This is a genomic window from Streptomyces sp. NPDC051315 (genome assembly GCF_044455165.1).
Taxonomy (GTDB): Bacteria; Actinomycetota; Actinomycetes; order Streptomycetales; family Streptomycetaceae; genus Streptomyces.
This window is the reverse complement of record NZ_JBITEN010000006.1, coordinates 111489-168827: the sequence shown is the minus strand read 5'-3', so window position 1 is coordinate 168827 and position 57339 is coordinate 111489. Positions and strand designations below refer to the sequence as shown.

The 57339-nt window shown below is 70.5% G+C and carries 52 protein-coding genes (1 of these 52 cut by a window edge); 28 read left to right on the top strand and 24 right to left on the bottom strand.

All coding sequences use genetic code 11. The features are described 5' to 3' along the window. Positions 1-627 precede the first annotated feature (627 nt). Positions 628-1917, bottom strand: coding sequence for a citrate synthase (locus ACIBBD_RS14210; protein WP_399419648.1), 1290 nt, complete (start codon positions 1915-1917; stop codon positions 628-630). A 241-nt stretch (positions 1918-2158) separates the two neighbouring features. Next, positions 2159-4414 (bottom strand): ATP-dependent RecD-like DNA helicase, encoded by a 2256-nt coding sequence (locus ACIBBD_RS14205; protein ID WP_399419647.1) that lies wholly within the window; start codon positions 4412-4414, stop codon positions 2159-2161. A gap of 360 nt (positions 4415-4774) precedes the next feature. Here ACIBBD_RS14205 and ACIBBD_RS14200 point away from each other — a divergent pair, with 360 nt between their 5' ends. The 8 genes from ACIBBD_RS14200 to ACIBBD_RS14165 all read left to right on the top strand — a co-directional run bounded on the left by ACIBBD_RS14200 (position 4775) and on the right by ACIBBD_RS14165 (position 14667). Further along, positions 4775-5821, top strand: coding sequence for a LacI family DNA-binding transcriptional regulator (locus tag ACIBBD_RS14200; protein ID WP_399419646.1), 1047 nt, complete (start codon positions 4775-4777; stop codon positions 5819-5821). Continuing rightward, positions 5818-7350 carry a sugar ABC transporter ATP-binding protein gene (locus tag ACIBBD_RS14195; protein WP_399419645.1) on the top strand — a complete coding sequence of 511 codons (1533 nt, stop codon included), beginning with the start codon at positions 5818-5820 and terminating at the stop codon, positions 7348-7350. Before ACIBBD_RS14200 ends, ACIBBD_RS14195 begins: the two co-directional genes overlap by 4 nt. Next, entirely contained in the window at positions 7340-9286 is a 1947-nt protein-coding gene (locus tag ACIBBD_RS14190; RefSeq protein ID WP_399419644.1) for a substrate-binding domain-containing protein, read from the top strand. The genes ACIBBD_RS14195 and ACIBBD_RS14190 overlap by 11 nt, the downstream gene beginning before the upstream one ends. Positions 9287-9371: 85 nt before the next feature. Continuing rightward, complete coding sequence (locus ACIBBD_RS14185; protein WP_399419643.1) at positions 9372-10310, top strand: ribokinase; 939 nt, start codon at positions 9372-9374, stop codon at positions 10308-10310. Further along, positions 10307-10696 (top strand): D-ribose pyranase, encoded by a 390-nt coding sequence (rbsD, locus tag ACIBBD_RS14180; protein WP_399419642.1) that lies wholly within the window; start codon positions 10307-10309, stop codon positions 10694-10696. Before ACIBBD_RS14185 ends, rbsD begins: the two co-directional genes overlap by 4 nt. A 307-nt stretch (positions 10697-11003) precedes the next feature. Continuing rightward, positions 11004-11285: a hypothetical protein gene (locus ACIBBD_RS14175; protein ID WP_399419641.1), complete on the top strand. Its 282-nt coding sequence runs from the start codon at positions 11004-11006 to the stop codon at positions 11283-11285. Between the two features lie 631 nt (positions 11286-11916). Further along, positions 11917-14001 (top strand): N-6 DNA methylase, encoded by a 2085-nt coding sequence (locus tag ACIBBD_RS14170; RefSeq protein WP_399419640.1) that lies wholly within the window; start codon positions 11917-11919, stop codon positions 13999-14001. A gap of 84 nt (positions 14002-14085) precedes the next feature. Continuing rightward, positions 14086-14667 carry a Uma2 family endonuclease gene (locus ACIBBD_RS14165; protein ID WP_399419639.1) on the top strand — a complete coding sequence of 194 codons (582 nt, stop codon included), beginning with the start codon at positions 14086-14088 and terminating at the stop codon, positions 14665-14667. Positions 14668-14777: 110 nt separating this feature from the next. Here ACIBBD_RS14165 and ychF read toward each other — a convergent pair whose 3' ends face one another. Next, entirely contained in the window at positions 14778-15866 is a 1089-nt protein-coding gene (gene ychF / locus ACIBBD_RS14160; RefSeq protein WP_399419638.1) for a redox-regulated ATPase YchF, read from the bottom strand. A 529-nt stretch (positions 15867-16395) separates the two neighbouring features. On the opposite strand from ychF, the gene ACIBBD_RS14155 reads away from it, so the two are divergent. After that, entirely contained in the window at positions 16396-16791 is a 396-nt protein-coding gene (locus tag ACIBBD_RS14155; protein WP_399419637.1) for a DUF6542 domain-containing protein, read from the top strand. A 191-nt stretch (positions 16792-16982) separates the two neighbouring features. Here ACIBBD_RS14155 and ppgK read toward each other — a convergent pair whose 3' ends face one another. Then, on the bottom strand, positions 16983-17729 hold the full coding sequence (gene ppgK / locus ACIBBD_RS14150) for a polyphosphate--glucose phosphotransferase (RefSeq protein ID WP_399419636.1): 747 nt from the start codon (positions 17727-17729) through the stop codon (positions 16983-16985). Between the two features lie 63 nt (positions 17730-17792). Continuing rightward, on the bottom strand, positions 17793-18818 hold the full coding sequence (locus tag ACIBBD_RS14145; protein WP_399419635.1) for a 4-hydroxy-3-methylbut-2-enyl diphosphate reductase: 1026 nt from the start codon (positions 18816-18818) through the stop codon (positions 17793-17795). A gap of 111 nt (positions 18819-18929) precedes the next feature. Between ACIBBD_RS14145 and xseA the strand changes: the two genes are divergently transcribed. The 3 genes from xseA to ACIBBD_RS14130 all read left to right on the top strand — a co-directional run bounded on the left by xseA (position 18930) and on the right by ACIBBD_RS14130 (position 21127). Next, positions 18930-20138, top strand: coding sequence for an exodeoxyribonuclease VII large subunit (gene xseA / locus ACIBBD_RS14140; RefSeq protein ID WP_399419634.1), 1209 nt, complete (start codon positions 18930-18932; stop codon positions 20136-20138). Between the two features lie 9 nt (positions 20139-20147). Next, complete coding sequence (locus ACIBBD_RS14135; protein WP_399419633.1) at positions 20148-20369, top strand: exodeoxyribonuclease VII small subunit; 222 nt, start codon at positions 20148-20150, stop codon at positions 20367-20369. A 167-nt stretch (positions 20370-20536) separates the two neighbouring features. Beyond that, a complete protein-coding gene (locus tag ACIBBD_RS14130) occupies positions 20537-21127 on the top strand; it encodes a malonic semialdehyde reductase (protein WP_399419632.1) in 591 nt (196 codons plus the stop codon). A 76-nt stretch (positions 21128-21203) separates the two neighbouring features. Here the strand turns inward: ACIBBD_RS14130 and ACIBBD_RS14125 are convergent, their stop codons facing one another. After that, the gene (locus ACIBBD_RS14125) at positions 21204-21728 is read right to left on the bottom strand and encodes a DUF4245 domain-containing protein (protein WP_399419631.1); all 525 of its coding nucleotides are present in this window, start codon (positions 21726-21728) and stop codon (positions 21204-21206) included. Positions 21729-21855: 127 nt separating this feature from the next. Between ACIBBD_RS14125 and glpX the strand changes: the two genes are divergently transcribed. After that, on the top strand, positions 21856-22890 hold the full coding sequence (gene glpX, locus ACIBBD_RS14120) for a class II fructose-bisphosphatase (RefSeq protein WP_399419630.1): 1035 nt from the start codon (positions 21856-21858) through the stop codon (positions 22888-22890). Positions 22891-23075: 185 nt separating this feature from the next. Here glpX and ACIBBD_RS14115 read toward each other — a convergent pair whose 3' ends face one another. Both ACIBBD_RS14115 and ACIBBD_RS14110 read right to left on the bottom strand, forming a co-directional pair. Beyond that, positions 23076-23453 carry a WhiB family transcriptional regulator gene (locus tag ACIBBD_RS14115; protein WP_399419629.1) on the bottom strand — a complete coding sequence of 126 codons (378 nt, stop codon included), beginning with the start codon at positions 23451-23453 and terminating at the stop codon, positions 23076-23078. A 180-nt stretch (positions 23454-23633) separates the two neighbouring features. Then, on the bottom strand, positions 23634-24314 hold the full coding sequence (locus ACIBBD_RS14110; RefSeq protein WP_399419628.1) for a DUF1707 domain-containing protein: 681 nt from the start codon (positions 24312-24314) through the stop codon (positions 23634-23636). Positions 24315-24481: 167 nt separating this feature from the next. On the opposite strand from ACIBBD_RS14110, the gene ACIBBD_RS14105 reads away from it, so the two are divergent. From ACIBBD_RS14105 to ACIBBD_RS14090, 4 genes are all read left to right on the top strand, one after another. After that, the gene (locus ACIBBD_RS14105) at positions 24482-26149 is read left to right on the top strand and encodes a fumarate hydratase (RefSeq protein ID WP_399419627.1); all 1668 of its coding nucleotides are present in this window, start codon (positions 24482-24484) and stop codon (positions 26147-26149) included. Between the two features lie 77 nt (positions 26150-26226). Then, complete coding sequence (locus ACIBBD_RS14100; protein WP_399419626.1) at positions 26227-27633, top strand: class II fumarate hydratase; 1407 nt, start codon at positions 26227-26229, stop codon at positions 27631-27633. A gap of 72 nt (positions 27634-27705) precedes the next feature. Continuing rightward, the gene (locus ACIBBD_RS14095) at positions 27706-28398 is read left to right on the top strand and encodes a DUF402 domain-containing protein (protein ID WP_399419625.1); all 693 of its coding nucleotides are present in this window, start codon (positions 27706-27708) and stop codon (positions 28396-28398) included. 313 nt (positions 28399-28711) lie between these two features. Further along, complete coding sequence (locus tag ACIBBD_RS14090) at positions 28712-30805, top strand: SpoIIE family protein phosphatase (protein WP_399419624.1); 2094 nt, start codon at positions 28712-28714, stop codon at positions 30803-30805. Positions 30806-30907: 102 nt separating this feature from the next. On the opposite strand, the gene ACIBBD_RS14085 is transcribed toward ACIBBD_RS14090, so the two are convergent. Continuing rightward, entirely contained in the window at positions 30908-33322 is a 2415-nt protein-coding gene (locus ACIBBD_RS14085; protein ID WP_399419623.1) for a transglycosylase domain-containing protein, read from the bottom strand. Positions 33323-33682: 360 nt separating this feature from the next. On the opposite strand from ACIBBD_RS14085, the gene ACIBBD_RS14080 reads away from it, so the two are divergent. The 5 genes from ACIBBD_RS14080 (at position 33683) to ACIBBD_RS14060 (ending at position 38512) form a co-directional block, all read left to right on the top strand. Continuing rightward, positions 33683-34576: an SPFH domain-containing protein gene (locus ACIBBD_RS14080; RefSeq protein ID WP_399419815.1), complete on the top strand. Its 894-nt coding sequence runs from the start codon at positions 33683-33685 to the stop codon at positions 34574-34576. Beyond that, positions 34573-34818 carry a hypothetical protein gene (locus tag ACIBBD_RS14075; RefSeq protein ID WP_399419622.1) on the top strand — a complete coding sequence of 82 codons (246 nt, stop codon included), beginning with the start codon at positions 34573-34575 and terminating at the stop codon, positions 34816-34818. Before ACIBBD_RS14080 ends, ACIBBD_RS14075 begins: the two co-directional genes overlap by 4 nt. Before the next feature lie 105 nt (positions 34819-34923). Next, the gene (locus ACIBBD_RS14070) at positions 34924-35448 is read left to right on the top strand and encodes a PadR family transcriptional regulator (RefSeq protein WP_399419621.1); all 525 of its coding nucleotides are present in this window, start codon (positions 34924-34926) and stop codon (positions 35446-35448) included. Then, positions 35445-36134, top strand: coding sequence for an ABC transporter ATP-binding protein (locus tag ACIBBD_RS14065; protein ID WP_399419620.1), 690 nt, complete (start codon positions 35445-35447; stop codon positions 36132-36134). Before ACIBBD_RS14070 ends, ACIBBD_RS14065 begins: the two co-directional genes overlap by 4 nt. Continuing rightward, positions 36131-38512 carry an FtsX-like permease family protein gene (locus ACIBBD_RS14060; protein ID WP_399419619.1) on the top strand — a complete coding sequence of 794 codons (2382 nt, stop codon included), beginning with the start codon at positions 36131-36133 and terminating at the stop codon, positions 38510-38512. Before ACIBBD_RS14065 ends, ACIBBD_RS14060 begins: the two co-directional genes overlap by 4 nt. 104 nt (positions 38513-38616) lie before the next feature. Here the strand turns inward: ACIBBD_RS14060 and ACIBBD_RS14055 are convergent, their stop codons facing one another. Continuing rightward, positions 38617-39561, bottom strand: coding sequence for a LysR substrate-binding domain-containing protein (locus ACIBBD_RS14055; RefSeq protein WP_399419814.1), 945 nt, complete (start codon positions 39559-39561; stop codon positions 38617-38619). A gap of 172 nt (positions 39562-39733) precedes the next feature. On the opposite strand from ACIBBD_RS14055, the gene ACIBBD_RS14050 reads away from it, so the two are divergent. Further along, positions 39734-40288: a peroxiredoxin gene (locus tag ACIBBD_RS14050; protein WP_399419618.1), complete on the top strand. Its 555-nt coding sequence runs from the start codon at positions 39734-39736 to the stop codon at positions 40286-40288. 6 nt (positions 40289-40294) lie between these two features. Next, positions 40295-40828 carry an alkyl hydroperoxide reductase gene (locus tag ACIBBD_RS14045; RefSeq protein WP_399419617.1) on the top strand — a complete coding sequence of 178 codons (534 nt, stop codon included), beginning with the start codon at positions 40295-40297 and terminating at the stop codon, positions 40826-40828. 153 nt (positions 40829-40981) lie between these two features. Here ACIBBD_RS14045 and ACIBBD_RS14040 read toward each other — a convergent pair whose 3' ends face one another. From ACIBBD_RS14040 to ACIBBD_RS14005, 8 genes are all read right to left on the bottom strand, one after another. Continuing rightward, entirely contained in the window at positions 40982-42316 is a 1335-nt protein-coding gene (locus ACIBBD_RS14040) for an AI-2E family transporter (protein ID WP_399419616.1), read from the bottom strand. A gap of 158 nt (positions 42317-42474) precedes the next feature. After that, entirely contained in the window at positions 42475-43158 is a 684-nt protein-coding gene (locus ACIBBD_RS14035; protein WP_399419615.1) for a transglycosylase SLT domain-containing protein, read from the bottom strand. A gap of 416 nt (positions 43159-43574) precedes the next feature. Further along, a complete protein-coding gene (locus ACIBBD_RS14030) occupies positions 43575-44900 on the bottom strand; it encodes a PhoH family protein (RefSeq protein WP_399419614.1) in 1326 nt (441 codons plus the stop codon). A gap of 373 nt (positions 44901-45273) precedes the next feature. Continuing rightward, positions 45274-46047 carry an isoprenyl transferase gene (locus ACIBBD_RS14025; RefSeq protein ID WP_399419613.1) on the bottom strand — a complete coding sequence of 258 codons (774 nt, stop codon included), beginning with the start codon at positions 46045-46047 and terminating at the stop codon, positions 45274-45276. Between the two features lie 1073 nt (positions 46048-47120). Then, positions 47121-47912 (bottom strand): class I SAM-dependent methyltransferase, encoded by a 792-nt coding sequence (locus ACIBBD_RS14020; protein ID WP_399419612.1) that lies wholly within the window; start codon positions 47910-47912, stop codon positions 47121-47123. A 111-nt stretch (positions 47913-48023) separates the two neighbouring features. Next, the gene (locus ACIBBD_RS14015; protein ID WP_399419611.1) at positions 48024-48902 is read right to left on the bottom strand and encodes an LLM class flavin-dependent oxidoreductase; all 879 of its coding nucleotides are present in this window, start codon (positions 48900-48902) and stop codon (positions 48024-48026) included. A gap of 163 nt (positions 48903-49065) precedes the next feature. Next, on the bottom strand, positions 49066-49218 hold the full coding sequence (locus ACIBBD_RS14010; protein ID WP_399419610.1) for a hypothetical protein: 153 nt from the start codon (positions 49216-49218) through the stop codon (positions 49066-49068). Between the two features lie 66 nt (positions 49219-49284). After that, on the bottom strand, positions 49285-49638 hold the full coding sequence (locus tag ACIBBD_RS14005; RefSeq protein ID WP_399419609.1) for a DUF192 domain-containing protein: 354 nt from the start codon (positions 49636-49638) through the stop codon (positions 49285-49287). 72 nt (positions 49639-49710) lie between these two features. On the opposite strand from ACIBBD_RS14005, the gene ACIBBD_RS14000 reads away from it, so the two are divergent. The 4 genes from ACIBBD_RS14000 to ACIBBD_RS13985 all read left to right on the top strand — a co-directional run bounded on the left by ACIBBD_RS14000 (position 49711) and on the right by ACIBBD_RS13985 (position 53864). Beyond that, entirely contained in the window at positions 49711-50274 is a 564-nt protein-coding gene (locus tag ACIBBD_RS14000) for a dihydrofolate reductase family protein (protein WP_399419608.1), read from the top strand. A gap of 179 nt (positions 50275-50453) precedes the next feature. Then, complete coding sequence (locus ACIBBD_RS13995; protein ID WP_399419607.1) at positions 50454-50930, top strand: hypothetical protein; 477 nt, start codon at positions 50454-50456, stop codon at positions 50928-50930. A 10-nt stretch (positions 50931-50940) separates the two neighbouring features. Continuing rightward, positions 50941-53238, top strand: coding sequence for a hypothetical protein (locus tag ACIBBD_RS13990; protein WP_399419606.1), 2298 nt, complete (start codon positions 50941-50943; stop codon positions 53236-53238). After that, complete coding sequence (locus ACIBBD_RS13985; RefSeq protein WP_399419605.1) at positions 53235-53864, top strand: hypothetical protein; 630 nt, start codon at positions 53235-53237, stop codon at positions 53862-53864. Before ACIBBD_RS13990 ends, ACIBBD_RS13985 begins: the two co-directional genes overlap by 4 nt. A 15-nt stretch (positions 53865-53879) precedes the next feature. Here ACIBBD_RS13985 and ACIBBD_RS13980 read toward each other — a convergent pair whose 3' ends face one another. From ACIBBD_RS13980 to ACIBBD_RS13955, 6 genes are all read right to left on the bottom strand, one after another. Continuing rightward, positions 53880-54515: an OmpA family protein gene (locus ACIBBD_RS13980; RefSeq protein WP_399419813.1), complete on the bottom strand. Its 636-nt coding sequence runs from the start codon at positions 54513-54515 to the stop codon at positions 53880-53882. An 8-nt stretch (positions 54516-54523) separates the two neighbouring features. Beyond that, positions 54524-55102, bottom strand: a complete 579-nt coding sequence (locus tag ACIBBD_RS13975) for a hypothetical protein (RefSeq protein WP_399419604.1) — start codon at positions 55100-55102, stop codon at positions 54524-54526. Between the two features lie 32 nt (positions 55103-55134). Beyond that, positions 55135-55740 (bottom strand): pilus assembly protein TadG-related protein, encoded by a 606-nt coding sequence (locus ACIBBD_RS13970; protein WP_399419812.1) that lies wholly within the window; start codon positions 55738-55740, stop codon positions 55135-55137. Further along, positions 55737-55931, bottom strand: a complete 195-nt coding sequence (locus tag ACIBBD_RS13965) for a hypothetical protein (protein ID WP_399419603.1) — start codon at positions 55929-55931, stop codon at positions 55737-55739. The genes ACIBBD_RS13970 and ACIBBD_RS13965 overlap by 4 nt, the downstream gene beginning before the upstream one ends. Before the next feature lie 166 nt (positions 55932-56097). After that, the gene (locus tag ACIBBD_RS13960; protein WP_399419602.1) at positions 56098-56892 is read right to left on the bottom strand and encodes a response regulator; all 795 of its coding nucleotides are present in this window, start codon (positions 56890-56892) and stop codon (positions 56098-56100) included. Between the two features lie 33 nt (positions 56893-56925). Continuing rightward, on the bottom strand, positions 56926-57339 hold the end of the coding sequence (locus ACIBBD_RS13955; RefSeq protein WP_399419601.1) for a sensor histidine kinase. Its footprint extends 1023 nt past the window's final position; 414 of the gene's 1437 nt are visible here — the last part of the coding sequence; its start codon lies beyond the right edge, outside the window — the gene reads right to left on this strand; its stop codon occupies positions 56926-56928.

Here is a 57339-nt window from a genome sequence, read left to right as displayed (position 1 = left end):
GACGATGTCAGCAAGCGTCTTGGGGGGCGCGAACTGACATCTGGGGATGTCTTGGGGGACTTCCTCAGAGATGCGTTGCCGGGGCACGTACACCGGGAAGCTTTGAGCGGCCCTCCCGGCGTGCGTTGTCCCGGCAGATCGCACAAGCGGGAGTACGGCGAGTTCTGCTCGTTCTGCTCAACTCCCGTCGGCTCGACAACCGCATATGGCATCAGCGATTCAGGCGCTGTGTCCTCACAAGCGCCCGGCCGGATCCCGTGGGGGGAATCCGCACCGGGACATGGGAAGGCGCCCTGGTCGTCGGCCCGTGGGGGGACCGACGCACCAGGGCGCCTTCTGCTGCGTCCATCACCTTGCCGCGCCGCCGAAGCACTTCGCGTCTTCCAGGACGACCCGGCCGCCGGCCTCGCGCCTTCCGGAACGACTGGGGGGTGTACACGGAGCCGGTGGACGGAGGACTACCACCTCGTCACCTCGCACGTCTTCTCCGCGCTGCCCGAGCAAGACCTCTTCGCGGCACCCGGCCGTCGGCCTCGCGCCTTCCGCTACGACCCGGCAGCCCGGAAAACCGGCGGCGCGACCCCGGTGAGGGGCACCGGCGAACGCGGCGCCCCTCACCGGCAGGTGTCAGCGCTCCTCGACCGGAACGAAGTCGCGCTCGACGACGCCCGTGTAGATCTGGCGCGGGCGGCCGATGCGGGAGCCCGGCTCCTTGATCATCTCGTGCCACTGGGCGATCCAGCCCGGCAGGCGGCCGAGGGCGAACAGGACCGTGAACATCTCGGTCGGGAAGCCCATGGCCCGGTAGATCAGGCCGGTGTAGAAGTCGACGTTCGGGTAGAGGCTGCGCGAGACGAAGTAGTCGTCGGAGAGCGCGTGCTCCTCGAGCTTCAGCGCGATGTCCAGCAGCTCGTCGGACTTGCCGAGGGCGGACAGCACGTCGTGCGCGGCGGCCTTGATGATCTTGGCGCGCGGGTCGAAGTTCTTGTAGACCCGGTGGCCGAAGCCCATCAGGCGGACGCCGTCCTCCTTGTTCTTCACCTTGCGGATGAAGGAGTCGACGTCGCCGCCGGCGTCCCGGATGCCCTCGAGCATCTCCAGGACGGACTGGTTGGCGCCGCCGTGCAGCGGGCCCCACAGGGCGTTGATGCCGGCGGAGATCGAGGCGAACATGTTCGCCTGCGAGGAGCCCACCAGGCGGACCGTGGAGGTCGAACAGTTCTGCTCGTGGTCGGCGTGCAGGATGAGCAGCTTGTCCAGGGCGGAGACGACGACCGGGTCGAGCTCGTACTCCTGCGCCGGGACCGAGAAGGTCATGCGCAGGAAGTTCTCGACGTAGCCGAGGTCGTTGCGCGGGTAGACGAAGGGGTGGCCGATCGACTTCTTGTACGCGTACGCCGCGATCGTCGGAAGCTTGGCGAGCAGCCGGATCGTGGAGAGGTTGCGCTGGCGCTCGTCGAAGGGGTTGTGGCTGTCCTGGTAGAAGGTGGACAGCGCGGAGACGACCGAGGACAGCATGGCCATCGGGTGCGCGTCGCGCGGGAAGCCCCGGTAGAAGTTCTTGACGTCCTCGTGCAGCAGGGTGTGCTGCGTGATGTCGTTCTTGAAGGAGGAGAGCTCGTCGACGGTCGGCAGCTCGCCGTTGATCAGCAGGTAGGCGACCTCCAGGAAGGTGGAGCGCTCGGCCAGCTGCTCGATCGGGTAGCCGCGGTACCGCAGGATGCCCGCTTCGCCGTCCAGGTAGGTGATCGCGGATTTGTAGGCGGCGGTGTTGCCGTATCCGCTGTCCAGGGTCACGAGACCGGTCTGGGCGCGGAGCTTGCCGATGTCGAAGCCCTTGTCACCGACGGTGCTGTCGATCACCGGGTAGGTGTACTCGCCGTCGCCGTACCGCAGTACTACAGAGTTGTCGCTCACGTCATCCCTCACCGACGTTGTGCCTCTTCTTCGAGGTTGCCCTGACTGTCTCTACCATCCCCCATTTGGCGCAGGTGAGTGCACTCGGGGTCGACCATTGGGCTTATCGACGGCACTCAGTGCCGCCAACTTGCTCATCCTGCCGCCTTCATCCCGCTTCCGGAAGTGCTCTGTGACCTTCACGACTCATTTGATCGATCATTTTCTGTGATGCCTGGCCACCGGGGGATCGAGCACGAGGTCAGGAGCCCGAGAGCCGGAAGTCGAGGGCCGTGCAGCGGCGGCCGGCCGACACCGTGCGCACCGCCTGTCCGATCGCCTTGCGGGAGCCGACCAGGACGACCAGCTTCTTCGCCCGGGTCACCGCCGTGTACAGGAGATTGCGCTGCAGCATCATCCATGCCCCTGTGGTGACGGGGATCACCACGGCGGGATATTCACTTCCCTGTGAACGGTGGATGGTCACCGCGTACGCGTGGGCCAGTTCGTCCAGTTCGTCGAACTCGTACGGCACCTCCTCGTCCTCGTCCGTGAGCACCGTGAGGCGCTGGTCGACCGGATCGAGCGAGGTGACCACGCCCACGGTGCCGTTGAAGACGCCGTTCTTCCCCTTGTCGTAATTGTTGCGGACCTGGGTGACCTTGTCGCCGACGCGGAAGACCCGGCCGCCCAGCCGCTTCTCGGGCAGGTCCGGGCGGCCCGGGGTGATGGCCTGCTGGAGCAGCCCGTTGAGGGCTCCGGCGCCGGCCGGGCCGCGGTGCATGGGGGCGAGGACCTGGACGTCCCGGCGCGGGTCCAGGCCGAACCGGGCCGGGATGCGCCGGGCGGCCACGTCCACGGTGAGCCGGCCGGCCGCCTCCGTGTCCTCCTCGACGAAGAGGAAGAAGTCCTTCATTCCGTCGGTGACCGGGTGCTGCCCGGCGTTGATCCGGTGGGCGTTCGTCACCACGCCCGACTGCTGGGCCTGCCGGAACACACGGGTGAGGCGGACCGCGGGGACGGGGCTGTCGCGGGCCAGCAGGTCGCGCAGGACCTCGCCCGCGCCGACGCTGGGCAACTGGTCGACGTCTCCGACGAAGAGGAGGTGGGCGCCCGGGGGCACGGCCTTGGCGAGCTTGTTCGCCAGCAGCAGGTCCAGCATGGACGCCTCGTCCACGACGACCAGGTCGGCGTCGAGCGGCCGGTCGCGGTCGTAGGCCGCGTCGCCGCCGGGCTTGAGCTCCAGCAGCCGGTGGACGGTGGACGCCTCGGCGCCGGTCAGTTCGGCCAGGCGCTTGGCGGCGCGGCCGGTGGGGGCGGCCAGGACGACCCTGGCCTTCTTGGCGCGGGCCAGCTCCACGATCGAGCGGACCGTGAAGGACTTGCCGCAGCCGGGGCCTCCGGTGAGCACGGCGACCTTCTCGGTGAGCGCCAGCCTGACCGCCGCCTCCTGCTCGGGCGCCAGCTCGGCCCCGGTGCGGCCCTTCAGCCACGCCAGCGCCTTGTCCCAGGCCACGTCGCGGAAGCCCGGCATACGGTCCTGGTCGGTGCGCAGGAGGCGCGACAGCTGGGCCGACAGGGAGAGTTCGGCGCGGTGGAAGGGGACGAGGTAGACGGCGGTGACGGGCTCCCCGCCGTCCGGACCCGGCACCTTCTCCCGTACGACGCCGGGGTCCTCGCCCTCCTCGGGGGGCGCGGCGAGTGCGGCCAGGCACTCGATGACGAGGCCGGTGTCGACCTGGAGGAGCTTGACCGCGTCGGCGATCAGCCGCTCCTCGGGCAAGTAGCAGTGGCCCTGGTCGGTGGACTGGGACAGGGCGTACTGCAGGCCCGCCTTGACGCGCTCGGGGCTGTCGTGCGGGATGCCGACGGACCGGGCGATCTTGTCGGCGGTGAGGAACCCGATGCCCCAGACATCGGCGGCCAGCCGGTACGGCTGGTTCTTCACCACCGAGATCGAGGCGTCCCCGTACTTCTTGTAGATGCGGACCGCGATCGACGTGGAGACCTCGACGGTCTGGAGGAAGAGCATGACCTCCTTGATCGCCTTCTGCTCCTCCCAGGCGTCGGCGATCTTCCTGGTGCGCTTCGGGCCGAGACCGGGCACCTCGATGAGGCGCTTCGGCTCCTCCTCGATGATCCTCAGGGTGTCCAGCCCGAAGTGCTGGGTGATGCGGTCGGCGAAGACCGGGCCGATGCCCTTGACCAGGCCCGACCCGAGGTAGCGGCGGATGCCCTGGACTGTGGCCGGAAGGACCGTCGTGTAGTTCTCCACCGTGAACTGCTTGCCGTACTGGGGGTGGGAGCCCCAGCGGCCCTCCATGCGCAGCGACTCGCCGACCTGGGCGCCGAGCAGCGCGCCGACGACGGTGAGGAGGTCGCCGCCGCCGCGGCCGGTGTCGACGCGCGCGACCGTGTAGCCGTTCTCCTCGTTGGCGTACGTGATGCGCTCCAGGACGCCTTCGAGTGTGGCCAGTCGCCGCTCTCCCGCCCGGGAGGCCCCCGCCTGATCGGTCATGATCCGACGGTACCGCCCGGCACCGACAACCCGGCCGGCCTGCGGGATCACGTGCCGGTTCACCTTCTCGAAGTCCTCGGCCGGGGAGAACTCCCCCCGTTCGCTGCCCTCCGGGACCACGCGGACACGGCCGGCGGTCAGTGGTACGCCTGCCCCTCCTCGTGTGTCCGGTGCGAGGCGGTCCCTGTGGCCCGCCACCACGCTCCTGCGGGGGTGGCGCTTCATCACGATCGGGTTTCGGCCACGCCAGGGTCTTGATTAACCCCCGTGTAATCGATTCCAATCCTCCGTACACATCGATGTAATCGATTCCAGGAGTTCTTCGGAGCTCCCCGAGTTCCACAAGGAGGTGGACCGGCGATGGCGAGCATCAAGGACGTCGCCGCGGAGGCGGGCGTGTCCGTCGCCACGGTCTCGCGCGTCCTGAACGACCACCCGTCGGTCAGCGCCGAGGCACGCACGCGCGTGCTGGCCGCCGTCGAGACGCTGGGCTACCGCCCGAACGCCGTCGCCCGGTCCCTGCGCACCGACCAGACCCGCACCCTCGGCCTGGTCATCAGCGACGTGATGAACCCCTACTTCACCGAACTGGCCCGCTCCGTCGAGGAGGAGGCCCGCGCGCTCGGCTACAGCGTCATCATCGGCAACGCCGATGAGCGACCCGACCTCCAGGACCACCATGTGCGGACCCTGCTGGACCGCCGTATCGACGGGCTGCTCGTCTCCCCCACCGACGGCGGCTCGCCGCTGATGCTGGACGCCGCGCGCGGAGGGGCGCCGATGGTGTTCGTCGACCGGTGGATCCCGGGCGTCGACGTGCCGGTGGTCCGCGCGGACGGACGGGCCGCCGTACAGGACCTGGTGGCGCATCTGCACGGGCTGGGGCACCGCAGGCTCGCCATCATCGCGGGCCCGGCCGCCACCACCACCGGCAGCGAGCGCGTCGAGGCCTTCCGGGCCGCCCTGGCCACGTACGGACTCCCCCTGCCCGACGCCTACACAGGGCAGGGCGACTTCCAGGCCGAGAGCGGACGGCGGGTCATGGACAGCTTCCTCGACCTGCCCGGACCGCCCGAGGTCGTGTTCGCGGCCGACAACCTGATGGCGCTGGGCGCGCTGGACGCCGTACGCGCGCGTGGGCTGCGCGTTCCCGACGACATCGCGCTGGCCGCGTTCGACGACATCCCCTGGTTCGTGCACACCGATCCGCCGATCACGGCGATCGCCCAGCCGACGGGCGAACTGGGGCGCGCGGCCGTGCGCGCGCTCGTCGACCGCATCGAGGGACGGCCCGGCGCGTCCGTCACCCTCCCCGCCCGTCTCGTCGTGCGCCGCTCGTGCGGCGAGCCGGCCTCTGCGCAGTCCCCCGCTGCGCAGCCCCCCGCAAGGAACAGGAGCCAGTCGTGAGCAACGCGGACGAGTTGCTGCGCATCGAAGGCATACGCAAGACCTTCCCCGGTGTGGTCGCGCTCGACGGCGTCGACTTCGATCTGCGCCGGGGCGAGGTGCACGTACTGCTGGGTGAGAACGGTGCGGGCAAGAGCACCCTCATCAAGATGCTCTCCGGCGCCTACCGCCCCGATGCCGGGCGGATCCTGGCCGGCGGCGAGGAGGTGCGCATCCAGGGCGCGCAGGACTCCGAGCGCCTCGGGATCGCCACCATCTACCAGGAGTTCAACCTGGTGCCCGATCTGACGGTCGCCGAGAACATCTTCCTGGGGCGCCAGCCGCGCCGGTTCGGGATGATCGACCGCAAGCGGATGGAGGCCGAGGCCGCCGTCCTGCTGGAGCGGGTGGGCGTCAGCGTGTCGCCCCGCGCGCGCGTGCGGGAACTGGGCATCGCCCGCCTGCAGATGGTCGAGATCGCGAAGGCGCTGAGCCTGGACGCGCGCGTGCTGATCATGGACGAGCCGACCGCCGTGCTCACCTCCGAGGAGGTCGAGAAGCTCTTCGCGATCGTGCGCCGGCTGCGCGAGGACGGTGTCGGCATCGTCTTCATCACGCACCACCTGGAGGAGATCGCCGCCCTGGGCGACCGCGTCACCGTCATCCGCGACGGACGGAGCGTCGGCCAGGTGCCCGCCTCGACGCCCCAGGACGAACTCGTCCGGCTCATGGTGGGCCGTTCCATCGAGCAGCAGTACCCGCGCGAGCGCGCCGACAGGGGCGCCGCCCTGCTCTCCGTCGAGGGGCTCACCCGGGACGGCGTCTTCCACGACGTCAGCTTCCAGGTGCACGCCGGTGAGGTCGTCGGTATCGCCGGGCTCGTCGGCGCCGGCCGTACCGAGGTCGTCCGGGCCGTCTTCGGGGCGGACCCGTACGACCACGGAGCCGTGAAGGTCGGCGGCGCGCGCCTGCCCCGCCACGACGTGAACGCGGCCTTGGCGGCCGGGATCGGGCTCGTGCCGGAGGACCGCAAGGGCCAGGGGCTGGTGCTCGACGCCTCCGTCGAGGAGAACCTCGGGCTGGTGACCATGCGGTCCGCCACCCGGGCCGGACTCGTCGACCTCAGGGGCCAGCACGAGGCCGCCGACCGGATCGCGAAGCAACTGGGTGTGCGGATGGCTGGCCTCGGCCAGCACGTGCGCACGCTCTCCGGCGGCAACCAGCAGAAGGTCGTCATCGGCAAGTGGCTGCTCGCGAACACCAAGGTGCTGATCCTCGACGAGCCGACGCGCGGTATCGACGTCGGCGCCAAGGTCGAGATCTACCAGCTCGTCAACGAACTGACGGCCGCCGGAGCCGCCGTCCTGATGATCTCCAGCGACCTGCCCGAGGTGCTCGGCATGAGCGACCGGGTGCTGGTGATGGCGCAGGGCCGGATCGCCGGTGAGCTCCCGGCCGACGAGGCCACCCAGGACGCCGTGATGGCGCTCGCCGTCAGTACCCCCACCCCCATCGCTACGACTGATTCGGAGGCCGGCCGTGGCCGCTGACACGCTCAAGAGCACAACGGGCGCCGGTGGCGCCGCGGCGGTCCGCCGCCTGCTCCTCGACAACGGCGCGCTCACCGCGCTGATCGTCCTCGTCATCGCCATGTCGGCGCTGTCGGGCGACTTCCTCACCACCGACAACCTGCTCAACGTCGGTGTCCAGGCCGCCGTGACCGCCATCCTCGCCTTCGGCGTCACGTTCGTCATCGTCTCGGCGGGCATCGACCTGTCGGTCGGCTCGGTGGCGGCCCTGTCGGCCACCGTGCTGGCGTGGAGCGCCACCCAGCAGGGCGTCCCGGTCGTCCTGGCGATGCTCCTGGCCGTCGTCACCGGCGTCGTGTGCGGTCTGGTGAACGGTTTCCTCATCGCGTACGGCAAACTGCCGCCGTTCATCGCGACGCTCGCCATGCTGTCGGTGGGCCGCGGTCTGTCGCTGGTGATCTCCGAGGGCTCCCCGATCGCCTTCCCCGACTCCGTCTCGCACCTGGGTGACACGCTGGGCGGCTGGCTGCCCGTCCCCGTGCTGGTCATGATCGTCATGGGTCTGATCGCGGCGTTCGTGCTCGGCCGGACGTACATCGGCCGCTCGATGTACGCCATCGGCGGCAACGAGGAGGCCGCGCGTCTGTCCGGTCTGCGCGTGAAGAGGCAGAAGCTCGCCGTCTACGCCCTGTCCGGCGTGTTCGCCGCCGCCGCGGGTGTCGTCCTCGCCGCCCGGCTCTCCTCCGCGCAGCCGCAGGCCGCCGACGGCTACGAGCTGGACGCGATCGCCGCGGTCGTCATCGGCGGCGCCTCGCTCGCCGGCGGCACCGGCAAGGCGTCCGGCACCCTGATCGGCGCGCTGATCCTGGCGGTGCTGCGCAACGGCCTCAACCTCCTGTCGGTCTCCGCCTTCTGGCAGCAGGTCGTCATCGGTGTCGTCATCGCGCTGGCCGTGCTGCTGGACACCCTGCGCCGCAAGGCCGGGGCGACCCCGGTCGCGGCCGGCACCGGCGGCAACAGGGGGAAGCAGGCGGTGACGTACGCGCTGGCGGCCGTGGTGACCGTGGCGATCGTCGGCGCGACCTCCTTCCTGCACGGCGGCACCTCGTCGGCCTCCAGCCCGAAGGTCGGTCTGGCGCTGTCGACGCTCAACAACCCGTTCTTCGTGCAGATCCAGTCGGGCGCGAAGGCCGAGGCGAAGAAGCTGGGTGTGGACCTGACGGTCACCGACGCGCAGAACGACGCCTCGCAGCAGGCCAACCAGCTGCAGAACTTCACCAGTTCCGGCTACGACGCGATCATCGTCAACCCGGTGGACTCCGACGCGGCCGGCCCCGCCGTGCGAGCCGCCGACAAGGCGAGGATCCCGGTGATCGCGGTCGACCGCGGCGTCAACAAGGCGACGACGGACACGCTGGTGGCCTCCGACAACGTCGCCGGCGGCGAACTGGCCGCGCGGACCGTCGCCGAGAAGCTCGGCGGGACCGGCAAGATCGTGATCCTCCAGGGCCAGGCGGGCACGTCCGCGGCCCGGGAACGCGCCGAGGGCTTCGCCAAGGGGCTGAAGGCCTACCCGGGCATCCAGGTCCTGGCCCAGCAGCCGGCCGACTTCGACCGCACCAAGGGCCTCGACGTGATGTCGAACCTGCTTCAGGCCCACCCGGACGTCCAGGGCGTCATCGCCGCCAACGACGAGATGGCGCTCGGCGCGATCAAGGCGCTGGGTTCGAAGGCCGGAAAGTCCGTCCAGGTCGTCGGCTTCGACGGCACCCCGGACGGCCTGAACGCGGTCAAGAACGGCACGCTGTACGCGTCCGTCGCACAGCAGCCGTCCGAGCTGGGCAGGATCGCCGTGGACAACGCGCTGAAGGCGCTGCAGGGCAAGAAGGTCCAGCAGACGGTGAAGGTGCCGGTGAAGGTGGTCACGGCGGAGAACGTGGCCGGCTTCAGCGGCTGACATCGGCGAGCGGGCGGGCGGCGGTCCGGCACCGGGGGTGCTGGACCGCCGTTCGCCCCACGTCACGTACCAGGGGAGTTCATTCATGTACGACTACGACCTACTGGTCGTAGGGTCGGCCAACGCCGACCTGGTGATCGGCGTCGAGCGACGGCCCGGGGCCGGCGAGACGGTCCTCGGTTCCGACCTGGCCGTCCACCCGGGCGGCAAGGGCGCGAACCAGGCGGTCGCGGCGGCGCGCCTCGGTGCCCGTACGGCCCTGCTGGCCAGGGTCGGTGACGACGCCCACGGTCGCCTGCTCCTCGACTCGCAGCGGGCGGCCGGGGTGGACACGGTGGGCGTGCTGGTGGGCGGGGCGCCCACCGGGGTCGCGCTGATCACGGTGGACCCGTCGGGTGACAACAGCATCGTCGTCTCCCCGGGCGCGAACGGCCGGCTGACCCCGCAGGACATACGGGCCGCCGCGTGCCTCTTCCACACCTCACGCGTGGTGTCGGCGCAGCTGGAGATCCCGCTGGAGACGGTCGTGGAGGTCGTCCGCGCCCTGGCGCCCGGCAGCCGCTTCGTCCTCAACCCCTCCCCTCCCCGCCCGCTGCCCGCCGAGGTGCTGGCGGCCTGCGACCCGCTGATCGTCAACGAGCACGAGGCGAAGGTGCTCCTCGGGGACGCGGGCGTGGGCGACGACCCCGGGGACTGGGCGCGGCTGCTGCTCGCGAAGGGCCCCCGGTCGGTGGTGGTCACCCTGGGCGCGCGGGGCGCGCTGGTGGCGTCGCCGGAGGGGGTCGCGCGGGTGGCGTCGGTGGCGGTGGACGCCGTGGACACCACGGGCGCGGGTGACTCCTTCACCGCGGCCCTGGCCTGGAAGCTGGGCGCTGGTTCGTCGCTCGCGGAGGCGGCGGCCTACGCGGCGCGGGTCGGGGCGGTCGCGGTCACCCGGCGGGGCGCGCAGGAGTCGTTCCCCACGGCACGGGAGGTCGAGGCGCTGCGCGCGCCCGAGGTGGCGCGGCGGGGTGACGCCCTGTGAAGAAGGCGGGAATCCTGAACCGTCATCTCTCCGGGGCGCTCGCCGAGCTGGGGCACGGGGACGGGGTGCTGGTGTGTGACGCCGGCATGCCGATACCCGACGGGCCGCGCGTCGTCGACCTCGCCTTCCGGGCGGGGGTGCCGTCGTTCGCGGAGGTCGTCGAGGGACTGCTCGACGAGCTGGTCGTGGAGGGGGCGACGGCGGCGCGGGAGGTGCGGGCCGCGAACCCGTCGGCGTCGGCGCTGCTGGACGGGCACTTCCCCGGCCTGGCGCTGGTCCCGCACGAGGAGCTGAAGGAACTGTCGGCCGGCGCGCGGCTGGTCGTACGCACCGGGGAGGCGCGACCGTACGCGAACGTGCTGCTGCGGTGCGGGGTGTTCTTCTGAGCCGCTGACCCGGGAAGACGCTTCGAGGGGCCTGGTCAAGTCGACCGGGCCCCTCGGCTTGCCCCCTCCGCGTATCAGAACCCCCGCGATCCCCCCGGATCCCCCTCCAAAGGTCCTGACGCCATGTACGACACGTGGAGGGCGGCGAGGGTTGCACCGTCCCCGGGTGATTTTCTGCCCCGGCTGCGCCCGGGCGGGGAGACACCGGAGTCCCGGGTGGGCGGAAGGGGGCCGGAGAAGGCCCGAGGGGTCGTACCCAACGCCCTGCGACCTCTCCCTGCTCGCCGACGCCTCTACGATCCCGCGCATGATCAAGCTGACCTGGGCCCTGGTGGCCGACCGCATGGACGAGTGGACCGGTGAGGACATCGCAGAGGGCGTGGCCGTGCTCGAAGCGAAGGTGAGTGCGGTCGTCGACGCGAGCGGGATGGAGGAGCGAGCCGTACGACACTGGCGTACGGACTTCCTCTCGCCCGTCGTCGAGTCGCTGCGTACGGAGGGAGCAGCCGCACTCGCACGGGGCGAGTCCTGGAGCAAGGCGGCCGATCCGTTCCTGGCGTGCGCGTCGCCGGTCACGGCGACCTGGTGATCTGGTCGTGCACGTCGGGCATCGCTCCACCGTCTACAGACCTGAGCATTCCTGACATCGGGTCGGAGAATGCAGCACCGATCCAGACCGACCGAGCCGGCCTCGTGCAGCCGCCCCCTCGCGGCCGTGTCCCGCTCGCCACGCGCCACCCGCCCCGGCCCTCTTCTCCCGGCCCCGCCGGAGGCGCTCCGCAGCACGTGGCACCAGCGCACGGCGAGGGCGACGGGCCGCCGCGTCCCGAAGGCGTCGGCGTCGGCGACCACGCCCTACGGGTCGGCACGCCAAGGCGATGGTGACGTGGGTCACTCCCCAGAGCTCCCGGCGGCCACCTCCCCCACACCGCGAATCGTCCCCGGGCCGCTCCAGCAGCAAGAACGTAAAGCTCGATCGCGCAGTCCGACTGCGCATCAGTCCCTCGTGCAGCGACGAGACCCGTTGGCGCCCCGCATCAACCCATCGGCACTGCTAGGTTTATGACGCCTCAACAGAAGAGGACGCCGGAAGATACACGCGGCATAAATGCCGTGTGCCAGAGTGCGCAGCCCCACTGCGCATTCTGCCTCATGCTGGTACCGACGGCCACGTACACGTTCAGCCGACCGAAGTGAAACACCCGAGCGAGGAGTTCCCAGTGGAGAGCACGGATGCGCACGGCCCCGCCGCAGAGGTCGTCGACCGACTGTGGCGGGCGTATGCACCCTTTCAGCGGGGCCGGAGCACGGACCGCGACCTCACCGCGATGCTCGCCGTCCTGCTGCTCGCGAGGTTCATCGACTCCACGAACGACCCGGGTGACGAACTGGTCAAACGGTGGTCCAGAGCCGTTGCGGAGGCACAGACCGGGTATCCACCGCTGAGGGACCTGAATGACGCGTTCTTCCTCGCCTCCAGGCACGACCGCTTTCCCGTGCTCGCACCCTGGAATCCGGAGAATGTGTTCGCCGGCAAGGGCGAGGCGGAGGACCTGCCATGGGTGGCGGCCTTCCTCGCCGCGCTCCAACAGTCCCCCACAGCCGCCGAGGCCGGACTCGAAGAGGTCGCCGACCTGCTCCTGGAACGGTACGTCACGGAGAGCACCGCTCAGACGGGCGAGTACCACACGCCGCGCACGCTCACGCGACTGCTCGCGGAATCCCTGTCCCCCCAGCCCGGCGATCGTGTACTCGACCCCGCCTGCGGCACCGGGGGGTTCCTGGCCGCCGCCGCGCGGCACATCGCACAGCAGGGCCACGTGGGCGGCGCCTCGTTCGAGGGTTACGCCATGGATCACCGCAACCCCCACCTGGCCATGATGAACCTGGCCCTGCACGGGATCGACCGGCCCCTGGTGCGTGCCTCCGATCCCGGGTCACTCTTCCGGAGTCCGGGCAACGGCATGGCCGAACTCGTGCTGTGCAACCCACCGTTCAACCAGCGCGTCCAGGGCCTGGAACACCTCGACTGGCCCTTCGGCCCGCCCCCCGAGTCGAACGCGAACTTCGCCTGGATCCAGCTCGCGTGGACCCGACTCAGCGAGAAGGGGAAGGCGGCCCTGATCATGCCGTCGGGCGCCGCCTCCGCACGCGGTCGCGCAGCGGAGATCCGCAAGGCGATACTGGCCGCAGGCGCGCTTCTCGCCGTTGTCGCACTACCGGCCGGCCTCTTCTCCCACACGACGGTCCCAGTGCACCTCTGGCTACTCGCCCGTGACAAATCCCGCCACGCCCCCGTCGATGAAACCGAGTCCGTCCTCTTCATCGACGCGAGCCAACTCGGCACGCAGGCTCCGCGCCGAGCGTGTGAACTCGGCCCGGCGGACAGGGACCGCATCAGCGGCCGGTTCCACGCCTGGCTGCGGTCTCCCCGCGCGACCCCCGACGAACCCGGATTCTCCTGCTCGGTCACGTACGACGAGATCCTGGAGAACGACGGCTGCCCCCTTGACCCCCGGCTGTACGTGGCGCCTGCCCGGGAGCAGCCAACCGCAGCGCTGGACACACGCCGCCTGCTCGACGAGCTGGTGAATCGCGCCGAATCGACAGCCGGCGCGACGGCCCGCCTCTGCAAGAGCTTCGATCGGAGCGAGCGGGTGGCGCGCGGCGAGACGGAAGCCCCGCGTGTGCCGCTCCGGCGCCTGGTGGAGGGCACCGCGGAAGGGCTACTCGAGGCCCCGGGCCTGCTGATCGCGGGACCGTCGGGAAGTCTGATCCGCGCCGACGACTACGTCGACGTCGGCGGCGTCCCCGTGGTGATGCCCAAAGACCTGACCGGGAGCGGCTTCAGCACTGCGAGCATCCGGTGCATCAGCGAGCGACAGGCCATGGGGCTGGAGCGCTTCCACCTCCGCCCCGGCGATGTCGTCCTGGCGCGCCGGGGAGAGCTGGGACGAGCCGCCGTCGTCCGTGAGGAACAGAATGGCTGGGTATGCGGCACAGGGTGCTTCCTGCTGCGTCCCCCCGCCGGGCTCGACGCCGACTACTTCGCCGCGTACCTGCGGGGTCCGGAGGCGCGTACGTGGCTGGAGGCCCACTCCACGGGGAGCATGAAGATGAAGACCATCTCCCTCGATGTGCTCCGTGAGCTGCCCGTGGTACTGCCCGGCCTCGCCACCCAGCAGGCGATCGCCGACACGATGAAGCGGCTGGACGAACACGAGCGCCTGCTGCGCGAACAGCTCGCCCTGACGCAACGCATCCGTCATGACGCGCTGGACGGAGGCATCGTCCCCACGCCGTAGGCACTCGCGGCCGTGGCGAGGCGTGGATCGGAGGCTCCGGGGGAGCACCCGGCTCGCCGCCGCCGCAGCCGCTACCGTGAAGCCATGACCGCACTACCCGACTGGATGCGCCCGCCCCGCGCGGAAGGCTGGTTCGCGGAGGACCTGGATCACCTCCCCGAGGCACCGCGCCACACGGAGCTGATCGACGGAGCCCTCGTATTCATGATGTCGCCCCAGCGGTCCTGGCACGGCCGCCTCGTCACTGCCCTGACCACCACGCTCATGGCGCAGGCGCCGGCCGGCGTCGAGGTCGAGCGAGAGATGACGATCCGCCTCGATGCCCGCAACCGCCCCGAGCCGGACCTCTTGCTGACGGACCTGCCCTACGACCCCGACCGCACCTGGTACGCCCCCGATGACGTGAGCCTCGTCGTGGAAGTCGTCTCCCCCGAGTCCGCCCACCGCGACCGCACGGTCAAGCTCCGCAAATACGCGGAGGCCGGCATCCCGCACTACTGGTGCATCGAGGACGAGGACGGCGCACCCGTCGTCCATGTGTACGAGCTCGACGAACCAACGGGCGCCTACGCGCCCGCCGGCATCTTCCGGGGCGCCCTCCAGCGCCCGGTGCCCTTCGAGATCAGTATCGACCTCGACAAGCTCACGCCTCCCCGGAGCGGCTGAACAATCAGCACCAGGTCAGCACCTGGACGTGAAAGAGGCCGGACTCGCCGGAGCCCGGCCTCTCCTGAGCCGCATGGTGACCGAAGACCTCGCAAGCGGTATCGAGATGACTACACGTTGAAGCGGAACTCCACCACGTCCCCGTCCTGCATCACGTAGTCCTTGCCCTCCATGCGGGCCTTGCCCTTGGCGCGGGCCTCGGCGACCGAGCCGGCCTCGACCAGGTCCCCGAAGGAGATGACCTCCGCCTTGATGAAGCCCTTCTGGAAGTCGGTGTGGATGACCCCGGCGGCCTCGGGGGCGGTGGCGCCCTTCTTGATGGTCCAGGCGCGGGACTCCTTGGGGCCGGCCGTGAGGTACGTCTGCAGGCCGAGGGTGGTGAAGCCGACGCGGGCGAGGGTGGCGAGGCCGGGCTCCTCGGCGCCCACCGACTCCAGCAGCTCCAGGGCGTCCTCCTCGTCCAGCTCGGCGAGGTCCGCCTCCAGCTTGGCGTTGAGGAAGATCGCCTCGGCGGGGGCGACCAGGGCGCGCTGCTCGTCCTTGAAGGACTCGTCGACCAGCTCGTCCTCGTCGACGTTGAAGACGTAGAGGAAGGGCTTGGTGGTCAGCAGGTGCAGGTCGTGGAGGAGTTCGTTGCGCTCGGTGCCCTGGACGATGCCGTGCGCGAAGAGCGTGTCGCCCTTCTCCAGGATCTCCTTCGCCTCCTCGACGGCCTTGACCTTCGGCGCGATGTCCTTCTTGATCCGCGACTCCTTCTGCAGGCGCGGCAGGACCTTCTCGATGGTCTGGAGGTCGGCGAGGATCAGCTCGGTGTTGATCGTCTCGATGTCGTCCTTGGGCGAGACCTTGCCGTCGACGTGGACGACGTTCTCGTCCTTGAAGGCGCGGATGACCTGGCAGATCGCGTCGGACTCACGGATGTTCGCGAGGAACTTGTTGCCGAGGCCCTCACCCTCGCTGGCACCGCGCACGATGCCCGCGATGTCGACGAAGTCGACGGTCGCCGGGAGGATCCGCTGCGAGCTGAAGATCTCCGCGAGCTTGGTCAGCCGGGCGTCGGGGACACCGACCACGCCGACGTTGGGCTCAATCGTGGCGAACGGGTAGTTGGCCGCCAGCACGTCGTTCTTGGTCAGGGCGTTGAACAGGGTCGACTTGCCGACATTCGGCAGACCGACGATTCCGATCGTGAGCGACACGTTGCGACTTCCCGTAGTGAGAGGGCCAGGGGGCCAGAGGACTGGCCGATCCACCAGTTTACGGCGTGCCCGCACCCGCCCCGGCGGACCTGTCGAACGCATGGCCAAGGTCTCTCCCTCGGCGTGTCCCGCGCCGGATTCGGCACATAAACCGACCTAAGTTGGACCGATGGAGCAACACAGGACGCGCTCCCGGCAGAACGGGACGCGAGGCGGCACCCCGCCCCTGCCGCCGCAGGCGGTCCGCGGTGCGGGCGGGGGCGCCGGCCGCGGGGGCGGCGGGGGCGACCGCCGGGGCGGCGCCCGTGGCGGTGGCAGGAACGGTTCGGCGGTGCCGGCCGGGCGGGCGGACGCATCGCGGGTCGCCCGTCCCTCGGTGCCACGGAAACGGGGCCCCGGCTCCCGTGCCGCCGCCGGCTCCCGTGCTCGTGCCGGTACGCCGTCGACGGCCGGCCGCCCCCCGGCGCTCCCGCGGCCTGCACGCGCCCCCAGGCCGCCCGTTCCGCCCGCGGCGGCGGCCGTACGGCGTATGCGCAACCCCCGGCTCACCGGGCTCGGCGGCGGCCTGTTCAGCGGAGCGCTCATGCTGCTGTTCGGTTGGCTGGACCAGCTGCTGTTCGGAGCCTCGCTGACGGTGTACGGCGTACTGTTCCTGCCGGTGTGCCTGCTGACCGCGCTGTGGGTGCGCAGGGCGGAACCGCTGTCCGCGCCCGTCGTCGTCCCGATCGCCTTCGCCCTGGGGCTCCTGCCCGTCGCCGACGGCGGCGACGGGCTCGGCTCCCGGCTGATGGGGCTGGCCACCGCCCTGGCCACCGAGGTCGGCTGGCTCTACGGCGGAACGCTGCTGGCGGGGGTGGTGATGCTGGTGCGCCGGATCGCCGCGGCGGCCCGGACGCGCCGCCGCCCGACGGGAAACCGGCGGTAGCCTCCCGTGACCGGAGACCGGCGGTAGCCTCCCCCGACTGGGGCCCGGCGGTAGCCTCCCCCACCCGCCTCCGCCCTCACCGTGCTCCGCCCCGGTGTTCCGGCCTCCGGCATTCCGGCCCCGGTATCCCGGCCCCGGAGTTTTCGGCCTCCGGTGTTCCAGGTCGCTGCGGCGCCCGTCCCTGGCCGTCCCTAGCCGTGGTTCGCCGCCCGCATCGCCGCTCCCACGATGCCCGCGTTGTTCTGCAGCTGCGCCGGGACGATCTCCGCCTTGATGCCCTCGACGAAGGGCAGGAACTTCTGCGCCTTGCGGCTGACGCCGCCGCCGATGATGAACAGCTCGGGCGAGAAGAGCATCTCGACGTGGGCGAGGTACTTCTGGACGCGGCGCGCCCAGTGCTCCCACGTGAGGTCGCCGTCCTCCTTGGCCTTGCTGGAGGCGCGCTTCTCCGCGTCGTGGCCGTTCAGCTCGAGGTGGCCGAGCTCGGTGTTGGGGACGAGGACCCCGTCGACGAAGAGGGCGCTGCCGATGCCCGTGCCGAACGTCAGCAGGATCACCGTGCCGCTGCGGTCGCGGCCGGCGCCGAACGCGATTTCGGCGACGCCCGCCGCGTCGGCGTCGTTGACAACCGTCACCGGCAGGCCGCCCAGCCGCTCGCTGAACAGCGCGCGCGCGTCCATGTCGATCCAGCTCTTGTCGACATTGGCCGCCGTACGGATGGTGGATCCGCCGGTGACCACGCCCGGGAAGGTGAGCCCCACCGGGCCCGTCCACCCGAAGTGCTCGACGACCTGCTTCACGCCGTCGGCGACGCCGTCGGGCGTCGCCGGATGCGGGGTGAGCACCTTGCAGCGCTCCTGGGCCAGGTCGCCCCTGTCCAGGTCCACTGGGGCGCCCTTGATCCCGGATCCACCGATGTCCACGCCGAAGATCTGCATGGCTCCACGTTACGACGACCGACTGACGGTCACGGCGCCGGTCACCCCGCCCTCACCCGGTCCTCACTCCGCCAAGGCGCCCCCGGCACCGCTCCCGCCGCGCTCGGCGATCAGTGCCGCGGCCTCTTCGCGCAGGTCACGGCGGAGTTCCTTGGGCAGCGAGAAGGTGATGTGCTCATCGGCGGCCTTGACCAGCTCGACGTCCCCGTAGCCGCGTTCGGCGAGCCACTGGAGGACCTCCTCGACGAGGACCTCCGGAACGGAGGCGCCGGAGGTGACGCCGACCGTGGTCACACCCTCCAGCCAGGCCTCGTCGATCTCGCTCGCGAAGTCCACGAGGTACGCCTGGCGCGAGCCGGCGAGCTTGGCGACCTCGACGAGCCGCTTGGAGTTGGAGGAGTTGCGGGAGCCGACCACGATGACGAGTTCCGCCTCGGCGCCCATCTGCTTCACCGCGAGCTGACGGTTCTGCGTGGCGTAGCAGATGTCGTCGCTGGGCGGGGAGATCAGCTGCGGGAACTTCTCCTTGAGGGCGTCGACGGTCTCCATGGTCTCGTCGACGGAGAGGGTGGTCTGCGAGAGCCAGACGACCTTGGAGGGGTCGCGGACCTCGACCTTGGCGACGTCGGCGGGGCCGTCGACGAGCTGGATGTGGTCGGGGGCCTCGCCGGAGGTGCCGATGACCTCCTCGTGGCCCTCGTGGCCGATCAGGAGGATGTCGTAGTCGTCCTGGGCGAAGCGGACCGCTTCCTTGTGGACCTTGGTGACCAGCGGGCAGGTCGCGTCGATGGTCGCGAGCTTCCCGCGCGCGGCCTCCTCGTGGACGACGGGGGCGACGCCGTGCGCCGAGAACATCACGATGTTGCCCGGCGGGACCTCCTCCGTCCGCTCGACGAAGATGGCGCCCTTCTTCTCCAGGGTCTGCACGACGTACTTGTTGTGGACGATCTCGTGGCGGACGTAGACGGGAGCGCCGTACTGCTCCAGGGCTTTCTCGACGGCGATCACGGCGCGGTCCACACCCGCGCAGTAGCCCCGGGGGGCGGCGAGCAGGACACGGCGGCCAGGCGAAGCGGTCATGCGTCCCATCGTAAGGCCGCGTCCGGCGGGTCGAAGATCGTGTGCTCGTCACGCCCCGTGAGCGGTCGCCTCCCGGGCAGCGCACGCGGCATTGTCGGTGACGGCCACTACGCTCGCGGCATGGCTGTCAACACGTCCGCCGAGACACCGCTGCCCGTGGGTGAGGTGTCCCGGCTCATCGGGGGGTGGATCGACCGGCTCGGCGCGGTCTGGGTCGAGGGGCAGATCACCCAGTTGTCGCGGCGTCCCGGCGCGGGCGTCGTCTTCCTGACGCTGCGGGACCCGTCGTACGACGTCTCCGTGAGCGTGACCTGCTACCGGCAGGTGTTCGACGCGGTCGCGGACGTCGTCGGTGAGGGCGCGCGGGTCGTCGTCCACGCCAAGCCGGAGTGGTACGCGCCGCGCGGGCAGTTGTCGCTGCGGGCGGTCGAGATACGGCCGGTGGGGGTCGGGGAGCTGCTGGCCCGGCTGGAGCAGCTGAAGAAGTCCCTGGCCGCGGAGGGGTTGTTCGCCCCCGAGCGGAAGAAGCCGCTGCCCTTCCTCCCCCAGCTGATCGGGCTGGTGTGCGGGCGGGCCTCCGCCGCGGAGCGGGACGTGCTGGAGAACGCCCGGCACCGCTGGCCCGCCGTCCGCTTCGAGGTGCGCAACGTGGCCGTGCAGGGGGTGCACGCCGTGCCGCAGGTCGTCCAGGCGGTGAAGGAGCTGGACGCGCTGCAGGAGGTGGACGTGATCATCGTCGCGCGCGGCGGCGGCAGCGTGGAGGATTTGCTGCCGTTCTCCGACGAGCAGCTGGTGCGTGCCGTCGCGGCCTGCCGTACGCCGGTGGTGTCGGCGATCGGGCACGAGCCCGACAATCCGCTGCTGGACCATGTGGCCGACCTGCGGGCCTCGACGCCCACCGACGCGGCGAAGAAGGTCGTGCCCGACGTCGGCGAGGAGCTGGAGCGGGTGCGGATGCTGCGTGACCGGGCGCGGCGGTGCACGGAGGCGTTCGTGGAGCGGGAGGAGCGCGGGCTCGCCCACGCGCTGGCGCGGCCCGTGATACAGGATCCGCACCGGATGATCGACGAGCGGGCGGATCACGTCACCTCGCTGGTCGACCGTTCCCGGCGCACCCTGGGGCACCTCCTGGACCGCGCCGACTCCGAGCTGGCGCACACGCACGCGCGCGTGGTGGCGCTCTCGCCGGCCGCGACGCTGAAGCGGGGGTATGCCGTGCTGCAGCGGGCCGACGGGCATGTGGTGCGGGATCCGGGCGAGGTGGCGGCGGACGAGGCGTTGCGCGCGCGGGTCGCCGAGGGCGAGTTCAACGTACGAGTCGATCTTTAGGGTGAGTGGATGACCGACAAGGTGGCAGAGGCGCTCGGGTACGAGCAGGCGCGCGACGAGCTGATCGAGGTCGTCCGCCGGCTGGAGGCGGGGGGTACGACGCTGGAGGAGTCCCTCGCCCTGTGGGAGCGCGGGGAGGAGCTGGCCAAGGTGTGCCGGCGCTGGCTGGAGGGCGCGCGGGCGCGGCTGGACGCTGCGCTGGCCGAGGAGGAGGACGCGGAGGAGGGGTGAGCCGGCGGGGCGGCGCGTGAGGAGGGTCACCGCGGCCGGTGTGATCCCGCCCGGAGCTTTGTTGAATGTTGAACTTCTATCGCGTACCGTCGATCCCGGCCGTCCGCTCCGGTGTCCGGACCGGGACGCGCCCGTACTCCGCACTCCGTACTCCAGGAAGTTCACGCATGTCTCTCGTTCTCGACCCCGCCGCCCAGGACCTGCTGTTCCGTGAGGCCCGCACCGCGAACACCTTCACCGACGAGCCGGTGACCGAGGAGCAGGTCCAGGCGATCTACGACCTGGTCAAGTACGGCCCGACCGCCTTCAACCAGACCCCGCTGCGGATCACCCTGGTCCGCTCCGCCGAGGCCCGTGAGCGTCTGGTGCGGCACATGGCCGAGGGCAACCAGGCCAAGACGGCCACCGCCCCGCTGGTCGCGATCCTCTCCGCGGACAACGAGTTCCACGAGGAGCTGCCCACCCTGTTCCCGGCGTTCCCGCAGGCCAAGGACGTCTTCTTCGCCGAGCGCCCGGCCCGCGAGAGCGCCGCCGCGCTGAACGCCGCCCTCCAGGCCGCGTACTTCATCGTCGGCGTCCGTGCCGCCGGCCTCGCCGCCGGCCCGATGACCGGCTTCGACTCCGAGGGCGTCCGCAAGGAGTTCCTGGACGACGACCACACCCCGCTGATGGTCGTCAACATCGGCAAGCCCGGGGAGGACGCCTCCTACCCGCGCTCGCCGCGACTGGCGTACGAGCAGGTCGTGACCACGGTCTGAGTGCCCGAGCACCGGCACGACGAAGGCCCCCGGCGATCTCGCCGGGGGCCTTCGTCGTGCCGGGGGTGCGGGGCGCTCACGCCATCTTCAGCGACTCCGCCATCTGCGCCAGCCTGGCGAACGACGCCGTGCCGGCGACCACCGTCGTCGAACCGTCCGCGTTCTCCAGCACGAGGGCGTCGTAGCGGCCCTCGGTGTAGCGGGTCCAGGTCCGGCCGGCGAGCTGCTCGGTCCTCTCCGTCTCCCGCGCGCCCTGCGTCGCCTCGTCGATGAACGTGGAGCGCTTCTCGGTCGACTGCTCGACCTGGACGTACTCCCCGTCGGGAGTGTGGAAGCCGAGGTGCCAGGCGTCGAAGTCGTCCCCGCGGAAGCGCACGGAGGTAGCCTTCCAGCTCGACGGCAGGCCCTCGGGCGCCGCGACCGGATAGGAGGCCGCACGACGTGCCGTGAGCAACTCGACACGGTAGTCGACCCGCTTGACGTCGGGGGCGCTGTCGTCGTGGGGGATGAAGAGGTACATCACCGCCCCGGCGACCATGATCAGGCCCAGGGAGAGCACCATGTCCCGGACCGTCTGCGTCTTGCCTTTCGAACCTGCCACGCTCCCTATCGTCGCAGGTACCTGGCGCGCTCATCCGTGGGGTCCCCTGCTCATTTTGTCGGACTGACGATAGAGTCGAGCCCGCAACCCTCATCCGGCCGTCGTCGTATCAGAAAGGTGCGCTCCGATGACCGAGCATCATCAATTGCCGACCGAACTCGATGTCCCCTCCGAGGCCCCCGACCGCAACCTCGCCCTGGAACTGGTCCGGGTGACCGAAGCGGCGGCCATGGCCGCGGGCCGCTGGGTCGGGCGCGGCGACAAGAACGGCGCCGACGGTGCCGCGGTGCGGGCCATGCGGACCCTCGTCTCCACCGTCTCGATGAACGGCGTGGTCGTCATCGGCGAGGGCGAGAAGGACGAGGCTCCGATGCTCTTCAACGGTGAGCGGGTGGGCGACGGGACCGGCCCCGAGTGCGACATCGCCGTCGACCCGATCGACGGCACCACGCTGACGGCCAAGGGCATGCCGAACGCGATCGCCGTCCTCGCGGCCGCCGAACGCGGCTCGATGTTCGACCCGTCCGCCGTGTTCTACATGGACAAGCTGGTCACCGGCCCGGAGGCCGCCGAGTTCGTCGACATCGAGGCGCCGGTGTCGGTGAACATCCGCCGGGTCGCCAAGGCCAAGCGGGCCACGCCCGAGGACGTCACCGTCGTCATCCTGGACCGGCCGCGGCACGAGGGCATCATCCAGGAGATCCGGGAGACCGGCGCGCGCATCAAGCTGATCTCCGACGGCGACGTCGCCGGCTCGATCCTGGCGCTGCGCGAGGGCACCGGCATCGACCTGCTGCTCGGCATCGGCGGCACGCCCGAGGGCATCATCTCGGCCTGTGCCGTGAAGTGCCTGGGGGGCACGATCCAGGGCAAGCTGTGGCCGAAGGACGACGAGGAGCGGCAGCGGGCGCTGGACGCCGGGCACGACCTCGACCGTGTGCTGACCACCGAGGACCTGGTGACCGGGGAGAACGTGTTCTTCGTGGCCACCGGGATCACCGACGGGGAGCTGCTGCGCGGGGTGCGCTACCGGTCGGAGACCGCCACGACCGACTCGATCGTGATGCGGTCGAAGTCGGGGACGGTGCGGCGGATCGATTCCGAGCACCGGCTGAGCAAGCTGCGGGCCTACAGCGCGATCGACTTCGACCGCGCGAAGTAGAGGCAGGACGCCCGCGAGCAGGGCGCCCGGCGCCAGAAGAACCACCCGTCCCGGAAGAGGGGCGCCCCCGGTGCGGAGGGGGCGCCCCTCTTCTCACGTGTCTCCTTGGTGGGGACCGGCCGGCCCGCTGCACGCTGCCCTGGCGCACCCGGCTGACCGGCTGCGCGCTCCCCGGTGGGAATCCGCTAGCCGGCTGCCGCTATGCGGTCGGCCGCCCGCGCCGCCTTCTTCAGTTCCACGTCGCGGCGGCGGCGCCGGGCGAGGACGACGCGGCGTTCGGCGGCGGTGAGGCCGCCCCAGACGCCGTAGGGCTCGGGTTGCAGGAGGGCGTGCTCGCGGCACTCGACCATGACCGGACAGCGGGCGCAGACCTGTTTCGCCGCCTCCTCGCGGGAGAGACGGGCGGCGGTGGGCTCCTTGGAGGGGGCGAAGAAGAGGCCTGCCTCGTCGCGCCGGCACACCGCCTCGGTGTGCCAAGGAGCGTCTTGGTCCCTGTCGCGCGCTGGCACCCGCTGGGCCGGAACGGCGGCTACCTGCAGGGACGAATGCGGCGGTTGCAGCACGGTCTACTCCTGACGACGGCTTCGCGAGCGAGAGACGATGCAGCAAGGCCTACCCGCTGTGCGCGCGCCTATGCACTGAGTTCCGAACCACCGAATCACGGGCCCTCGTGCGCACGTCGGCCCGGGCCGGCCCGCCCCCGGACCCGCCCGGCGCCCACCGGCCTTCGCGACCGTCAACGGTCACAGATGCCCGCGCACACTCCGGTCGAGGGTGCGCTGGACACGGTCGAGGATGTCCGCGACGAGCCGGCCGCGCTTCGGCCGGCCCTCGATGTTGCCGAGGACGGCCCATCCGTCGATGTAGACGACCGGGGCGTCGGGGTCGGCGGAGTCGAGCGTGTCGACCTCGAAGTTGCCGAGGACTCCGCCGCCGGTGCCGCGCAGCGACACGTTCTCCGGGACGCGGACCTCGACGTTGCCGAAGACCGAGACCGCCTTGACGACGACCTGCTGGTACTCGAACAGCGCCTCGCTCAGGTCGATCTCGACACTGCCGAAGATCGCGTACGCGTGGATACGGCGGCCGGCGCGCCGGCGGCCCCTGCGGACGCTGTTGCTGAAGACCGCGACCACGTGGTCGTCCGGGTCGGCGGGGACGGGGGCCGACGGACGGTTCGGTGCCGGGGCGTGCGGCGGGACGTGCCGGCGGTGGGCCGCGGGCAGGTCCTGGACGAACCCGTCCAGTTCGCCGACCGTCCTGGCGGCCAGCACGCCCTCGACCCGCTCGGCGTGCTCCTCCGCGTTCAGGCGCCCCTCGGCGAGGGCGTCGCGCAGCATGCCGGCGATGCGGTCACGGTCGGCGTCCGAGGCGCGCAGATCGGCGACGGAGGCGCGCGGTGCGGTCTGCTTCTGAAGGTCCACGCCAGCAGCGTACCCACACACGATAGATCGCGATAGCCCTCGCCGGGTCGAACTGAGCCTTACCTCACAAGCTCGCCGTCAGCGGCAGGTCCTACCCTGGTGGGCGCTGCCAATGGAGGTCAGCCGCGGGCCGGCCGCGCTGTCTTGTCGAAGAGGAATGGGCACCGATGCCTGAGTTCGAGTACACCGATCTGCTCCCCATGGGAGAGGACACCACCCCCTACCGGCTGGTGACCTCCGAGGGTGTCTCCACCTTCGAGGCCGACGGGCGCACCTTCCTCAAGGTCGAGCCGGAGGCGCTGCGCAAGCTGGCCGAGGAGGCCATCCACGACATCCAGCACTACCTGCGGCCCGCCCACCTGGCGCAGCTGCGCCGGATCATCGACGACCCCGAGGCGTCGAGCAACGACAAGTTCGTCGCCCTGGACCTGCTGAAGAACGCGAACATCGCGGCGGCCGGCGTGCTGCCCATGTGCCAGGACACCGGCACGGCGATCGTCATGGGCAAGCGCGGGCAGAACGTGCTGACGCGGGGCCGGGACGAGGAGGCCCTGTCGCGCGGCATCTACGACGCCTACACCAAGCTCAACCTGCGGTACTCGCAGATGGCTCCGCTCACCATGTGGGAGGAGAAGAACACCGGGTCGAACCTGCCGGCGCAGATCGAGCTGTACGCGACGGACGGCGGCGCCTACAAGTTCCTGTTCATGGCGAAGGGCGGCGGCTCCGCCAACAAGTCCTTCCTCTACCAGGAGACGAAGGCCGTCCTGAACGAGGCCTCCATGATGAAGTTCCTGGAGGAGAAGATCCGCTCGCTCGGTACGGCCGCCTGCCCGCCGTACCACCTGGCGATCGTGGTCGGCGGTACGTCCGCCGAGTACGCGCTGAAGACCGCGAAGTACGCCTCCGCGCACTACCTGGACGACATCCCGGCCGAGGGTTCCCCGCTCGGGCACGGCTTCCGGGACAAGGAGCTGGAGGAGAAGGTCTTCGAGCTGACGCAGAGGATCGGGATCGGGGCGCAGTTCGGCGGCAAGTACTTCTGCCACGACGTACGCGTGGTGCGGCTGCCCCGGCACGGCGCCTCCTGCCCGGTCGCCATCGCCGTCTCCTGCTCCGCCGACCGGCAGGCGGTCGCGAAGATCACCGCCGAGGGCGTCTTCCTGGAGCAGTTGGAGACCGACCCGGCGCGCTTCCTTCCGGACACGACCGACGAGCACCTCGACGAGTCCGGCGACGTCGTGAAGATCGACCTGAACCAGCCGATGGACGACATCCTGGCGGAGCTGACCAAGTACCCGGTCAAGACCCGGCTGTCGCTGTCCGGTCCGCTGGTCGTGGCGCGTGACATCGCGCACGCCAAGATCAAGGAGCGGCTGGACGCGGGCGAGGAGATGCCGCAGTACCTGAAGGACCACCCGGTGTACTACGCGGGCCCCGCCAAGACGCCGGAAGGGTACGCGTCCGGTTCCTTCGGGCCGACGACGGCCGGGCGCATGGACTCCTACGTCGAGCAGTTCCAGGCGGCGGGCGGCTCCAAGGTGATGCTGGCCAAGGGCAACCGCAGCCAGCAGGTCACGGACGCGTGCAACGCCCACGGCGGCTTCTACCTCGGCTCCATCGGCGGCCCCGCCGCCCGCCTCGCCCAGGACTGCATCAAGAAGGTCGAGGTCGTCGAGTACGAGGAGCTCGGCATGGAGGCCGTCTGGAAGATCGAGGTCGAGGACTTCCCGGCGTTCGTCGTCGTCGACGACAAGGGCAACGACTTCTTCAAGGACCCGGCGCCCGCGCCGACATTCACGTCCATTCCGGTACGGGGGCCGGGACTCGCGTAACCCGGTCGGTGACGGTTCACCTCCACGGGGAACAGTGGTCGCGTCGCGCATGCTGTGAGACGTGGAGGTGATCGTCGATGACCGACGAGCAGGACAAGGCGGCCGAGTACCGCACCGAGCACGACTCCATGGGCGAGGTCCGCGTCCCCGCCCACGCCAAGTGGCGGGCCCAGACCCAGCGGGCGGTGGAGAACTTCCCCGTCTCCGGACAGCGCATCGAGCGCGCCCACATCGAGGCCCTCGCCCGGATCAAGGGCGCGGCGGCGAAGGTCAACGCCGAGCTCGGAGTGCTCGACGAGGAGGTCGCCGGGGCGATCCAGGAGGCGGCCGCCGAGGTGGCCGAGGGCCGGTGGGACGAGCACTTCCCCGTGGACGTGTTCCAGACCGGGTCCGGCACCTCGTCCAACATGAACACCAACGAGGTCATCGCCACCCTCGCGAGCGAGCGCCTCGGGCGGGACGTCCACCCCAACGACCACGTCAACGCCTCCCAGTCCTCCAACGACGTCTTCCCGTCGTCGATCCACATCGCCGCCACGGCCGCCGTCACCCGCGACCTGGTCCCGGCCCTGGAGCACCTGGCCGCCGCCCTGGAGCGCAAGGCGGAGGAGTTCTCCGACGTGGTGAAGTCGGGGCGGACCCACCTCATGGACGCCACGCCCGTGACGCTGGGCCAGGAGTTCGGCGGGTACGCCGCGCAGATGCGGTACGGCGTCGAGCGGCTGAAGGCGTCCCTGCCCCGGCTGGCCGAGCTGCCGCTGGGCGGCACCGCCGTCGGCACCGGCATCAACACGCCCCCCGGCTTCTCCGCGGCCGTCATCCAGGAGGTGGCCCGCGTCACCGGGCTGCCCCTGACCGAGGCGCGCGACCACTTCGAGGCGCAGGGCGCGCGGGACGGCATCGTCGAGACCAGCGGGCAGCTGCGGACCGTCGCCGTGGGCCTGACGAAGATCGCCAACGACCTGCGGTGGATGGCGTCCGGGCCGCGCACCGGGCTCGCGGAGATCAGCCTGCCCGACCTCCAGCCCGGCTCCTCGATCATGCCCGGCAAGGTCAACCCGGTGATCCCGGAGGCCGTGCTGATGGTGGCCGCGCAGGTCACCGGGAACGACGCCACCGTCGCCGCCGCGGGAGCGGCCGGCAACTTCGAGCTCAACGTCATGCTGCCGGTGATCGCCAAGAACGTGCTGGAGTCCGTCCGGCTGCTCGCCAACGTCTCCCGGCTGCTCGCCGACCGCACCGTCGACGGCATCGTCGCCCACCGCGAACGGGCCCGCGAGTACGCCGAGTCGTCGCCGTCCGTGGTGACGCCGCTGAACAAGTACATCGGGTACGAGGAGGCCGCGAAGGTCGCCAAGAGGGCGCTGGCCGAGCGCAGGACCATCCGGGAGGCGGTGCTGGACGGCGGCTATGTGGAACGCGGCGACCTGACGCTCGAACAGCTCGACGAGGCGCTGGATGTCCTGCGGATGACGCACCCGTAACCTTTCGCGCCCGGCGCGAGAACCGTGACACGCGCCGCAGCGTCGTATGTCCATGGCACCTAATATCTGTTCATGGCAGACGGCGGAGCGGTGAGACGCGTGGGAACGGGCGGTGCGGCGACCTTCTGGGAGCCCGGTGACCAGATCCTGTGGCGGTACCGGGAGAACGGCGGCGAGCGCTTCCACATCGCCCGGCCGGTCACCGTCGTCCGGGACGACGAGGACGTGCTCGCCGTGTGGATGGCCCCCGGCACCCAGTGCGTCAAGCCCGTGCTCGCCGACGGCACCCCGCTGCACCAGGAACCGCTGCGCACGCGGTACACCAAGCCGCGGAGCGTGGTGCTCGACCGCTGGTTCGGCACCGGTGTGCTGAAGCTGGCCCGGCCGGGCGAGCCCTGGTCGGTGTGGCTGTTCTGGGAGCCGGGCTGGCAGTTCAAGAACTGGTACGTCAACCTCGAGGAGCCGTTGGCCCGCTGGGACGGCGGCGTGGACTCCGAGGACCACTTCCTGGACATCTGCGTGTACCCGGACCGTACGTGGGGGTGGCGCGACGAGGACGAGTTCGCGCAGGCCCAGCAGGACGGTCTGATGGACGCGTCGGTGGCCGAGCGGGTGCGGGAGGCGGGCCGGTCGGCGGTGGAGGTGATCCGCGCCTGGGGGGCGCCGTTCGGCGACGGCTGGCAGCACTGGCGCCCGGACCCGTCCTGGGCCGTACCGTTGCTGCCGGAGGACTGGGACCGCACACCCGCGCGTCTGTCCACATGAGACCCTTGATACGCCCCCGGGCAACAAACGTAGGATCGTCCTCCGCAAGGCCAGGACACACCAACTCCCGGAGAAGGCGCCGGGTCTGACCGAACGTCACCGAGGGGCGGCAGGACGTGAGCGAGGGGTACGAGGGCAACACCGGCGGGGCCGACGCCGGCCCCGGGGGCCGCGCCCGGTCCACCGGTGGCACAGGAACAGCCTCTGACCACGCGGGAAATCCGTTCCGGGGACATGTATTCCGGGTATCGGGTTCTCTGCGGGACCAACTGCACGCGCGGCGCGCAGCCCCGGACGGACGGATTCGACACGCGTGACGGAGCAGCCGACCTCCTACGGACGCCCCCAGGGCGTCGACCCCACGGACCCCCGCGGGGGGTCCCTGCGTTCCCAGACGCCCCTGACGGGCTCCTCCGCCTTACCGTCTCCCGCCGCCCAGGCCCGCGCCGAGGGCCGGCCGGAGGAGACGGCCGGCTCCGACTCCGAGCACTCGCAGCCGGCGGTCGCCGAGACCATGGGCGTCCCTTCCACGGGAGCGAAGCCCAGCGTGGGTGAGCACCGGCCGCGGCCCGCACCCGAGTCCATCCCCCTCCAGCCGGGTGCCGAGGCGCGGCCCGAGCACGGCCCCGACGTCCAGGACCGCCGTACCGGCCAGATCCCGGCGCCGGGCCGGCCCACGCCGATGCGGCGGGACGGGGACCGGCTGCGCTTCGTGGGCGCGGCCACCCGGCGGATCGCCCGCGGGCTGGACCTGGACGAGATCGTGATGGGGCTGTGCCGGGCGACCGTGCCGACGTTCTCCGACGCGATCCTCGTCTATCTGCGCGACCCGCTGCCGGTGGGCGACGAGCGGCCGGTCGCGGACCGTGTCGTGCTGCGGCTGCGGCGCACCGACCGGATCCCGGAGGATCGGGACACGGAGACCGGGTTCGCGCTGCTGGCCGTGCCGCCGCAGGAGGCGCCTGAGGTGTCGGAGCTGTCGGCGGCGGTCGCGGAACTGTGCGAGGTGCGGCCGGGCGGGGCGCTCGCGGAGGTGCTGCGCGGGGTGCGTCCGGTGTTCGCGGACACCGCGGCGGCACGGGTCGCGCTGCCGGAACTCATCGGTGAGGACAGCCCGTTGGTCGTGCCGGACGACCAGCGGGCGATCCTGGCCCCGCTGCGCGGCCGGCGGCGGGTGATCGGGGCCGCGGTCTTCATCCGCCGCCCGGACCGCATCCCCTTCGAGAACGACGACCTGCTGGTCGCCGCCCAGCTCGCCACGCACAGCGCCCTGGGCATCGACAAGGCGGTGCTGTACGACCGTGAGGCGTACATCGCCGACGAACTCCAGCGCACGATGCTTCCGGAGACCCTGCCCCGCCCCACCGGCGTGCGGCTGGCCTCCCGCTATCTGCCGGCCGCGGAGACCGCGCGGGTCGGCGGCGACTGGTACGACGCCATCCCGCTGCCGGGCAGCCGGGTGGCGCTGGTGGTGGGCGACGTCATGGGCCACTCCATGACCAGCGCGGCCATCATGGGCCAGCTGCGGACCACCGCCCAGACGCTCGCCGGGCTCGACCTGCCGCCCCAGGAGGTGCTGCACCATCTCGACGAGCAGGCCCAGCGCCTGGGCACCGACCGCATGGCGACCTGCCTGTACGCGGTCTACGACCCGGTCTCGCACCGCATCACCATCGCCAACGCCGGCCATCCGCCGCCCGTCCTGCTGCACCTGGGCGGCCGGGCCGAGGTGCTGCGGGTGCCGCCGGGCGCGCCGATCGGCGTGGGCGGCGTCGACTTCGAGGCCGTGGAGCTGGACGCGCCCGCCGGGGCGACCCTCCTGCTGTACACCGACGGTCTGGTGGAGTCCCGGCTGCGGGACGTGTGGACCGGCATAGAGCAGCTGCGCGAGAAGCTCGCGGCGACCGCGCAGCTGACCGGGCCGGACCATCCGCCGCCCCTGGAAGCCCTGTGCGACGAGGTGCTCGACATGCTCGGGCCGGGTGACCGGGACGACGACATCGCGCTGCTCGCCGCGCGCTTCGACGGGATCGCGCCGAGTGACGTCGCGTACTGGTTCCTGGAGCCGGAGGACGCCGCGCCGGGGCGCGCTCGGCGGCTGGCGCGGCGGGCGCTGGCCCGCTGGGGGATGGAGGAGCTGACCGACTCCGTCGAGCTGCTGGTGAGCGAGGTGGTCACCAACGCGGTGCGGTACGCCTCCCGGCCGGTGACGCTGCGGCTGCTGCGCACCGATGTCCTGCGCTGCGAGGTCGGCGACGACGTGCCGCAGTTGCCGCGTCTGCGCCAGGCGCGGGCGACGGACGAGGGCGGGCGGGGACTGTTCCTCGTCAACCGGCTGGCCCGGCGGTGGGGCGCGACCCGGCTCAGCACCGGCAAGGTGGTCTGGTTCGAGCTGGGCCGGGGTTAGGGCCCGGACGGACGAGAGGGTGCCCCGGCCCGGGGTCAGGGACAGCGAGAGGGCGCCCGGCGATCGCCGGCCCCCCGCCCTCTCGCTGTCCCTGAGTCCGGACTACTGAGCGAGTCGCGGGTCCAGTGGGTTCTCGGGCTCCTCCGTGGTGGGCTCCCCCGTCGTCGGCTCGTCCGACGGTTCCTCCGTGGTCGGCTCCTCGGACGGTTCCTGCGTGGTCGGCGTCTGGGACGGGGTCTGGGTCTTCGGGGGCGCGCTGGTCGTCGGGGCCTCGGTGCTCGGCTCCTCCGACGGCTCCTGCGACCGCGACGGCGACGGGCTCGTCGTGACGGGCGGCTGGACCGCGGCGCCCTGGTCGGTCTCCAGGTCGAACCTGGTGACCTTGCTGGAGACGCCGAAGGTGTACGCCGCCCAGATCTGCGCCGGGTAGCCACCGCCGTTGATGCGGCCCTTGCCGGGGATCAGACCGGTCGCGCCGGTGAGGGTGACCTGGGGGTGCGGCGGCTTGGCGGACTCGCCGAACAGTCCGACGGAGGTGACCAGGTCGGGCGTGTAGGCGGTGAACCAGGCCGACTTGTTGTCGTCGGAGGTGCCCGTCTTGCCCGCGACCTTCTGGCCCTTGCGCAGGGGGTTGTCCCGCACGGACCTCTGCGCCGTACCGTCGTCGACCACACCCGTCAGCACCGAGGTGACCGAGTCGGCGGCCTCGCGGCTGATGACCTGCTCGCCGATCGGTTCGGCCGGCTTCACCGCGTGGGCGCTGTTCTCCGCCGACTTGATGAGGGTCGGCGTGACCTTCTTGCCGTGGTTGTCGAGGGTCGCGTAGACACCGGCCATCTGCAGGGGGCTCGCGCCCATGGTGCCGAGGGTCTGCGCGGGCACCGCCTTCAGGTCCTCGGTGTCCATGCCGAGGTCGCCGGCGACCTGGATGACCTTGTCCATGCCGACGTCGACGCCCATCTGCGCGAAGACGGAGTTGATGGACTTGTTCATCGCGGTCTGGACGGTGACGTCGCCGTAGTCGACGTCGTCCTCGTTCTCCGGGGCGAAGCCGATGTCGCTGCCGACGACCGGGCGCTTGCTGGTGCCGTCGTAGATCGTGTTCGCGGTGATCTTGTCGCCGTCCTGGGTCTCGGCGCCCTGGTCGAAGGCCGCGGCGAGGATCACCGGCTTGAAGGTGGAGGCGGGCTGGTAGTCGGTGCGGGTGGCGTTGTTCGTGTAGTGCTCGACGTAGTTCACGCCGCCGTACATGGCCACGACCGCGCCCGTCTTCGGGTTCACGGAGACGGCGCCGGCCTGGACGTCACCGTCGACCGAGCGCTTCTTCTTGTCCAGCTTGCTGGTCAGCTGCTCCTTGACGGACCGCTCCAGCGCCTTCTGCTTCTTCTTCTCGATGTTGAGCGTGATGTTCCAGCCGCCGGCGTTGACCATCGCCTCGGCTTCCTTGCTGCTCTCCGCGACGCCCTGGGCGACGAGCTGCCGCTCCAGTTCGCTGTTGGCGGCGTCGACCAGGTAACCGACCTGGCCCTCCTGGCCGGGGGCGGCCTTGGGCTCCTTGGGGATCGGGAACTCCATGGCGTCGCGCTCGGCCTTGTCGAGCCACTTCTCCTCGACCATGTTGTTCAGGACGTAGTTCCAGCGGTTCTGGACCAGCTTCTTGCCGTTCTCCGAGGCGACGGCCCAGTCGTACTGGCTGGGGGCCTGGAGCAGCGCGGCGAGGTAGGCGCCCTGTTCGACGGTGAGCTTGTCGGCGTCGACGCGGTAGTAGGCCTGGGCGGCGGCCTGGATGCCGTAGGCGCCGCGGCCGTAGTAACTGGTGTTGATGTAGCCGGCCAGGATGTAGTTCTTGGACTTCTCCCGGTCCAGCTTCAGCGAGATGACCAGTTCCTTCAGCTTGCGCGTGACGGTCTGTTCCTGGGTCAGGTAGTAGTTCTTGACGTACTGCTGGGTGATCGTCGATCCGCCCTGCGCGCCCTTGCCCATGAGCGTGTTGAGCATGCCGCGGGCGGTGCCCCTCAGGTCGACGCCGGCGTCGTCGTAGAAGGTCTTGTTCTCGGCGGCGACGAAGGTGTGCTGGACGGCCTCGGGGACGTCCGCGAGGTCGACGTTCTCGCGGTTGAGCTTGCCGTCCCGGGTCACGAGCGTGCCGTCGCTGTACTTGTAGACGTTGCTCTGCAGCTGGGCGTCGGCGTTGGCCGTGTCCGGGATCGGCGTCGTGATGTAGAGCGCGACGAAGGCGCCGATGACGAGCACGCAGAGGCCGAGGAAGGTGCCGAGCATCTTCTTCCAGGTGAAGAGCCGGCGTATGCGGCCCTTCTCCCCCTTGGTGCCCTTGGCGCCCTTCCTGGCGCTCCGGCGGGCCGCCGCGCGTCCGCCGGCCGCGGCACTCGTGGCGGCCTCGGCCGCGGTCACGTCCTCGGTGCGCGAGGGGGGAGCCGCCGCCCGCGACGAGCGGTTCCTGGGCGCCGCGCGGCGGCCACCGCGCTGTCGCGCTCGTCTCTCGTCCGCTCGTCCCATGAGTCCGCTCGCTCCGCTTCCTACTCGGCTGTCACACCAGTGCCCGGAGGCAGGTCAGCTCAGAAAGCTAACACCGCTCTCTGTGGCAAGGGGGTCTCGGTTCGGTCCGGTGCGGGCGTGAGAATCAGCACCCCGCTCGGTGGAACCAGCACACCGTTCCACCGAAACCGACGTACGAGAGCGGCCGAGGGTTGCCATCCCGCCGTAAAGTGATATCACTTAGCTAGATCGAAGCCGACGCGGGCGGCAGCGCTCGCGAGAAACGGGGGGACCCCTATGTCCACGCAGGAGCCGCACGGCCCGAACGACCCACGGGACACGGCCGTCGACGAGGTGCTGGCGACCGTCGACGCGCCCGAGATGCCCGCCCCGCGCGTGCACGAGTTCCCGGCGCACAGCGTGGGCGGCGGATTCGCGCTGCTGGCCGGCCTGGTCGGACTGCTGGCCGGCGCCGGCCTGATCGCGGTGGCCGCGCTGGTGACCGCCACCGGCGTCAAGGCCGCCCTGATCACCGCGGGCGTCGTGATCGCCCTCGCCGCGTTCCTGTCGATGTGCGGGCTGAACACGGTGGCGCCGGGCGAGGCCCGCGTGGTCCAGCTCTTCGGGCGCTACCGCGGGACCATCCGCGAGGACGGCCTGCGCTGGGTGAACCCGCTCACCTCCCGCCACAAGATCTCCACCCGCGTCCGCAACCACGAGACCGCGGTACTGAAGGTCAACGACGCCTACGGCAGCCCGATCGAGCTCGCCGCGGTGGTGGTGTGGAAGGTCCACGACACCGCGCAGGCGACCTTCGAGGTGGACGACTTCGTGGAGTTCGTCTCCACCCAGACCGAGGCCGCGGTCCGGCACATCGCCATCGAGTACCCCTACGACGCCCATGACGAGGGCGGGCTCTCGCTGCGCGGCAACGCCGAGGAGATCACCGAGAAGCTCGCCGCCGAGCTGCACGCGCGCGTGGAGGCGGCCGGCGTGCGGATCATCGAGTCCCGCTTCACGCACCTCGCCTACGCTCCGGAGATCGCCTCCGCGATGCTCCAGCGGCAGCAGGCGGGCGCGGTGGTCGCGGCGCGGCGGGAGATCGTGGACGGCGCGGTCGGCATGGTCGAGGCGGCGCTCAACCGGATAGCCGAGCAGGACATCGTGGAACTGGACGACGAACGGAAGGCGGCGATGGTGTCGAACCTGATGGTGGTGCTGTGCGGGGACCGGGCACCCCAGCCCGTGCTCAACACCGGAACGCTCTACCAGTGACGGATCCCGCCGGGGACGGTGCCCCCCAGCGTCGGCCGCAGCAGCGCAAGCAGGTGCTGTTGCGGCTCGATCCGCTGGTGTACGACGCGTTGGCCCGCTGGGCCTCGGACGAGTTGCGGTCGGCGAACGCGCAGATCGAGTTCCTGCTGCGGAAGGCGCTGAAGGAGGCGGGGCGGCTGCCGGGCGAGGCGGGCCCCCTTCCGCGTCGCGGGCGGCCTCCGGGCAAGGACCGGGGCCTGTAGCAGACCTGTGACAATCGGCCCCCACCTGCGCGGGCCCACACCCCGCCACCGACTCCGCACTCCGCGTATACACACCGCGTATACACCGTGTGTAGAGTCGGATTCATGTCCATCGGTCACACCCTCCTGGGACTCCTGGAGTCCGGGCCCCGCCACGGCTACGACCTGAAGCGGGCCTTCGACGAGAAGTTCGGTCACGACCGGCCGCTGCACTACGGCCAGGTCTACTCGACGATGTCCCGGCTGCTGAAGCACGGGCTCGTCGAAGTCGACGGCATCGAGGCGGGCGGCGGCCCGGAGCGGAAGCGGTACGCCATCACCGACGCGGGCATCACCGACGTCGCCCGCTGGCTCGCCACGCCCGAGAAACCCGAGCCGTACCTGCAGTCGACGCTCTACACCAAGGTCGTCCTCGCGTTGCTCACCCGCCGCGACGCGGCCGACATCCTCGACACGCAGCGCGCCGAGCACCTGCGCAGCATGCGCGTCCTGACCGACCGCAAACGCAAGGGCGACCTCGCCGACCAGCTGATCTGCGACCACGCCCTGTTCCACCTCGAGGCCGACCTGCGCTGGCTGGAGCTGACTGCGGCGCGCCTCGACAAGCTCCGAGAGGCGGTGACCGCGTGAGCGCTCCCGCGGGCTCCCTGCTCGCCGCCGAGAACCTGCGCAAGGCCTACGGGCCCACCGTCGCGCTGGACGGTGCCGAGTTCTCCATCCACCCCGGCGAGGTCGTCGCCGTGATGGGCCCCTCCGGGTCCGGCAAGTCCACGCTGCTGCACTGTCTCGCCGGGATCGTGACGCCCGACTCGGGCTCGATCACGTACGACGGGCAGGAGCTCGCGACGATGAGCGACGCGCGGCGCAGTGCGCTCAGGCGCTCGGACTTCGGGTTCGTCTTCCAGTTCGGGCAGCTCGTGCCGGAGCTGACCTGCGTGGAGAACGTGGCGCTGCCGCTGCGGCTCAACGGCACCCCGCGCAGGCAGGCCGAGCGGACCGCGCTGGCCTGGATGGAGCGGCTGGAGGTCGACGACCTGCGCGCGAAACGGCCCGGTGAGGTCTCCGGCGGGCAGGGGCAGCGGGTGGCCGTCGCCCGCTCGCTGGTCACCGGCCCGCGGGTGGTGTTCGCCGACGAGCCGACCGGCGCGCTGGACTCGCTCAACGGCGAACGCGTGATGGAACTGCTCACCGACGCCGCCCGGTCCGCCAACGCGGCCGTCGTGCTGGTCACCCACGAGGCGCGGGTGGCCGCCTACTCCGACCGCGAGATCGTCGTACGCGACGGGAAGTCCCGGGACATGGAGCGGGTCGTATGAACGTGCGGCGGGAGCATCCCCCGCGCGAGCGAGGCCGCGCGCGGGCGATGTGCGGGGACCTCGCCATGGGGTTCCGGTTCGCCTTCAGCGGCGGACGTGAGGGGTGGGTCCGGGCCCTGCTCACGTCCGTCGGCGTGGGCCTCGGGGTGGCGCTGCTGCTGCTGACGACCGCGGTCCCGAACATCCTGGACGCCCGCCACGCGCGCGAGTCCGCCCGCCACGACTTCTCGCTGACGCCCGAGGAGATCCCGGCGGCCGACGACACCCTCGTCGTCGCGCACGCCGGGTCCCTGTGGCACGAGCGGGACATCCGGGGACGGCTGCTGCAGCCGGAGGGCGCCCGGGCGCCGCTGCCGCCGGGTATCTCCGGCTTCCCCGCGCCCGGCGAGATGTACGTCTCCCCCGCGCTGGCCGAGGTGCTGAAGTCGTCCGGCGGCGAGCTGCTGCGCGAGCGGCTGCCCGGGAAGATCGTCGGGACCATCGGGGAGAAGGGGCTCATCGGGCCGGCCGAACTCGCCTACTACGCGGGCTCGGACGACCTCGCGGAACGGATCGGCCACCACTCGGCCGTGGCGCGCATCGACCACTTCGGGGACATCGGCGACGAGGGATCGGGCGCCCTGGACCCGGTCCTGCTGCTGCTCGTCCTGCTCGTCTTCGTGGTGCTGCTGGCCCCGGTCGGCATCTTCGTCGCCACCGCCGTACGGTTCGGCGGCGAGCAGCGCGACCGCAGACTGGCGGCGCTGCGGCTGGTGGGCTGCGACGGCGGGATGACCCGGCGGATCGCGGCGGGCGAGGCGCTCGCGGGCGCCGTGCTGGGCCTGGTGCTCGGCACCGGCTTCTTCCTGATCGGGGCCGAGATAGCGGGCACCGTCGAGCTGTTCGGCGTCAGCGTGTTCCCGGACTACCTCACCCCGACGCCCGTCCTGGCGGCGCTGGTCGCCGTGGCGGTCCCGGCGGCGGCGGTGTTCGTGACGCTGTTCGCGCTGCGCCGGGTCGTCATCGAGCCGCTGGGCGTGGTCCGTACGGCGAAGCCCGCGCGGCGCAGGCTGTGGTGGCGGCTGCTGCCGCCGCTGGCGGGGCTCGCCATGCTCTACCCGATGATCGGGCAGGGCGACGGCAACGGGGACTTCAACCAGTACCTGGTGACCGGCGGCGTCCTGCTCCTGCTCGTCGGCGTCACCGCGCTGCTGCCGTGGGTCGTCGAGGCGTCGGTGGCCCGGCTGGGCCACGGCGCGGTCTCCTGGCAGCTGGCCGTGCGCCGGCTCCAGCTGAGCAGCGGTACGGCGGCCCGGATGGTCAACGGCATCGCGGTGGCGGTGGCCGGGGCGATCGCGCTGCAGATGCTGTTCGCGGCGGTCCAGGAGGACTACACCGAGTCGACCGGCCGCGACCCGAGCCGGGTCCAGATGCAGGTCGACCTGACGGACGACGTCGATGTGGCGGCGGCCGGGCGGAAGTTCGAGAAGACCGAGGGCGTGCGGGACGCGGTGGCCCTGTCCCACACCTCGTTCGGCGACCGCCGCAAGGACCCGGAGTACACGCTGGACATCACCGTCGGGGACTGCGCGGCCCTGCGCGAGCTGGCCCGGCTCTCCACGTGCCGCGAGGGCGACGTGTTCCTGGCCGAGTCCGAGGTGGCGGACTACGACGCGAAGCTGCGCGAGCTGATGGCACCGGGCGCCACCGTGTGGGTCGACCCGTCCTACGGCGACGGCGAGCCGGCGGCCGAGGCCCGCTGGACGCTGCCCGCCGCGGTCCCCGCGGTGAACGTCCGCGAGGACTCCCTGCAGCCCCACGTGACGGGTCTGCTGGTCACCCCGTCCGCGCTGCCCGCGAAGGCCGAGCCGTCGCTGTACGGCAACGTCTACGTGCGGGTGGACGAGTCGGTGCCGGACGCCCGGGAGCACGTACGCAACACCGCCGCCGCGATCGACCCGCTCGTCGACGCCTGGTCGTGGACGTCGACCCAGCGCTCGGAGGAGTACGACACCATCCGCACCGGCCTGTTCGTGGGCGCGTCCGCGGTCCTGGTGCTCATCGGGGCGAGCCTGCTCGTCTCCCAGCTGGAGCAGTTGCGCGAGCGCAGGAAGCTGCTGTCGTCGCTGATCGCCTTCGGCACCCGGCGCCGCACGCTCACGCTGTCCGTGCTGTGGCAGACCGCGATCCCGATCACGCTGGGCCTGCTGCTCGCCATGGCGGTCGGACTGACGCTGGGCGTGATCCTGCTGAAGATGGCCACCGTCCCGCTGAGGGTGGACTGGGCGAGCGTGCTCGCGATGACCGGCATCGGCGGGGCGGTCGTGCTGGTGGTGACGCTGCTGAGCCTGCCGCCGCTGTTGCGGCTGATGCGGCCGGACGGGCTGCGCACGGAGTGACCCGACGGCCCCTCCCCCGGCGGGGGGAGGGGCCGTCGCGCCGTCACCGCGCCCAGTGGGCGCGGACTCTCCTCGTCCGGCGCCCCTTCGACCGAGTGCCGACCTCAGCCGTCGGCACCGAGCACCCGGACCGGCAACGGCCTCAGCGCCTCCCGCAGGGCGGCAGCCAGCTCCGCGTACTCCGCCGCGCGCGCCGCGCCCGGGCGCATGGCGAGGGCGATCCGGCGGCTGGGCGCGGGGTCGGCGAAGGAACCGGTGAGGAGCTGGGTGCTGCGGCTGGTCTCGACCGTGACGGCGGTGCGCGGCAGCAGGGTGCAGCCCAGGCCGCCGGCGACGAGCTGGACGAGTGTGGACAGCCCGGCGGCGGTCGTGGTCACCGGCGCGTCCTTCCGGCCGGCCTCCCGGCAGATGTCGAGGGCCTGGTCGCGCAGGCAGTGCCCCTCGTCCAGGAGGAGGAGGTTGAGCTCCCTGAGGACCTCGCGCGGTATCCCCTCCCTGCCGCCGAGCCGGTGGCCGAGCGGGGTGACGAGCACGAAGTCCTCGTCGAAGAGGGGGAGTTCGACGACACCCGGCACCCCGAGCGGTACGGCGAGCAGCAGCAGGTCGAGCCGGCCGCTGTTCAGGCCGTCGACGAGGTTGGCGGTCTGCTCCTCGTGGACCTGGAGGTCGAGCTGCGGATAGCGGTCGTGGACCAGGCGCAGGACGGTGGGCAGCAGGTAGGGCGCGACCGTGGGGATGACCCCGAGCCGCAGCGCCCCGGTGAAGGGTGCCCGCACCGCTTCGGCCTCCGCCATGAGCGCCCCGACCTCCGCGAGCACCGCCTTGGCCCGTACGGCGAGCCGCTCGCCGGCCGGGGAGAGCAGCACCTTGCGGGTCGTACGCTCGAGGAGGGTGACGCCGAGCGTCTCCTCCAGCGCGGAGACCGCACCGGACAGGGCGGGCTGGCTCATGCCGATGGCAGCGGCCGCGTCCCGGAAGTGCAGGTGCTCGGCGACGGCCGCGAAGGCCCGCAGCTGCGCCAGGCTGGGCTGCCGCCTCTTGGGCCCCACCCCGCCCACACTCTTGGCACCCACATTACCGACAGTCACTGATAACGACCTCCGATCAACACAATCGAGTGTATCCATTTCCTGAATCAATGCACCCTGTGCCACGATCGAGATCGTCCAACCCATGGGAAACGTCCGCGATCCGGACGCTTCTTCGCTGCAAGGAGAGCCTGTGCTCACTGTCGGTGACACGTTCCCCGAGTTCGAACTGACCGCCTGCGTCTCGCTGGAGAAGGGCAAGGAGTTCGAGCAGATCCACCACAAGTCCTACGAGGGCAAGTGGCTCGTGGTCTTCGCATGGCCGAAGGACTTCACCTTCGTGTGCCCGACCGAGATCGCCGCCTTCGGCAAGCTGAACGACGAGTTCGCCGACCGCGACGCGCAGATCCTCGGCTTCTCCGGCGACTCCGAGTTCGTCCACCACGCCTGGCGCAAGGACCACCCGGACCTGACCGACCTGCCGTTCCCGATGATGGCCGACTCCAAGCACGAGCTGATGCGCGACCTCGGCATCGAGGGCGAGGACGGCTTCGCGCAGCGCGCCGTGTTCATCGTCGACCCGAACCGGGAGATCCAGTTCACGATGGTCACCGCGGGCTCCGTCGGCCGCAACCCCAAGGAGGTCCTGCGGGTCCTGGACGCCCTGCAGACCGACGAGCTGTGCCCGTGCAACTGGTCCAAGGGCGAGGACACCCTCGACCCGGTCAAGCTGCTGGCCGGGGAGTGAGCTGACATGTCCCTCGACTCCCTGAAGTCCGCGATACCGGACTACGCCAAGGACCTGAAGCTCAACCTGGGCTCGGTCATCGGCAACTCCGACCTCCCCGCGCAGCAGCTGTGGGGCACGGTGCTGGCGACCGCGATCGCCTCCCGCTCCCCCATCGTCCTGCGCGAGCTGGCGCCGGAGGCCAAGGCGAACCTCTCGCCGGAGGCGTACACGGCGGCCAAGTCCGCCGCCGCGATCATGGCGATGAACAACGTCTTCTACCGCACCCGTCACCTGCTGTCGGACCACGAGTACGGCAACCTGCGCGCCGGCCTGCGGATGAACGTCATCGGCAACCCCGGGGTCGACAAGGTCGACTTCGAACTGTGGTCGTTCGCCGTCTCCGCCATCAACGGCTGCGGCCTCTGCCTCGACTCGCACGAGCAGGTGCTGCGCAAGGCGGGCGTCGAGCGTGAGGTGATCCAGGAGGCGTTCAAGATCGCCTCGGTGATCCAGGCGGTCGGCGTCACGCTGGAGTCGGAGGCGGTCCTCGCCGAGTAGAGCCGGTTTCCCCGGGCCCCGTCCACCACTGGTGGGCGGGGCCCTCGGCGTTGCCGAGCCGCTCCTGCCTCCGGCAGGGCCGTCACGTCAGCCCGTCCGGCGACGCGGGGCGCGGGAACGCGGGGACCCGCCGTGCGGTGGCGCGGCCGCCGTTCAGGCCGAAGGGGTGTCCGGGGGCGCGGGCCCCGGGTCCGGGGTCACCGGGGCGGTGTCCAGCGCCGTGGCGCCGCGAGGCCGCGGCGCCTGCCGCAGCGCCGACTCCCGTGAGTACGCGTGCAGATAGCCCACCACGGTGTTGGAGACCGCCACCAGCGGTACGGCGACCACCGCGCCGCCGATGCCGGCGACCATGCCGCCGGAGGCGACCGCCAGGACCACCGCCAACGGGTGGACGCGCACCGCGCGCCCGAGGATGAACGGCTGGAGGATGTGACCCTCGATCTGCTGGACGGCCAGGACGACCGCCAGGGTCATCACCGCGGTGAACACGCCCTGGGTCACCAGCGCGACCACGACGGCCAGCGCCCCCGAGGCGACCGCGCCGACCAGCGGGATGAAGGAGAACAGGAAGATGAAGACGGCGAGCGGGACGGCCATGGGCACGTCGAGGAAGTAGATGCCGAGGCCGATGAAGATCGCGTCGATCAACGCGACCACCACCGTGCCGCGCACGTACGCCGTGAGCGTCGCCCAGGCGCGCGGGCCCGCGCCCGCCACGCCGGGCCGGGCGACGGCCGGGACCAGCTTGAGGGTCCACTGCCAGATGCGCTTGCCGTCGTAGAGCAGGAACAGCGTGGAGAAGAAGGCCAGCAGGATGCCGGTGAGGGCCTCGACGACGACGGTGACGCCCTCCAGCCCCGCCGAGGTGATCTCGTCGGTGTTGGCGCCGACCGCCTCCCGCAGGTTCTGGGCGATACCGTTGATCTGCTTGTCGGTGACGTGGAAGGGGCTGTTGAGCAGCCAGCGGCGCAGGTCGTCGATGCCGTCCTGGACCTGGTCGGAGAGGTTGTCGATGTTCTCCATGACCTGCCAGGTCACGAACCAGCCCATCAGGCCGATGACGACGAACCCGAGGATCGCCGTCAGCGCGGTCGCGGGGCCCCGGGGCACGCCCAGGCGCTTGAGGCGGGCGACGGTGGGCTCCAGCAGGGCGGTCAGCAGCAGCGACACCACGAAGGCCAGCACGACGAGTTGGACGGCGCTGATGACCTTCATCAGGACCCAGACGGTCCCCGCGAGCACCAGCAGCCGCCAGCCCGCCTCGGCGGCGACCCGGACACCCCACGGCACGACCTGGGCGGGATCGGGGCGGGGGGCGGGGGGCGGCAGCTCCTCGGTCGGCACCTCGGGGGTGCCGGGCGGTACCGCTTCCGGCTCGTCACCCGGACCGGCCTCCCGCCGGGCCTCGGCGCGGCGGGCGTCGAGCCGCTCTCCCATCTCGGTCAGACCGGAACCCAGCCGGCCGAGCCACCCTGGCACTCGCGACATGAAACGTCCTCTTCCCCCGTCTCTCCCCACCACTCCCCCTGGAGTCGTCGGCTCCACGACCGTACAGGGCGACAGCCCCTCCCCCTAGGACGGGGAGGGGCTGCGCGGAGTTGAGCGAGCGGGCGCGGGCCCGTGGGCCCACCCGCGGTACCGGCGGTCTAGTACCAGTGGTTGGCCTGCCAGAACGACCAGGCGTCGCAGGGGCTGCCGTACCGGTCGTTCATGTAGTTCAGGCCCCACTTGATCTGGGTGGCCGGGTTCGTCTGCCAGTCGGAGCCGACGGACGACATCTTGGAGCCGGGCAGGGCCTGGAAGAGACCGTAGGCGCCGGAGGAGGGGTTGACGGCCCGGTAGTTCCAGTCGGACTCGTGGTCCACAATGTTGCTGAAGCACTGCCACTGGCCGCTGGGAACCATCTGCTGCGCCATCGCCTGGATCTGCGCGATGGTGTAGGAGCTCTGGACCGGGAAGTCGGAGGCGCTGCGGCTCGCCGCGGCCTTGGCCTCGGCGCGCTCCTTGGCTTCCTTGGCCGCCTTCTCGGCGGCTTCCTTCTTCGCGATCGCGGTCTTGGCGGCGGCCTTGCGGGCCGCTTCCTCGGCGTCCTTCTTGGCGCTCTCGTCCGCGGCGATAGCCTGGACGCTGGCCTGCTGCGTCAGGGACGCCGTCTGCACCTGGGCCTGCTGGCCGACAGGGATCTCCGCGAGGAGCGTCGAGTCGCTTGCCGTCGCCTCTGCGTCGTTGGTCTGCGCGGTGCTGCCCGAGGCAACGCCGACGACACTTCCGACAGCGGTGACCGCCGTGGCCGAGGCCACTGCGAATCCCCGGACCGAGATCCGGCTCACACGGTTTCCTTCCAGCATCGCCCGCTTCGGTGACCCTGGCGGACGCAATCGTGCCCCTGACACTGGCCTCCCAACTGCGGGGTCACGGGAGGCGCGGGCCCGGTGGGCAACTCCCGAGGGAGCGCCGCGTGGTGCTCGGGCGGCATACGACGGAGGTATGGAGTTGGCGGTGACGCTTTTGTGGTGCCGTACCGCTGGGGGTACAGGTGTGTCGTATGCGGGGCCTGACAGGAGTGAGACTCTGCCGTAACCCCACACCGCAAGGCAATTCCCGGTTGCGTGTGAAAGCTCACATCCGGTTTGGTCCCAGGGATTTCATCGTTCGGGCACATGTGAAGGCGCCGCCCGACTAGGCTCACGGCCTTTGCCGGACGGCGCCAACCACCGCGCCATCCCGGTGGACTTGGGCAGGTCGGTTAAATCTGTCCGTCCTCCAGCATTTCGGTCACAAGGGCGGCGATCTGGGACCTCTCGGACCGGTTCAGGGTGACGTGCGCGAAGAGCGGATGCCCCTTCAGTTTCTCCACCACGGCGACGACACCGTCGTATCGGCCGACGCGCAGATTGTCCCTTTGCGCCACATCGTGGGTCAGAACGACCCGCGAATTGGCGCCGATCCGGGACAGGACGGTCAGCAGTACGTTCCGTTCCAGCGACTGCGCCTCGTCGACGATCACGAACGCGTCGTGGAGGGAGCGGCCCCGGATATGGGTGAGCGGGAGCACCTCCAGCATGCCGCGGGCGGTGACCTCTTCGATGACCTCGCGGCTGGTGACCGCCGACAGCGTGTCGAAGACCGCCTGCGCCCAGGGGCTCATCTTCTCGGCCTCGGTGCCGGGCAGATAGCCCAGCTCCTGCCCGCCCACCGCGTACAGCGGACGGAAGACCATCACCTTCTGGTGCTGACGGCGCTCCAGGACGGCCTCCAGGCCCGCGCACAGCGCCAGCGCCGACTTGCCGGTGCCGGCCCGGCCACCCATGGACACGATCCCGATGTCCGGGTCGAGCAGCAGGTCGAGCGCGATGCGCTGTTCGGCGCTGCGGCCCTTGATGCCGAAGGCCTCCCGGTCACCGCGCACCAGACGCACGGTGCCCTCGGGGGTCACCCGGCCGAGCGCCTTGCCGCGCTCGGACTGGATGGTCAGGCCGGTGTGCACGGGGAGGTCGGCGGCCTCCGGGACGTACACGTGTCCTTCCTCGAAGAGGATGTCCACCTGCTCACCCGGCAAGGTCAGTTCGGACATTCCGGTCCAGCCGGAGGCGTCCGTGATGGCGAGCTCCGCCCGGTACTCCTCGGCGAGGAGCCCGACGGAGGACGCCTTGATCCGGAGCGGGAGGTCCTTCGACACGACGGTGACGTCATAGCCCTCGGCCTGCAGGTTGCGGGCGACGGCGAGGATGCGTGAGTCGTTGTCACCCAGGCGGTAGCCGGTGGGCAGCACGCTGGGGTCCGAGTGGTTGAGCTCGACACGGATGGTCCCGCCCAGTTCCCCGATCGGGATGGGGGCGTCGAGGCGTCCGTACTTCACCCGGTAGTCGTCGAGCAGGCGCAGGGCCTGCCGGGCGAAGTAGCCGAGTTCGGGATGGTGCCGCTTGGCCTCCAGCTCCGTGACCACGACGATGGGGAGCACGACCTCGTGCTCGTCGAAGCGGGTCAGGGCGTTCGGGTCGGCCAGCAGGACGCTGGTGTCGAGAACGTAGGTGCGCCGGTCGGGCTTGTGGCGCTTTGTGCTGGTCACCACGGAAGGACGTACCCCCTCGGATGAGGTCGGGGAGCGACGGAGTGGAGCTGGACCGGAAGTCGGCCGCCCTGCACGGGCCGAAAACCGGCCCTCCGCTGCGTCCGTGCTGACCGCACGATCGGGCTGGTGCAAAGGGCCTCCCGGGCGGACGGCCCCGTGCCGCCCGCTGAGATCCGACACCCGTGGTTCGGGCGTCGACCTGCTTGCCTTATGCCCTCGAACACACGCCGCCATGCCACGGCATATGACGGCGCGCTGGTGAACTCCTTGTTACTTCTGCCCCGAACGGGGTACCCGGGAGGCTTTCGCGGGGGTGCTCACCGGGTGCGGCGTGGCGGGCGCGACCCGGCGGGCGTGGCGCCCGATGGGTGGCTCAGCCGCCGTAACGGCGGTGCCGGGCCGCGTAGTCACGCAGGGCGCGCAGGAAGTCGACCTTGCGGAAGGCCGGCCAGAAGACGTCGCAGAAGTAGTACTCCGAATGGGCCGTCTGCCACAGCATGAATCCGGACAGCCGCTGTTCGCCGCTGGTGCGGATCACGAGGTCGGGATCGGGCTGGGCCCCGGTGTAGAGGTGGCGGCCGATCATGTCGATGTCGACGGACTCCGCGAGCTCCTCCATCGAGACGCCCTTGTCCTGGGCGTCGAGGATCATCGAGCGCACCGCGTCGGCGATCTCCTGGCGGCCGCCGTAGCCGATGGCGACGTTGACCAGTATCCCGTCGATGTGGGCCGTGGTCTCCTCGGCCTCCTTCAGCGTGCGCTGCATGCCGGCCGGGAGGAGGTCGAGGGTGCCGACGTGGTGCACGCGCCAGCGGCCGTCGGCGGCGAGGGTGCGGACGACGTCCTCGATGATGCCGAGGAGGGGGACCAGCTCTTCCTTGGCGCGGTCGAAGTTGTCCGTGGACAGCAGCCAGAGGGTGACGACCTCGACGTCCGTCTCGGAGCACCAGCCGAGGAACTCCTCGATCTTCTCGGCGCCGGCCCGGTGACCGTGCACGGTGGTGGAGCCGGCGGCCTTCGCCCAGCGCCGGTTGCCGTCCATGATGACGCCGATGTGCTTGGGCACCTGAGCGTGGTCCAGGTGGCCTTCCACCCGGCGCGCGTACAGCCTCACCAACAGGCCGCGCAGCTTGTCGCGCAGGTTCACGTGAATGTCAGCCCCTCCGTGCGGATGCGGTCCCCGCGAGGCGGAAGCCTACCCCTGCGAGGCTTGGGCCGCGCGCCGGGTGGGGCGGTCGCGGGTGCCCCGCCGGGTGCGGGTCGTGGTGGGTCGTGGCGGGTCGTGGCGGGGTTCCCCACACCCCTCAGGTCCGGCGCCTGGGCCCGTGCCTACGAGTCACCCGGAAACGGACGAAAAAACGGGCCGGTCCGTGGGGGGGAGACGGACCGGCCCGAGGGGGGGTTTCCACCATAACCCTTCGTAAGGGATGGTGCGTGCATCAGCGCGCCACAATTACTCTCCGAAATCACCCGGCGACGGTTTGCCGGGCACCGAGGGCGGCATTTTCGGGTGATTCATGGCCGAAAGACAGCGGATTCCCAGGCAGAACAGGCCGTACGGCGATGGAAGTGGAGGTATCGATCCCACTTCACCTCTGTCGGGCACTCGCGCGGCAGTCCCCCCGACGGGCTACCCGGGCCCCGCACGCCGCCTTGACGCGACCGGCACCGCGCAGCCCCCTCCACTGCGCGGTGACGCCCGCGCAGCTTTGCTCACGCGAATTGCCTGGGCTCGAACTTACGTGAGGCAGACGGGTGATGCGAGCCGTCCGCGATAACGATGTGGAAACCCTGTGGAGATGACGGGATGTTCTGTCGCGGAGTGTCCCGGAATACCCCATTCCATGAGGGGGGTCGAGAACAGGAATGCTCCCCCGCCACCCCCGTCGTCCCCGGCGCGGGCGTCGAGGATCGGGCCAGGGTGCGGTGGGCGCGGGGTGAGCGTGCGGGGTGCGCCGGGGTCGGAGGGTGGTTCCTGGCCAATCCTGTCCCGGGGGCCGGGAGATGGCCGGGGAGGCCGCCCGGGGAGGCGCGGGGGTGCGGCTGACTCCCCGTGCGCGGCCCCCGCACGGCCCCCGGGTTGGGGGTGCCGTGGACGCGTGGTGTGGACGACGGGTGTGGACGACTGGTGTGGACGAGTGGCTCGGGAGCGTCGCCCTGGGGAGCCGGCCCGCGTGGACTTCGCGGAGGCGGCTGTGCGGGCCGGGCCGCGCGCCCGCGTCAGCGGCTCGGTTTGCGGGCCACGAGGAGATGCCGGGTGCTGTGGGCGACGAAGGACCCCTCGGCCTCGATCCGCTCGTGCAGAGAGCGCAGTTGCGGCTCGTACGCCGCCACCGTGAAGCCCGGCACCATCCACACCACCTTGCGCAGGAAGTGGACGACGGCGGCGATGTCGTGGAACTCGACGCGCAGACGCTCCGCCCGCAGGTCGACGACCTCGAGGCCGGCCGCCTCGGCGTCGGCGCGTTCGCGGTCGGGATGGCGGCCGCTGCTCACCTCCTCCGACAGGGGCCCGAGGAAGTGCTCGACGAGTTCGAAGACGCTGCGCGGCCCCACGTGCTGGGCGAAGTAGGTGCCGCCCGGTTGGAGGACACGCGCGATCTCCGCCCACAGCGGCCGGACGGGGTGACGACTGGAGACCAGGTCGAAGGTGTCGTCAGCGAAGGGCAGGGGCGCGTCCTCGGCGGAGGCGACGACCGCGATGCCGCGCGGGCGGAGCAGGGCGGTGGCCTTGGCGACGTTCGCCGGCCAGCCCTCGGTCGCGACGGTGAGGACCGGAGCCTTCGGGGCGGCCCGGCCGAGGGCGAAGTCCAGGACCTCCCCTCCCCCGGTCTGCACGTCCAGCGCGGCGCTCGCGCCGACCAGCCGTCCGGCGAGGGACACCGCGTAGCCCCAGGAGGGCCGCGCCTCGGTGGCCCGCCCCTCGAACCACGAGAAGTCCCACCCTTCGGTGGGCACGGCGGCACCTTCGGCGACGAGGTCCTCGAAGGTGCGGTGCTGGTCGTCGTCCATCGCTGTCACGTCACTTCGCTTGGGCCACTTGGGTCACTTCGGTCACTCGGTCACTCGGTCACTCGGTCACTTCGGCATCGGAGAGCCACTTCAGTCACCTGAGCACTCCAGTCACTTCACAAGGGCGCGTACGTCGTCCCCGACGAACCGAACGAACCCCTCGGGGTCGGGCTCGTCGGCGGTCGGCAGGAGGACGACGGTGTCGGCGCCGGCGTCGGCGAAGCGCTGGACGGTCTCGGCGACCCGGGCGGCGTCGCCGGCGACTCCGAGGCCGGGGGTCCCGGTGTGGCCGCCCGCGGTCAGTTCCCGCTGGAGGCGGGCGTCGGCGTCGGGTCCCGTGGCGGTGAAGACGTAGACGACGATCCTGTGCGGCCGTTCCGGATCGCGTCCGGCCGCCGCCCTGCCCTCGCCGATGATCCGACGGGCCTCGCGCACACCGTCCGGGGAGAAGACCTCGTTGAGCAGGGTGCCGTCGGCGACCTCGCCGGACAGCCGCAGGGTGCGCGGCCCGATGCCGCCGACCAACACCTCGGCGCCGCCGTCCGGGGGCCAGCCGAGGGCTACGTCGTCCAACGTCACGTACCGGCCGGCGGTCGTGATCCGCTCCCCGTCCAGCAGGCCGCGCAGGGCGAGGGTGTACTCGCGCAGCAGGGTCAGCGGGGACGCGGCGCGGGCGCCGACCTGGCCCATCCAGTCCTGTACGCCGTGGCCGACGGCGAGGCTGACACGGCCCGGGAACATCCGGTGCAGGGTCGCGGCCTCCATCGCGGTGAGGGCGACGTTGCGCAGCGGGACGGGCAGCAGGCCGACCCCGACCCGCACCCGCTCGGTCCACGCCAGCGCGGCCGCCGCCGCGGAGATCCCCGCCTCCAGGAAGCAGTCCTCCCACAGCCAGAGCTCGTCGAGCCCGGTGCCGTCGGCCAGCCGGGCGACGCCGCGGAGGCGTTCGGGAGGGAGTTGGGGGCGGAAGACGGCGCCGAGTTGGGTCATGGGAACTTCCTAGTGGGCGGGGATGGCCGGGACAACTGTTTTACGGCCGCCCCCTTCCGGCATACCTCATGAGGCGCGCTCAGCCACTGATCGCCAGTCGGCCCGGATCTCGGGCTGGTGACGCACACCAGCTCGTCCCGAAGTTCGCGAGCCAGTTCTGGGGTCAGCTTCTGGTGGCATCGTGTGAGACGGCCGGGGGATCCGGCGCGCTGACCCTGGCGTCGAGAAGAACCTGCTCCTGCCGCCCGGTCGCGCCCTTGATCTCGCGGCGAAAAACGACGTCGACGTCCCCGGCCACGGCAGCGGTGTCGGCCACGTAGACACCTTTTCCTTGTTCTGGATGACAGAACAAACAGGGGGCAGGCCACGGCCGAGGCGGCCGTCATCCCAGGATCTCCACCTCGGCCCCGGCCCCCACCCCCCACCGCACCATGGCCCCTGCCTCCGCCTCCAGCACGTGTCGGGCCCGGAGTCGAGGCCTCCCCAGCCGTCCGGGCGGCATGGTGCGCACGGCGAGGACCCGCATCCTCCGATCGAGGTAGGCGACGTCGATCGGCATGCGCATACCGAAGGTGTGCACGCTGTTGGCGGGGGACAGCAGCATCGCCCCGTCGACGGATTCCCGCCCGAGCAGCCCCCTTCTGCGAGCCCGGTAAGAGGCGGCGATCTCCAGCGGAACGCGCAGCCCCTCCCCGCCCACGACGAGCTCCCCCCACCCGTCACGCCAGCGCGCCATGCCCGTCTCCCCTCGGCCGTGTGGCTAACCTCTGCACCGTAGCGAGCCGGGACACAAAGAGGTGGCCGTCGTATGCGGAAGATCGTCCTGATGATGTCGGTGTCCCTCGACGGTTACATCGAGGGCCCGGACCGTGACATCTCCTGGCACCGGGTCGACGACGAGCTCCACCGGCACTTCAACGACAGCATCCGACCGTTGGGCGGCCTGATCAGCGGCCGGGTCACCTATGACCTCATGGCCGCGTACTGGCCCACCGCCGACGCCGATCCCGCAGCCCCCGCGTGGGTGGCCGAGTTCGCCGGCATCTGGCGGGACATCCCGAAGTACGTCTACTCCCGAACGCTGGAACACGCCGACTGGAACACCACCATCGTGCGGCACGTCATCCCGGAGGAGGTCCGGGCCCTCAAGGAGCAACCCGGCGACGACCTGGCTCTCGGCGGTGCCGACCTCGCCGCCGCCTTCCTCCGCCACGACCTCGTGGACGAAATCCGTCTCTACGTCCACCCGGTCCTCGTCGGCCGAGGCAAATCACTCTTTCCCGAGACCGACGCGACGACCTCCCTCCACCTCATCGAGTCCCACACCTTCTCCAACGGTGTCGCCCTGCTGCGTTACGCCGTACAAAGCTGACGGCGCCCCCGACGGCGGGCAATATTGGCTGAATAGCAACGGGTTAGTGCACCGGTTCTTACTACGGCACCGTCATTCCGTGAAATAAAGTCCGTACAAAGGCCCGCGATCAGCTGCGAACGGCTGGTACAGCGGGAGATGCCGATATGACAATACGGGAGCGGGGGAGGCCACGGCCCATGGCGTGGGACGAATGGGAGCAGCTGAAATCCGACACGGTCGAGCGGAACTCGACGCAGATGCGTCTCAACCAGCTCCCGGCGGACAGAGGCGCAGGCAGCCCGGCCGGTGACCTGGTGGTCAACCAGGACGACCTCGGCGCCGTCGGCCATGACGCGTACCTCCTGTACGAGGACCTGCAGGCCGGCGCGGACATCGCCGGTGCCGGTGCGAACAAGGAGGGTGTGGGGTCCTCCCACCAGGCCGCCGCGGCACTGACGTCGCACGGATTCGCGTCGGGCGGCGCGCTGGCGACGACGGTCGACATCTGGACATCGCAGCTCAAGACGGTGCTCCAGGCCTGCGCCCACATCTCCGATCACCTCGACTTCACCAAGAAGCTGCATGCCCAGGAGGACGCCAAGATCGGGGCCGTGCTCCTCAGCAGCGACGGCACCGCCCTGCCCGTGTCCCGGATCAGCAAGTACTTCCAGTAGGAGCAGCCCCGTGGCCCTCACGTACCTGGACCTTGTCGAGGTCGACCTCGGCAAGCTCGGCACCGCGGTCTCCGACTGGGAGAAGAGCGTGGACGCGCTCAAGGCCGCGGCGGCAAGCGCCCGCGCGGGCATGCGGGCCAAGTCGGACAAGGCCCGGTGGGCCGGCGTGAACGCGACGGTGACCCGTGAGTTCGTCACCAAGACGGCGAAGGAGATCGCCGACCTGCACACCGAGGCCGCCGGCATCCACGCGGTGCTCGTCGACGGCCACACGGAGCTCGTCGCGCTCCAGAAGAAGATCAGCACGGCGGTTCAGCACGACGCCCCGAACCTCGGGGTCCGCGTCGAGGACATCGGCGAGGGCCGGGTCCGCTGCTTCTTCCCGCACATCCGGGGCGAGAGCGACGACCGTACGCAGGAACAGCTCGACGCCAAGCAGGAGCTGGAGGACCGCATCAACCGGCTCGTCGCCCACGCCTCCGAGATCGACTCGTCCCTGGCCCGCGCGCTGGCCAAGAGCCACGGGGGCGACAAGCACAACGCGGGTCACACGTCGTACGACTCCCTCGACGACGCCCAGGCCGAGCGCGCCGCGGAACTGGCCAAGCTCGGTCCGGAGATGACCGACAAGCAGTACATGGAGCTGAACTCCATCATGCGGTTCAACGCCAGGGATGCCGACTTCTCCACGGACTTCTACAAGTCGCTCGGCGGCCCGAAGGAGTCACTGGAGTTCTACGGCCGCATGTCGCTGGACGGCACCACGGGGAACGACAAGGAGCGGCTCGCTCTGGCCCGGCAGCTCCAGCGGAACATGGGCCTGGCCCTGGCCTCGGCGACCGACCCCGACAACAAGTCGCACCTGCCGGCGAGCTGGTCGTCGAAACTCCGCACACTGGGCACGCAGCGGATCGAGCTCTACCCCGGTGCAGGACAGTCCCCGTACGGCTACCAGCTCCTGGGCGGCATCCTGCGCTACGGCAACTACGACGCGCGGTTCATCAATCCCATCGCCGAGCACGTCGTGCAGCTGCACAGGAAGGACCCGTACCGGTTCATGGACAACAAGCCCATGGCCGGTGGATCCGACCTCGACCGGGGCTTCAACCCGTCGGGAAGAACAGGTGCCGGCTACGACCCGCTCACCAGCGTCCTGGAGGCGCTCGGGCACAGCCCCGAGGCCGCGACGAAGTTTTTCACCGACCCGCCGACGGCCTACAAGGAGGACGGCACGGTCGACGCGAACGGCACTCTCGACTTCACGTGGTACTTCGACGAGCTGAACAAGAAGGACTTCGAGTGGGCCCCGGACAGCCTCGTCCACCACGGCAGCGACGAGGCGAAGCACGCCCGCGAGATGGGCCCCGACGCCCTGGGGCACGCGCTGCAGACGGCGACGACGGGGGCGGCGTGGGATGCGGATCCGCCGGAACTGCATCGGGACGAGAAAACATGGGAGGTCATGGAAAAGGTGGTCCTCCGTTACAACGTCGCCTCCAATGACGGGCCGCCACACGAGGCCATGCAGGACAGCCTCGCCCACATGGGCGCGTCATACATCGATGACCTCAACTACTCGATCATGGACTTCGGCGGCACGGGCGACCCGCTGGAACGTGATCAGTTCTTCGGTCACAGCAGCGACGGATCGGCACGACGTTCCTTCGGTGAGCACGCGGCACGGAACTTCATGATGCTGGTCTCGGGCAACGAGGACGGATACAAGACACTGACCTCGGCCCAGCAGGTGTACATGGCCAGTGGCCTCGCGGCTTTCGAAAAAAATCAGGACGCCGGCCTCACCTTTGCTCACAATGCAGCCAAAGTGCACGGGATTCTTGACGAATCACGGTCCCATGGGATGCGTGAGGAGTTCAAGGGTTCGGAAGAGGCCCAGCAGATGCTGCAGGAGCAGAACGGGGAATGGCGCAAGTCGCTGGTGAGCGGTGGGGTCACCGTAGCGGCGACAGTGGGGGCAGCGATGCTCCTCGGCCCGGCAGCGGGCGTCGTGGCAGCCACCGCCGTTCCGCTGGTCATGGAGTCTGCCGGAGCCGCGGTCAGCACCGCCTACGGCAACCACACCTTGGAATACCTGAAGGACCATGAATACACGAATGACTCGGCTGCACTCGATGCCGTGCAGGGCATGGAAAGCATCGGAGAGCGGGCGGCCACACAGCCCGTCTTGAACTACATGCAGGCCCTGGGCGTGAGCAATACGGAATCACTGGAGACCGTGCGGGAGATCGAACAGTCTTACCTGACTGGAAAAATCGCCATCTCGAACAATGAAAAGGTCTCGTCGTGAGGTCACTGACACGGATTTCCTGGTGTGGGGCGATAGCGGCGCTGGCTTTGTCGGCCGGATGCTCGGACGAGCAGTCACTGAGCGACAAGTACCCCACGCAGTGGCAGACCTGTAACACCCTGTTCGGCACAGAGAACATGGCATCCCTGAGGGACATGGTCGGACCGGATGACCTCGAACTCACCAACGGTTCTCTTTCCGTCGACGAGCTCAAGGAGAGCCTGACGGAAGAAGCGCTCGAGCCCTACAACAAGTTCAAGGGCTTCGATGAGTACGATGTCTGTCGACTCTCGGGCGACCACAGCTTCTCTGCCATCGTGGCCTGGGCCCCAGCGTCCCTAAAGGAAGTACAGTCTCCCTCCGGGCGCTGGCATCAAGTAGGCACGTCTGTTTACGTGTCCGACTACTCCCCCATCGTCCTCGTGTTCCGCTGCGACATCCCGGGCGCCTCGAGTGGGCAGCAGGCGCAGGTACTGCTCGAATCCAGGATTCACGAGGTAGGAGCGCCCGAATTCACGGAAGTGTTCCACCAGAAGCTGACCGTGAGCCTGGCTCGCACTCTGAGCACCGAGCTGGCATGCGTCAACAAGCCCGTCATTCCCGACGACTTGCAGATCGGCGAATGACCCGATCCCCTCTGCTCAGCTCGCCGTCCGCGGGAACGTGACCTCCACCCGGCGGTTCTTCTTGCGACCGGCCTCGGTGGAGTTGTCGGCGATGGGGTACTGCTCGCCGTAGCCGCGTACCTCGAAGGTGACGTTCGGGTCGTTGAGGTCGCCGGCGAGGGCGGCCTGGACGGCGTCGGCGCGTTGCTTCGACAGGACGTCGCCGTGGGCGGAGGAGCCGAGGTTGTCCGTGAAGCCGAAGACGCGCACGCGGGTGGCGTTCTGCTTCTCGATCTCCCCGGCGATCGCGGCGATACGGGCCTTCGCCGTGGCGCCGAGCTTCGCGCTGTCCTTGCCGAAGAGGACCTCCGCCTGGAGGGCGAAGGTCACGTCGGCGTTGGTGTCCTCCCGGCGCTCGTCCCCGCTCTGGTCCTCGACGACCTGCTTGATGTCCAGCACCTTGGGCTCGGCGAGCGTGGCGCCTTCGGGCAGTTTGAGGTCGGGGTCGTTGGCGTCGACCTGGACGGGGGCGGTGGCGGTGGGTTCTGTGCCCGGGGGGACGCTGGGGCCGTCGTCGGCCTGGGCGAGGGGTGGGGTGGTGAGGACGAGGGTGGTGGCGGCGGCGATCACCGTGAGTCGTGGGATCGAGCGTCGGGTGCCGGGGTGGGTCATGGTGGCCGTCACCCCGAGACCGTGATGTTGACGGGGGCGAACATGGGGAGTTGGAACGACACGTCGGCGGTATCCGTGGGCGGCGCGGGGAATTGCATGAACACCGGTACGGTCTCACCGGACTTGATGCTCGAGACGCCCGTAGTGGTGAGAGGGCGCCCATCCGTGTCACGCAGAACGTAGTAGCGCTTCTTGCTCTTGGAGTCCACCAGAGTGGCGCCTCCGAACGATCGGCCGTTCCTGATGATCTCCGTCTCGTTGCCGCTCAATTGCGCGGGGATGGTGAGCAGGTCGGCGCTGTCGTTCTTGAGCTCGCCGGTCACTGTGACGAAACCGCCGGAATCGCGCGTGGCTGAGGTGATCTGCAGCAACAGGCCGCTGGGGCCCTTCGACTCGGCCAAGGGCTCCTCCGACTGTCCCTCCTGAGCACTCGGCTCGGAACCGCCTTCCCTCGAAGCCGACGCCGACGCCTCGGGCTTGTCGTCGTCACCGCCACCGCTGCAGCCGGCCACACCGAGGCTCAATCCGGCCGCCACGGTCAACGCAGCGATCCCCCTGCGGGCCTTCGCAGTCAACCGAATGCTCATCGCTCTGCTTCCTTCGTCACTCGTCGTTCGCTTCAGAGGTCGGCCAGATGGACGTCGAAGAGGTCCTCCGGCTTCGGGAGGTCGGTGAGATCGTCCGGGTCCAGGGTCCACTCCCTGTCGTCCTCACAGGTGAGCACCGGCAGTAGACCTTCACCGGCATCCTCCTCGGGAAGTTCGAACGTGCAGAGCGGCTCGATCACGGCGGTGGCTGTCGCCTTGGCATGCAGGTTCTCCGTACCAGGGACGATGGAGTCACCGACCGCCTTGTCGGTCTCGACGTCGACCGTGTAGCCCAGGGGCAACTCATACACCGGCCGGCAATCGGCTGTGGCGTCGTTCTGTGCGGCCAACTGGGCCGCACGCCCGCACCCGTCGAGGTCTGCCCCCTTGCCGTCCAGAATGTCCTGCCACTTCGCAGGGTCGAGCACGTTCTCCACCCACTCGCCGGCGATCTGGTCCCTGGTGTCGAGGGCCGCCGCGAGGGCCGCCGCGTCGGCCGCCGTCTGGGCACCGTTCCGGTTCGTCGCCGCCTGGCCGACCGCGAGGAAGGCGAACGCGAGAAAGAGCAGGCCCGCCACCACCGTGACGTAGATGGGAAAGGCCTGCCCTGCGTCGCTGAGGCTCCGAGGGCGCCTCAGCCGCTGATCACCTCGTTGATCTTGTCCGTGATCGCGTTGTAAATCGTCTGCCCGATGTCCGTCCCCGTAATAGCCAACACGATCGCCACCACCACCGCGATGATGCCCAGGTACTCCACCGCCGTCTGGCCCTCGTCGCGTGTGGCGCGGGACCGGAGATACGCGACCGTGGTGTTGATCCAGTTGGTCATGCTGTTCCCCTCCAGGTGTCGCGTGACCGGCGTGGTGCGGGCCGGTGCCGTGGTCGGCGGGGAGACGGTACGGCTGGGTGGGGTGTCCCGGGGAGGGTCTCAGGGCCCAATCGCGGGCCCAAGGGAGGGTGCGGCGGGGTGTCGTCGGGCGCTCTGTCACCGGGCGTCACCCCAGTCCTCGGTGGGGCGTCGCCGTCGCGCCGAGCCACTTGGCGGCCGCCTCCGCGCGGCTGGTGCTGTGGAGTTTGGCGAAGATGCGGTTGATGTGGTTCTTGACCGTCTTCTCGCTGATGAAGCAGGTGGCGGCGATCTGCTGGTTGTTCATGCCGGATGCGATGAGGTCCATGATCTCCGCCTCCCTCGCGCTGAGTCGGAACTCCCGACGTGACTGTCCCACAGCCGATTGCAGGTGCGAAAGCTGTTTTGGAGAACTGGTGAAAAATGGGGGTGATGAGGCTACGTCATTGTGTGCAGTCGCACTCGTGCGGAGTTGAGCCAGTACGGCTGTCGCCGCCGTCGGGGTGAGGTGCGCCCGGCCCCGGCCGATGTCCCGTACCGCCAACGCCAGTTCCTCCACGGTGAACTCGCCGTGGACGAGGTAGCCGCCGGCGCCGCGCCGCAGCGCCTCCTCGACGATCCGTGACTCGCCGCTGTAGGTGAGCATCACGACGGGGGCGATCGGCACCAGGTGGGGCAGGGCCGAGATGCCGTCCACGCCGGGCATGCGGACGTCCAGCAGGATGACGTCGGGGCGGTGGTGGATGGCGGCCTCGTAGGCCTCGCGGCCGTCGGCCGCCTCCGCGACGACGGTGATGTCCTCGCGGTCGGAGAGGAGGGCCGTGAGGCCGGCTCGGACCACGGGGTTGTCGTCGGCGACCACGACCCGCAGCGGTGTGTGCGGGTCCGGCGGCCGGTCGTCGTCGAAGGGGTTCGGCGGCGGCTGCGTCGGTCGGTCGGGCATGGGAGGCCTCCTTTCGTCGTGGAATACGGCGTGTCAGTCGGGGGTCGGCAGGGGTGCCAGGGGCAGTTCGAGGCGCACCTCGGTTCCCCGGGAGTGGGGGCCGCGGCCGATGTGGAGGCGGGCGCCGAGGGAGGCGGCCCGTTCCACCATGCCGACCAGGCCGAAGTGGCCGTCGCGGCGGAGTTGGTCGAGCGTGGTGCCGGGGGGCAGGCCACGGCCGTCGTCCAGGACGCTCAGGGTGAGCAGCTCGCCGTGTACGCCCGCCCGTACCTCGATCCGGGCCGGATCACCGTGCCGGTGGGCGTTGTCCAGGGCTTCCGCCGTGATGCTGAGGAGCCGGCGGGCCACCGTGACCGGGACGGGGAGCGCGGTGCGGTCGGGCGGCGGGTGGAAGGTGGCCGGGCGTCCGGTGCGTGCCGTGAACCGCGCGGCCAGCGAGGCCAGTTC

Coding starts and splice junctions, on each gene's coding strand:
- ACIBBD_RS14020 (WP_399419612.1), bottom strand. CDS start 47,912: ATGGACGACGACCAGCACCGCACCTTCGAGGACCTCGTCGCCGAAGGT.
- ACIBBD_RS14095 (WP_399419625.1), top strand. CDS start 27,706: ATGGCAGACGGCGGAGCGGTGAGACGCGTGGGAACGGGCGGTGCGGCG.
- ACIBBD_RS14130 (WP_399419632.1), top strand. CDS start 20,537: ATGTCTCTCGTTCTCGACCCCGCCGCCCAGGACCTGCTGTTCCGTGAG.
- ACIBBD_RS14085 (WP_399419623.1), bottom strand. CDS start 33,322: ATGGGACGAGCGGACGAGAGACGAGCGCGACAGCGCGGTGGCCGCCGC.
- ACIBBD_RS14005 (WP_399419609.1), bottom strand. CDS start 49,638: ATGGCGCGCTGGCGTGACGGGTGGGGGGAGCTCGTCGTGGGCGGGGAG.
- ACIBBD_RS14040 (WP_399419616.1), bottom strand. CDS start 42,316: ATGTCGCGAGTGCCAGGGTGGCTCGGCCGGCTGGGTTCCGGTCTGACC.
- ACIBBD_RS14165 (WP_399419639.1), top strand. CDS start 14,086: ATGACCGCACTACCCGACTGGATGCGCCCGCCCCGCGCGGAAGGCTGG.
- ACIBBD_RS13975 (WP_399419604.1), bottom strand. CDS start 55,102: ATGAGCATTCGGTTGACTGCGAAGGCCCGCAGGGGGATCGCTGCGTTG.
- ACIBBD_RS13965 (WP_399419603.1), bottom strand. CDS start 55,931: ATGACCAACTGGATCAACACCACGGTCGCGTATCTCCGGTCCCGCGCC.
- ACIBBD_RS14080 (WP_399419815.1), top strand. CDS start 33,683: ATGCCCGCCCCGCGCGTGCACGAGTTCCCGGCGCACAGCGTGGGCGGC.
- ACIBBD_RS14205 (WP_399419647.1), bottom strand. CDS start 4,414: ATGACCGATCAGGCGGGGGCCTCCCGGGCGGGAGAGCGGCGACTGGCC.
- ACIBBD_RS14135 (WP_399419633.1), top strand. CDS start 20,148: ATGACCGACAAGGTGGCAGAGGCGCTCGGGTACGAGCAGGCGCGCGAC.
- ACIBBD_RS13980 (WP_399419813.1), bottom strand. CDS start 54,515: ATGACCCACCCCGGCACCCGACGCTCGATCCCACGACTCACGGTGATC.
- ACIBBD_RS14145 (WP_399419635.1), bottom strand. CDS start 18,818: ATGGGACGCATGACCGCTTCGCCTGGCCGCCGTGTCCTGCTCGCCGCC.
- ACIBBD_RS14045 (WP_399419617.1), top strand. CDS start 40,295: ATGTCCCTCGACTCCCTGAAGTCCGCGATACCGGACTACGCCAAGGAC.
- ACIBBD_RS14015 (WP_399419611.1), bottom strand. CDS start 48,902: ATGACCCAACTCGGCGCCGTCTTCCGCCCCCAACTCCCTCCCGAACGC.
- ACIBBD_RS14185 (WP_399419643.1), top strand. CDS start 9,372: ATGTACGACTACGACCTACTGGTCGTAGGGTCGGCCAACGCCGACCTG.
- xseA (WP_399419634.1), top strand. CDS start 18,930: ATGGCTGTCAACACGTCCGCCGAGACACCGCTGCCCGTGGGTGAGGTG.
- ACIBBD_RS14105 (WP_399419627.1), top strand. CDS start 24,482: ATGCCTGAGTTCGAGTACACCGATCTGCTCCCCATGGGAGAGGACACC.
- ACIBBD_RS14100 (WP_399419626.1), top strand. CDS start 26,227: ATGACCGACGAGCAGGACAAGGCGGCCGAGTACCGCACCGAGCACGAC.
- glpX (WP_399419630.1), top strand. CDS start 21,856: ATGACCGAGCATCATCAATTGCCGACCGAACTCGATGTCCCCTCCGAG.
- ACIBBD_RS14000 (WP_399419608.1), top strand. CDS start 49,711: ATGCGGAAGATCGTCCTGATGATGTCGGTGTCCCTCGACGGTTACATC.
- ACIBBD_RS14200 (WP_399419646.1), top strand. CDS start 4,775: ATGGCGAGCATCAAGGACGTCGCCGCGGAGGCGGGCGTGTCCGTCGCC.
- ACIBBD_RS13960 (WP_399419602.1), bottom strand. CDS start 56,892: ATGCCCGACCGACCGACGCAGCCGCCGCCGAACCCCTTCGACGACGAC.
- ACIBBD_RS13995 (WP_399419607.1), top strand. CDS start 50,454: ATGGCGTGGGACGAATGGGAGCAGCTGAAATCCGACACGGTCGAGCGG.
- ACIBBD_RS14060 (WP_399419619.1), top strand. CDS start 36,131: ATGAACGTGCGGCGGGAGCATCCCCCGCGCGAGCGAGGCCGCGCGCGG.
- ppgK (WP_399419636.1), bottom strand. CDS start 17,729: ATGCAGATCTTCGGCGTGGACATCGGTGGATCCGGGATCAAGGGCGCC.
- ACIBBD_RS14175 (WP_399419641.1), top strand. CDS start 11,004: ATGATCAAGCTGACCTGGGCCCTGGTGGCCGACCGCATGGACGAGTGG.
- ACIBBD_RS14155 (WP_399419637.1), top strand. CDS start 16,396: ATGCGCAACCCCCGGCTCACCGGGCTCGGCGGCGGCCTGTTCAGCGGA.
- ACIBBD_RS14070 (WP_399419621.1), top strand. CDS start 34,924: ATGTCCATCGGTCACACCCTCCTGGGACTCCTGGAGTCCGGGCCCCGC.